The following is a 57,671-nucleotide window of genomic DNA, read 5'->3' as shown; positions in this document are numbered from 1 at the left end:
TACTTCGATTTGGGGTGATGCAACTGGAGGTACGGTGACAGTAAGTGATTCCTATACCTCAATAGGATTGTCAACTACTAGAAATTATACGGTTTTTGGTCGAATCCCTATTTCGCAATTTGTCAATACCGGTACTTATACAGACGCTGTTTTGGTAACAGTCACCTATTAAATCCCTCATACAAGTTTTCTGGATAATAAATCATTCCTCTATTAGGCTTAATAGAGGAAGTGAACTAACAATATTCCAAAAAAGCATAGAAATGGATATTTTTTACACTGATTTCAGTTGAAATGTAATTTTTTTAGTTTCTTCCTTTAATTATACAGTAAATAAATGGATTAATTTTCTGTACTACTGGCTGGACAGAAGGGGGTTAATCATGCGTTGGTTATTTAATTTATGTGTCGGTTCGTTATTGGTGATAAGTACAAGTCCAGGATTTTCGGCAATCGGTGGTGATGATACTTCAATGTTGGTTTCGGTCAATGTCGTAGGTGGGTGTATTATTCGTGCTACACCCTTAGTATTTGGTTTATATAATCCTAATTCATCGATTCCAACTAATTCAACAGCACGTCTCAAGGTGTTATGTACCTTAAATACACCTTATTACGTTACACTTGATCAAGGTGCAAATTATGGAGCGACGACAAGATTACGCAGGATGTCTGGACCAGAGCATTCATCCATTAAATATCTTTTAACTCAAAACCCAACACATACGGTAAATTGGGGTAATGTTGTTGGAGTTGATGCGCATTTTGGAGTGGGTAATGGTCTGAAGCAAAATCTTGTAGTGTATGGGCAGATACCAGCTAAACAAAATGTTGGAATAGGCTCGTATAGAGATGTAGTCAATATAGGAATTATTTTTTAACTACAAAATTAACCAAACAATTGCTTATCGATTAAGTCACATAAGCAATGGATAATTAATAAGTGTGTTTCCTGTATTCGCGCAGTCGATGTACCTTGAACGCGAATTTCAATATCAGTGGAGCTTAATAATCCGGCTAAAGCTCCTCCTTCTTTCCCGGTGAGGGCAATAATTTTTAGATCTCTACTTTGCGCGGCTTCGCAGGCTTTTAATATATTTTCTGAGTTACCGCTGGTTGAAATAATAAATAAAATATCTCCTGCTTGTCCTAAAGCTCTGATTTGTTTAGCAAAAATTTCGCTATAGCTATAGTCATTTGCAATAGAGGTGATCGTTGAAGTATCGGTGGTCAAGGCAATTGCGGGTAAACTGGGACGTTCTGTTTCAAAACGATTGATCATCTCAGAAGCAAAATGTTGTGAATCAGCTGCCGAACCGCCATTGCCACAAACCAAAATTTTATTATTATTCAGGAAACATTCAACAAATAATTGACTGGCTGTCAAAATAATTTCAGGTAGAGTTTCTGCGGCATCGGTTTTTGTGCGTATGCTTTCAGAAAAATGGGTCTTAATTCGTGTTAATAGATTCATAGCTTACCTAGAGAATGCGTTTTTTATCCATTCTACTTGAGCAGAGTCCAGTTTGGAAATACTCCCTATTTTTTGTGGTATAGGTTTAACACCCACAACATCAAAACGACAAGCCATTTGTTCAGATAGTTGTTGGGATAATAAGTAGTATTCTGCAGTTTTAATGATTTTATTCTGTTTAATCAAATTGACTGATTCCAAACTACTGCCAAAGTTGAGATGTTGTCGATAGCGCACTTCTATGAAGATCAGTGTGGATTGATCTTGCATAATCAAATCAATTTCTCCTAAGCGACACGCATAATTACGGGCGATTAGTTTTAGTTTTTGCTTTCGTAAATAATCACAAACTAAGTTTTCGATTTGATTACCTAATTTTTTTGTATTGATTGATATAAACATTAATCGACAGGGACTATATTTCCATTACGAAATTGGGCACAAGGTAATTGGCGAACGATACGATGTTGACTATTTAATGAAAGTATTCCTGTAGTACCTTGTAATGTTTGTCGTGGAGATTGCTTTAGCACTCCTAGCTGTTGAATTATATGGAATGCATCAATGCCTAACGCATAATATTTGCTGTTTCGATTAAAACGTTCAGGAGAAGCTGATTTTAGTTGTTGGTATAGATTAGGTTCTATGCTGTTGTTAGCAAGCGACCAGGGAGCAGCACAGAAAATAACTTGATTCAGATCTTTGTCAAACCGCTGTGCATGATTACCGCTATAAATTGATGCAGTAGCATAAACGGGTATATCACCCGCAAAAAAGAATTTTAGTAAAGGTTTGACTTGACGGCCTATTTGGGGACTACTCGCCAAGAAAATTACATCAAAATCGCTACGTCTATCGTGTGGACGTTTAAAATGTAGAAAATTCCTTATTTGTCTGGTTATATCAGCAGGATTTTCCGACAACGCAAGTTGACCAACAACGTTTCCTCCTAAAGCTTGCCATTGTTGTGCGAATGCTTCACCAATCTGGGATCCCCAATTGCCATTGGCAGTCATAATGAGTGCAGAACGTTTACCACTTTGCCAAGCATGCTGTGTTGCCTGTTGAGCTTCATCGATAGGGGATAAACCAAATTGGTATAACTCAGGGGGTGTACTAATATCAGCATTTAAATAGTTCAGCGCTAAAATCGGTATGCTGGTTTGAAAACTGGCAATGCTTTGTACCTCGGGTTTGAGTAATGGACCGACAATTATTTGCGCATTTTTTGCTATGGCTGCGGTATAGGCCACTTGTATAGAAGATTCAACACTGGTGTCTATTAGTATAATACGCGGCGATGATCCATTTTCTTCAGCGGCGGCTAAAAAACCTTGCTTCACTGACTGGCCAATATTAGCTAAAGGACCTTGTAGCGGTAGAAGCAAAGCAATAGGTTGAATTACATTATTGCTAGGGACTGCTGCAATAGATAGAGCAGAATTTTGACTGTTCGATAGTAGTACTGGACTAGGCACACAGCTAGAATTGCTAGCACAAGCTACAAGACCTAAACTTATCAATAATAAGCCTATGGTTAAAAATAATCGGTTCATTAATGAAAAAGACACACTCTTCTCAGTCAAATTTTAAACGACACTGTTAATAATAGTTTATTCTAATACTTTTACGCAATGCTTCAGAAAATTTTGCTAACCGGTACTCTTTTATGAATAAACCACCTCCGCCCGATAAAGAGGATCTTGAGTTTTTCAAAGAAGCAATGTCAGGTGTAAAACCTACAAAATCATTCCCTGCAAAAGTTAAATCAAAAAAAAATATTTTCGAGCCTGAAAAAACAAAATCAATTAATTTAAAAGATGATAAGCAACAAATCTACCTATCACTTTTTGATCCGACTGAGTTAACAATAGGATCAGAAGATCGACTATTTTTTAGTCGACCAGGATTGCAAAATAAGCGCATTAAACAATTTATACGTGGGGATTTACGTCAATCTGATTATCTTGATTTGCATCAAATGACGGTAGAGAAGGCGCGAAGCACGGTGCTCAATTTTTTGTTACAAAGTCGAGAACACAGTTATAGTTGTGTGAGAATAATTCATGGAAAAGGAAAACTTTTGCAAGGAGGAGCCAAATTAAAGAATTATGTCAATTGTTGGTTGATGCAAATTCCTTGGGTGTTAGCATTTTCTTCCGCTCAACCACGAGATGGTGGCGCAGGAGCATTGTATGTCCTATTACGCCGAATTCGTCACGTAAAATGAATATATACACTCACAGCAATTGGATTTTAGACAAGGCGCCGCGAAAATGAAGCAACCCAGTGTATTCAAGATACATGAGGATTGCGAGGTGAGCAGCAACGCAGGCAAAAATTCAAGTGCGAAAAGTATTTTTATTTTGCGGTTAGTTTGGCATAACTTGCCACCAACCATTTTGTACCTGCTTGATTAAATTTTATTTGTAAACGCGTATGTTCACCACGTCCTTCGGCATCAATCAATGTTCCTTCACCAAACGCTGGATGCGTGACAGTTTGCCCAATGCGTAATCCGGTATCACCTATCACCGAATCACGAGTGGAATTTTTTGACGGTTTTAATGTTTGCGTAGGTCTGATAACTGAGGTCCGCAAACGAACTTCTTCTAGTAACTCTTTGGGAATTTCGGAAATAAATCGAGAGGGTCGATGATGACTTTCGGTGCCATGTAAACGTCTAACTTCAGCATAGCTGAGAAATAATTTGCGCATTGCACGCGTCATACCTACATAACAGAGTCGACGCTCTTCTTCTAGTCGACCTGGTTCTTCATGGGACATATGATGCGGGAACAATCCCTCTTCCATTCCACATAAAAATACCCAGGGAAATTCCAAACCTTTAGCAGAATGTAAAGTCATTAACTGTACACATTCTTGCTGGTCATTGGCTTGATGTTCACCTGCTTCCAATGCAACATGCGCAAGAAAGGCAGATAAAATAGAAACACTACTGTCTTCAGGAACAAATTGTCTAGTAGCATTGATTAATTCTTCAAGATTTTCAATGCGTGCTTGACCACGTTCGCCTTTTTCTTTTTTATAATGACTAAATAAACCACTACTATTTAGAACTTGTTCGGTTTGTTCTGCCAGGGTTAGGTTTTTAGTATCTTCATCTGTTTTGTCGATCAATTGAATAAAAAGAGTTAATGCATTGGCTGCACGTGCAGATAAGGTTTGCGTAGTTAATAAATGTTGAGCGGCTTGCCATAGAGAAATAGCTTGAGAACGTGCTTCCATTCGTAGGGTTTGTAAGGTTTGATCGCCAATACCTCGCGTTGGAGTATTGACGACGCGCTCGAAAGCCGGATCATCATTTCGATTTGCAATTAAACGTAAATACGCTAAGGCGTCTTTGATTTCAGCACGTTCGAAAAAGCGCAATCCACCATAGATGCGATAAGGAATTTGAGCTGAAATTAAAGCTTCTTCAAGTACACGTGATTGTGCGTTAGATCGATACAAAATAGCAATTTCATTCGCTAATACTTCTTTCTTTAATCCTTGTTTTATTTGGTTAACGATAAAACGCGCTTCATCTAAATCGTTAAAAGCACCATAGAGTGATATAAGATCACCTTGACCACCATTGCTCCAAAGCTTTTTACCTAAACGACCATCGTTGTGCGTTATTAAGGTATTGGAAGCGGCTAAAATTACCCCAGTTGAACGATAATTTTGTTCGAGGCGAATCATCTGATTTTCTGGAAAATCACGCGTAAAATCTTGAATATTTTTTACACGAGCGCCACGCCATCCATAAATAGATTGGTCATCATCGCCAACTATCATTAAATAGTTTTTTCCGCTACATAATAATTTTAACCAAGCGTATTGAATGGTGTTAGTGTCTTGAAATTCATCGACTAAAATATATCGAAAACGTTCTTGATAATGGTGTAAAATATCTGGGTTTTTAATAAAAAGTTCATAACTGCGTAAAATTAATTCTGCAAAATCGATGACACCATTTCGAATACAAATCTCTTCATAAGTTTGGTAGATACGAACTAAGGTTTTGGTATAGGGATCATTGGCGTTAGCGACTTGATGAGATCGTATCCCTTCATCTTTTTGTTGATTAATAAACCATTGCACTTTTTTCGGAGCCCATTGCGCTTCATCAAGATTCAAGCTGACCAAAATTCGTTTGATTACACGATATTGATCATCACTATCTAATATTTGAAACGCTTGGGGTAAGCCTGCTGCTTCCCAATGTTGGCGTAATAAGCGATGAGCAAGTCCATGAAATGTACCCACCCACATCATTCGCATAGGAATATCGAGTAAATTTTCTAAACGTTGGCGCATTTCTCCAGCAGCTTTGTTAGTAAAAGTTACGGCAAGAATATTATGCGGGGATATATTTTCCACATTGATTAGCCAGGCAATACGATGGACTAACACGCGTGTTTTTCCGCTACCTGCTCCGGCTAGTACCAACAAATGTGTTAGTGGGGCAGCAACGACCTGTTGTTGTGCCTCATTTAATGATTCTAATAAGGGATGATTAGGATTAGACATAGACGAGGATTGTAACGAAATTTCTAACTTCCTGCATGATTTATTTTTTCAGATGAAAAAGAGGGAGATTGGATTCTTTGGAGCCTAGGTAATACCAAACCTCAATCATTTTTATTTATATTTATTTTCGGATATTGCTAAATTTGTAATTTTATTTTATTTTTATCTCGAAGGATTAATAAGCTTAATTTATTAAATGGCGTAATATTTAATAATTCCCTAATTTTTTTAATGTCTAATTTATTAACATTAATATGATTAATTTGAAGTAAAATATCCCCATTTAATAAATGGTAGCGAGCAATATTATCTGGATTGTTATAACGAAATTCCAGATGATTATTATAATAAGCTAATGAAAAATAACGTAAGAATTTTTTATCATTTTGAGTAAATTTTGCAGCGTTGTAACAAAATTGCATTTTATTAGGGATAAAAATATAATTATCAAAACGTGAAAAAAAATCAAATCCTAATTTGTTTATATTATTTTTAGTTACATGGATTTTGAAGTTTCCTACGCGCATCTGATCAAAAAATAAACAATCAATTAAGTAAGTTTCATTGGTGTTTAATCCACTTGCTGAAGCGCCAACAATATTTTTTTGGTCCAAAGTCAGTTTGCACTTTTTTGAGTTTTCCCAAAAACTCAAAAGCTCATTAGAAATTATAGTATCATCCGCACCAGTATCTACGTTTAAAGATGCAGAATTCCATTGGCCAGATTGGTTTTTATTATTTATTATTAATAAAGGAGATTGAGCGTAAGCATCTTCGTAGGGAACACAATTTTGATAATTAATTTTGAATGGCGCCTGCTTCCATATAGTTATGGTTTTAGCTTTATTATTAATAGCCCAGTTTAATTGACGAAAAACCTCTACACCTAAAATACCATCTATTTTTTGACCAAAAGCTTGACTAAATAATGTTAAATCTAGCCCAATCCACGGATCATGGCCCAAAATAGTATAAGTTCCTATTTCTATTGGTAAAGGACGCCACAATTTAAAATTATTTAATTTATCATTCGTAGTAATTAAACCATCAGTAAGAAATTGATTAAAATAAAGAGGAATATCTTCTTTTGGTGTAGCTAATGTTAAAAGGGATGCGAGCTTATTATCTATTGCTGAATAACTAGCTCCAGTATCTAATAAAAAAGAATAACGTTTATTTTTAATGATAACAGGTAAGACAATTCCATTGGCAGATAATGGGGTTACAAGTATCCGATTAGTATTGTGTTCTAGTTTTTTTGAGGGCTGACAAGCTGAAAGTAGGATTACAATTGCGCCTATTAAACAGCGGTAAATATAGGAAATTTGCATTTAATTTTATTATTAATTTATAATGATATTAGATTAATTTTAACACATAATCTTCACTTACTAATGTGTTATGTATTATCTTTTTTTGCTGTAAAAATAACATAAATTTTTGGTAAGCATTTTTGTTGAAATTAATTGGATAAGGTGCAATATAAGGTAATGTAGCTTGCCAGATCTGATGATTTAACTGATTGTTTAGGGCAGGATGGTTTCTTGCAAATATTAGCCAGCTTTTTTCTGGATTACTCAGTAAGTAGTGTGTTGCTTCACTAAGTGCTGTCAAAAATTTAATAATACGTGGATCAGATAATTTATTTTTATTGGCGACGATAATTAATTCATCATAAGTTGGAATCCTAGCTAGCTCGACTGGAAAGATTTTTACTGCTTGATGAGCAAACTGCATTTCCAAAGGTTCTACGTTGCGCATTACATTAATAACCGCATCGACACGATTGCTTAAAAGTGCTTGTGTCAAATCGTATTGTACATTAATTGTTTGTACGTCACTCATCCGCAAGTGTGCCTTTTCTAATAAGGCATTTAACATTAGCGTTCCTTCAACATGCGATGTATAAGCGATGCGTTTTCCTTTTAGATCGGCAAGCTGATGAATAGGCCCATCTTTTTTTACAATTAAACAATTTAAAGGTTGGTTTATTAATGTGGCAATGCGTATTAAAGGTAAACCTTTTGCAGCTTGTACCACTAATTGCGGTTCATAACTAACGGCCAAATCAGCGTGGCCTGCTGCTACCAGTTTAGTGCCATCATCTGGGTTGCTAGGCGCAATAATATTAACTTGTAATCCTTCGCGGGCGAAGAATCCTTGTTCTTCTGCGACAAAAATGGCTGCATGATCGGGATTAACCAGCCAATCTAGAATCAATGTTAAAGGCTTAGCCGCAACGTTATTGTTAAATAACAAAATGCTTATTAGAAGAATAATTTTTTTTTGTATTTGCATAAATAAATATTTTATTTTTTAAAATTAGGGACCTATTGTTTAAGCCGACTTTAACAAAGTCCAGGGTAAAGCCAGATTAAGTAAAGTATCAACAAGGAAATACAGAAAAATTCCTAGAAAAAATATAATCACTAATACAGCAAACATTAAATCAATTTGCATCTGGGCGTTAGCATTTAACAATAAAAAACCTAAACCTTGATTCGATCCAACCCACTCTCCAATAATGGCTCCTAAAGGAGCCATTGCCGTTGCAAGTCGAATGCCGGAGGCAAGGTTCGGTAACGCCGCTGGAATACGGATTTGATAGAGAACTTGCCAACGATTACTATTCATAATCTCAGCGATGTTTAAATAATTTTCTGGCGTTTGTTTTAAACCATCAAGAAAATTATTGGTGATAGGAAAAAATAACATGAAAGTGGTGGTAATAATCTTAGCTGTTATTCCATAACCAAACCAAAGCACCAATAAGGGAGCAATTGCAAATACTGGTAAAGCTTGGCTGGCCAATAATAAAGGAAGTAAGAAGGCATGCAGTGTACGAAATAAGCACATACTGAGCGCAATAGCTACGCCTAATACAATTCCAAAAAATAAGCCAAAGAGAATTTCAGCTAGCGTCGGTAACGTTTGTGATGTAATCAACCCTGCATGGTTAATTAGGCTGTGTAAAACTTCAAATGGGGTGGGTAATATGTAATTAGGTAGTTGTAAAATACGAATCAAACATTCCCAGATCATAATAAACCAAACTGGGATGCACATTTTATGAAAAAATAAGGGATAAATTTTTAAAAATAACTGTTTGCAAACATTAAGTTTTAAGGGCCATAGAGATATCACGAATTTTTGAAGCTGCGTAATTCTATTGCTGAATTGATTACGCAAAACAATAAATGGCACCATTATTTAAGTTCCTGCAGCATACTTAAAAGTTTGGTTTGCCATTGTAATAATTCAGGATTATTTAATGAGCGAGGTGGTAAGTCAGCAAGATCGCAGTTTATAAAATTTATTTTTGCAGGTTCACCTGACATAATTGCAATGTGATGTCCCAAACGCAATGCTTCTAAGGGGTCATGTGTCACTAATAATACAGTGTGATCTTTTAATGCGTTTGCAGTTAGTTCTTGTAGGTGATAACGAGTTATGGTATCTAAAGCAGAAAAAGGCTCATCCATCAATACGATAGGCCGCTTTTCTAACAGTATGCGTGCTAACATGGCACGTTGTTGCATTCCACCCGACAATTGTGCAGGGTATTTATTTATGGCCTCATTTAAGCCTAGCTGATGTAATAATTCCCGAGCTTGAATATACGGCTTATTGTCTCGTCTTAGGCGGTAGCCTAAGACAACATTATCTAAAATAGTGAGCCAAGGTAACAAAGCATGGGTTTGCGGCATATAAGCTAAGCGACCGGCCAAGCCTTTCTGATCGCAGGTGGCGACAGGGGCTGAGATAGAGTTTAATCCGGCGATAAGCTGTAAAAAACGACTTTTGCCAATGCCGCTTATACCTAATAGACAAGTTGTTTGTCCAGCTGCCAAATAGAAATTTAATTGGTCGAATAGAATTTTATCTTGATAGTGCAAACTTGCGTTACTTACCAATACAGCGGGCGATTTTAACATACACTTTTCCTACGCGGACATGATCCCATCCCGATCAGGTTAGAAGGGTATTTCTCAGCCCAATTATTAGGCACCCCTAAGCGAAAACGCATGGTAACAAGCTCATTAGCAAAATAAAAGGATAAAGACTTAGAAATTTAGATTTAGTGACTTAATTTGACAGTGTTATTTTTGAACTAAGAGTCCTCCTTGAGTTATTTTAAAAATTGAAGTTTAATGGAATTGATCACTGATTTAAAACCAATAAAATTATTAAGTGTTTGTCACAAAATTGATCGACCTCATTTCTACTGCGAGGAATAATATGCGTAAAATTTTTAAATTAGTGCTATTAACCAGCATTTTGTTAAGTGTGTCTAGCGTTGTATGGGGAGCCAGCATAGTAAGAGATCTTAATTTTTCTAATTATAAAGGTAGATGGGTGGTTATTAGTTATTGGGCAACATGGTGTGAATATTGTATGGGCGAAATACCCGAATTAAATGCATTTTATCGAGCGCATGCTGACCAGGTAGCGATGTTCGGATTTAATTATGATGATCCAGGTAATTTACAGCAACATATACAACGAAGTGGCGTTATATTTCCTACATTAGTGGATGATCCGAAAGCTAATTTTGGTATACGAGGGATATCCGGTTTGCCAACCACATTTATTATTGGACCTGACGGTCGATTGAAACATGTATTAGAAGGACCACAAACAAAACGTAGTTTAGAAAGAGCTGTTGGCTTATAAACTAAAAAACCGGTTCATTGTTTGTTGTGTTATCTTGCTTTTCTGCTGGCATTTGAGTATCAGTATTATTGTTATCTATAGGTACTTCCCCAGGACTATCAATCACATTGAATGGGGTTGTATCTTCTTGCGTCGATATTCTTGATAAATCATCTTTACGAAAATATTCTAGGATAGAGCCTGGTGTTCCATCAGGTAATAAATTACCTGTGGTGGGGTCGATATTTGCCGTTACTATATCAGTAGGTTGTGGCATGGTTTTTTCAGCCTGGCCTTTTAATGCGACACGCATGAAATCAATCCACATAGGTAAAGCGGCTTTTGAGCCATATTCTTGAACAGAACTCGGTTGATCGAATCCTATCCAAACAGTTGATACCAAATTACTATTAAATCCTGTAAACCAAGTATCGACATAATCACTTGTTGTACCAGTTTTTCCGGCCAGATCATTCCGATTCAACACCCTTGCCTGTGAACCTGTGCCATAACGAATGACATCTTTTAAAGCAGATGTCATGAGGAAAGCGATGTCAGCAGGAATGACTTGTGGTGCATAAGGACTATCTTTTTCATCTGTTAATGGGGGTTCAATTTCTCCGCGTAAACAAGCTTCACAAGCTATTTTAGGTTCTGCTTTATAGATGATTTGACCTTGTTCATTGGTAATATGATCAATTAAATACGGGGTTATTCGAAAGCCGCCATTAGCAAACACAGCATATGCTCGAGCTAATTCAAGAGGAGTGACTTCACCTGTACCGAGTGCTAAAGTGAGATTGCGCGGTAATTTTTTTGAGTTAAAACCAAATCTTTTTACATACGTTAATACATAGGGAACATCGATAGCTTGTAATAAGCGCACGGATATAAGATTGATGGATTTAACTAGAGCAATACGTAAACGCCTTGGGCCGCTGAAAATATGATTATCATTTTGTGGGCGCCAAGGTTCATCACGACCAGGTATATCAAAAACCAATGGAGCGTCATTAAACACATTGGCTAGGGTATATCCCTTAGCTAGAGCAGCTGCATAAATGAAAGGTTTGAACCCGGATCCGGGTTGTCGTTCTGCTTGAACGACACGATTAAATTTGCTTACATTATAATCAAAACCACCGACTAATGCGCTAATGGCACCTGTTTGTGGATTTAATGCGACTAAAGCACCTTGTACTTTAGGAATTTGCGATAATTCCCAAGTATTATTTGCAGTTAACTCTACACGAATAACATCGCCGACATGAACTTTATTTTTCAAGATGTCAGGTGGAGGATTTAAATTAGTTGCGTCAAGGTGGGGCATGGTCCAGGCTACACCTTGCCAAGGAATGAAAATCATTTGATTATCGACTAAAAGAGCAGTAATAGCTTGATCAGTCACAGAAATAACAATAGCTGCGTCTAAACCATTGATAGAAGCAACGCGATGTAATGCATTCAAAGTATGAGTTACTTTATTTGCATCTAATGGCGCAATATTTTTTTCTGGCTTCCTATATTCGTGTCGTTTATCGTAAGCTAATAAAGTAACCCGTAAGGCTTTATCAGCAGCAATTTGTTGGGCCGAATTGATTGTGGTATAAACATTGTAACCTTTCAAATAAATATCTTCACCAAAACTTTTATACATCATGTCACGTACCATTTCAGCGACATAAGGTGCTTTAATCATTCCTCCGGTATTAGTTTGCGCATGTGTTAACATCGGTGTTGCTATTGCGGATCCATAAACCGCTTTAGAGATATAACCCAATTCATACATACGCATTAAGACATGATCACGACGTTGTTTAGCCGCAATTGGGTTAACTAACGGGTTAATGGCAGAAGGGGCTTTTGGTAAGCCAGCAATAGTTGCCATTTCCGGTAACGTGAGTTGATTAAGTGTTTTATTAAAATAAACTTGCGCAGCAGCGGCAATACCATAAGCACGATTTCCAAGAAAGATTTTATTAAGGTAAAGTTCTAAAATTTGTTCTTTAGTAAATTCTCGTTCGATTTTTAGTGAGAGTAAAATTTCAGTAAATTTTCTTAAAAAAGTTTTTTCCCGAGATAAATAAAAATTACGCGCAACTTGCATTGTAATAGTACTTCCTCCTTGTACTTTACTTCCTGTGAGCAATACTTCACCCGCAGCACGTAATAAACCATAAAAATCAACACCATGATGTTCTAAAAAGCGCTGATCTTCGGTGGCTAAAAAAGCTTTAACCATCAAATTAGGAACTTCATTCAATCTAACAAGATTTCGGTGTAACTCTCCAAATTCAGCGATAGGTTGTCCATCACTGGTGTAAATCCGCATCGGAATGGGAAGTTGTACGGATTTTAATTCCTCAACATCGGGTAATTGTTTATCAAGATAAATATAAAGGAGACTTCCAGCTACTAAAAGCGTGATAAAAAGGCTTAATAGCATGAAAAAAAAATTACGGGAAAAATGATTCGATCGTTTCATAATGAAAACAGTTGATTAGCTGGGTTCTATCATAACTTAAGTGACTTCCCTCTTAAACAAGGGTTTTAATAAAAATAGTGTGTAATGAGGTCTTTGTACACTTTATTTTGATTAAAAGAAAGTAGTAGGGATTTTTTAACATCATGACATTTCAAAAATAATAGCTGCCTGATTATGTATTAAATAATTGACAATTTATCATTTGAATGCATAATGAAAGAAGAATAAGTTTTAAAAATTTCATTAAAAAATAAAAGCGTATGTATTTTTTCAAGGATAGATTTAAAAATACCCATAACACCGATACTGCGATAGGTTTGGATATAGGTAGTCGCACGATTAAATGGGTTTGTTTAGACCGTAATAATGAGCTTAAAGAATATGCTATTCAAACAATTCCTACCCCAATCGGAGTTGAACAGACTAAAGATATTCCACAGATTGCCGCTGTCTTGAAGGAAACATTGCTAGACAAAGATCATATAAGAAATTGTATAGTAAATATTCCCGATATTCTGGTATGTAGTAAATTGGTGAAAATAGACAGCGCTGATTGTCAACATATTGAAGAAATAATTGAATTATTGGTTGAACAATCCATTCCCTATCCTTTATGTAAAATTTATTTTGATTATCAAATTTTTGATCCATTGCCCGAAAATCAAGAACATAAAGTTTTACTAGTAGCTTGTCGTAAAGATCATTTAGATTTTCGGTTAGATATCATTCAACAAGCAAATTTAATTCCCATTGCTGTAGAAGTAGGTTCATTTGCTTTAGAAAGAGCCTGTTGTTATTTTTATCCTGACAAGATAAATGAAAATGTCATTCTCTTAGATCTAGGAGCGAGTCAGTTAACTTTATTGTTTTTTAATGGTTCTCAAACAATGGTTTATTGTGAAAATCTTGCCAATGTCTTTGAATATGAATGTATTTTATTACAAATTAAACAATGTATAAAAAGATATGCTTTAGCGTATCCATATCTTATTTTAAAAGAGCTTTTTCTTATTGGCATAAATATAGCGTTATTAAATTATTTGTTAAATACGCTAGATGGTTTTTTAGAGTTACAGGTACGATTATTAAAATATCCAAATTCTATTAAATGTAGTCCTATAGTAGATAGCGATAAATTAGCGAAAAATTTTTTAAGTTTATTTTTAAGTTATGGGTTAGCTTTAAGAACCAATTTAAATTTTTAAAATAAAATAAGAAATTCGAACGACTGTTAATTAACTTAGGTTGGTTTTAAAATAGGGAAAATCTTGTGAAGCAAATCAATTTATTACCCTGGCGAGAACATAAAAATAAATTAAAAATAAGGCGATTTATTATTGTTTGGTTTTATGTTTCATGCTCGTGCCTAATCTTGATATTTGTTACAAAAATTCTCATTATTCAACAAATAAAACATTATCAATTAGCCTATCAGCGTATTTATTTTCAGATGAAAAATATATCACCTATAGTACAAGAAATAAAAAAAATAAAATATAAAGAAAAACAGCTGACAAAAATTATACAAAATATTAAGACTAATCGTCAGCAAGTAAAAAAAATTTTAGATTTTATCAGTCATCTTAAATATTTAATAACACCCGATATTTTTATCCATCTGGTCGCATTTCATCCACCTTATTTAAGTTTAATAATGCATGCTAATTCAAAAAAAGAATATGTAAAATTTAAAAAATTATTACAATTAAAATTCGATTCAAAATTGCAATCGCTGATTCTTAATCAATTTCAGAATTTGCAATTGGATTTTGTCGTTCAAATGATCTTGAATGAAAATTAAGTATTTTGGTTTGCAAGTGTACATATAAGGAGAAAGTATATTTTAAACAGAATTGATTTATGGTCTATAAACTTAAAATCTATTGTAATCTTATCGACCGTTTTTTTTATGTGCATATTTGGATATTTTTTTTCATTACGATCAACCCTTGAAAAGAAAGAAAAAATCTATTTAAAATTTCAATATTTAAAAAAACAATTAAACAGTCAACTACTAATAGCTTCAAAATATTCAAATTATCATGAAAAAATTAAAAAATTAAATCAATTCGATTTATGTTTACAGCAAAAAAAATTTTGGACAGGTGATTCGAGCAAGAAAATAAATTTTTCAAATATATTGCCAATTGAAATCAATTTATCTGGTACCAATAAGAATATTTTTAAGTTTATAAATGAAACTATCGCGTTGAATAGAATTGTATTGATTAACAGTTTTAGATGGAGTTTTTTTAACTCGCTTACAAAAAATATCAACCGAAATATTTTAATTTCATTAAATTTTTATGCTTGTAATAATAAAAAATTAATACTAGATTTGTCGAAAATAAACAAATTAGTTACTAAATCCTTAGTTGAAAATGGTAATTTAACGAAATTTTCTTTAGATAAAATAGTAATGTTAGGATCCTTATCAACTACTAAGGGGCAAAATTGGGGATTTGTTAGGTTGCCAAACAAACAAATTTGTAGAATTAAATTAGGTGATTATTTAGGTTTAGAACAAGGTTTAGTTATAGGTATTTATGCTACAAAAATTATTATTAAAAATAACAATAATTTAGAAAAAATTATAAATTTGTTAAATAAACCTAAAAGGCTTTTCCATGTTAAAAAGTTCACTTAATATAAAATTATTAATCTTTTTTTTAACATTAATTTTAAATTATAAATTATTAGCTAAAGAGAACATCTCTTTTACTTTTCATAATATAAAAATTCGTTCAGCCTTACAGTATTTGTCTGAAATGCATAACAATAATTTAATTATTGATGATAAAATTCAAGGAGAATTTAGCATCTATTTGCACGATATTAATTGGGAGCAAGCTTTAGATACTATTTTGCAAACCCAAGGTCTTGCTAAACGTTCCATTATTAATGGTTGGTTTATTACCACATCCGATCAATTATTAAAACAAGATAGAATTAATTTACAAATCCAACAGAAAAAAAAAGAATTATCTCCGTTAATTTTTAAAGTTATACAAATACGTTATAGAAAAGCATCAGATATCAGTAAATTATTAAAAGATAAAATCAATACACTTTTATCTACACAGGGTAGTGTTAGTGTAGATAATGCAACGAATAGCTTATGGATTAGAGACTCAGTTGAACAACAAAATAAAATTGCAGCATTTGTTAGGGAGTTAGATAAACCTATCGCCCAAATTTTGATTGAGGCTCGAATTGTTAGTATTGACCAAAATATGGAAAAAGAAATAGGAGCAAAATTTGGTTCAACACAAACACAAGCGGCTAATAGACTTATTCAACATCAACTGAGAAATAAGATAAATAATTCTAATACGGATTTATTACAATATTTAACAATGGATTTACCTATCACAGGGATTACTCCTGCGACTAGTGCTGTGTCGCTAGGTCTGCGTTTAATGCGTTTAGGTCAGAATTCTTTTTTAGATTTAGAATTATCTGCATTAGAAAATGAAGGTGCGGCTCAAGTAATTTCTACCCCACATTTGATTACTGCTGATCAACAGACTGCATTTATAGAAGCAGGTGCTGAAATTCCTTATCAAGAAAAAGCCTCGAGTGGAGGGACCAACGTTATATTTAAAAAAGCAGTGTTATCATTAAAAGTAACACCTCGAATCATGCCAGATGAGCGCATAATATTGGACTTAAAGGTCAATCAAGACCAACCCAGTACCTTTATGGCAGTTGATGCTCCAACAATTAAAGCACGTGGAATTAAAACACAAGTTATTGTAAAAAATGGTGAAACGGTTGTATTAGGTGGAATCTATGAGTATTCTCAGAGTAAAATAGAACAACGGGTTCCTTTTTTAGGTACTTTACCCATTATAGGTCGATTATTTCGTTTAACTAGGTCGAATAGCAGGCGTAGTGAGCTTTTGATATTTTTAACACCGACTATTTTAAACTAAGTTGTTTAGGCTTTATCTATCAGTTTTTTAAATATACGCATATTAATTTGTAAAAAGTACATTTATTTTATTAACGAGCTAACATGCAATTTATTCAATGGCGACATCAATTTCGTAGATTAGACAGTGATCGACTTGTTCATAGCTTAAAAACAGCTATCGCACTATTATTTGGATTGTTAATTTCCTATCTATTTAAGCTACCACTCCAAGGGAGATGGGTCGTTATTACTATTCTAGTGGTAATGTGTGCCCAATCACGTGTCGGTGCGATTTTACAGAAATCATATATGCGTTTTTTAGGGACGGTAATAGGGGCCAGCGTTGCTAGCTTGACCTTATGGCTTGTTTATCCAAATGTTGCTTTGACTATCTTGATTCTATGTGTTGCCACGGCTGTTTTTAGTTATATTGCCGATAGTCCAAGTACTTGGAGTGAAGCGGGTCCTTTAGGCGCAGTGACACTAATTATTATTGTTATTTCTCCAGATCCTAATTTTTATACAGTGATGAGCCGTTTTTTAGAAATCAATTTAGGTATTATTATTGCATTATTAGTATCACGTTTTATCTGGCCTTTGCATTCGCGAACACAATTACGTTATATATTAATAGATACCTTACAGAATTTAAAAACTCTAGCTCAAAAACTAGAAGAGTTTACATTCACGAATGGTGATGATAATAATACAAAGCTGCAAGAAATTTTTGAAAATAAAATATTGAATAATATAGGAATTCAAAAAAAATTATTTAAAGAAGTAATGAGTGAATCATTTGGCCGATCTAATTTGGAAGAAACATTTAAAAATATTTTAGACGCTGAAAGAGAAATTTTACGTTGTATTACTTTAATGAGGAATGCATTAATGGATTTTTCAGATCAAAATATTTTGATCTTTAATCAGCACGCCAAAATCCAAAAAGTTTATCAAATAACACAGGATTTATTTCAAAGAAGTATTGATAGTCTTAAGAGCAAAGATGAAGTTCAAACTGTTGAGGATTTAGAAGAATTTTCCGGTTGGAAAAAAGAAATAAAGCTTCAGCTTAAATCTTTAGAAATCAACCAATCGGATCAATTTGCCATTGATTTATTTATTTTTAGTGCCGATCGTTTGTTAGTTCAGTTACAAACGTTAATAATTTTAATAAAGAAAGTTTAAAAATGATGAAGTATTCCAAACATTGCTTAATACGTGCGCTTTTAATGCAACCTACTGACCGCACCCCCGTATGGATTATGCGACAAGCAGGTCGTTATTTGCCTGAGTATTGTGCAACTCGTAGCAAAGCAGGTGATTTTTTAACTTTATGTAAAACACCTGAATTGGCTTGTGAAGTCACTTTACAGCCGCTACAACGATTTGATTTAGATGCTGCGATTATATTTTCAGATATCTTGACCATTCCTGACGCAATGGGCTTAGGACTTTATTTTGTTGAAGGAGAAGGACCCAAATTCCGAAAACCTATAAGAACGTTAACAGATATTAAAACTTTGCCGATCCCGGATCCCGGAGTTGAATTACGTTATGTAATGGATGCTATATCATGCACGCGTAAGGAATTAAAAAATAAAATTCCTTTGATTGGATTTGCAGGAAGTCCTTGGACACTTGCCTGTTATATGCTGGAAGGAGCAGGTAGTCGAGAATTTAGGCAAGTTAAAACACTTTTATATCAGGAACCTAAGACATTACATCATTTGTTAAACACCTTAACCAAAGCAATTATCTTGTATCTTAATGCACAAATTGCTGCTGGCGCACAGGCCATTATGATTTTTGATACTTGGGGGGGATTATTAAGTACTGCGGCGTATCAAGAATTCTCCCTAAATTATATGACACAAATTGTTGCTAATTTAAAGAATCAGACTGCACAAGAAAAAGTACCTATCGTTTTATTTACCAAAGGCGGAAATTTGTGGTTAGAAGAAATAGCCAACTCAGGTTGCGACGCAATAGGCTTGGATTGGACTATCGATATGGGATCAGCCCGCCAAAGACTTTCTAACAAAGTAGCGTTGCAAGGTAATATGGACCCAGCCGTTTTATTCTCCAATCCAGAGACAATTCGTCAGGAAGTAAAAAGTATACTGCAATCATATGGTACTGGTTCCGGCCATATATTTAATCTAGGCCATGGGATTTCCCAATATACAAAGCCGGAAAATGTAAAAATATTGGTTAATGCTGTACACGAATTAAGTCTTGCTTTCCATTAAAAAATTAAATTTATATCTATTTTTTACCTGGCGCTACCATTCGAAATGGACTTGATTCACTATGATTGAAGTTATTATTTGGTTTCTGGTTTTTCTGGTCAATGGTGCCAGCTACGTAAACTAGAATTTCCAACTCAGTAGGTCTTGGTGGGTATTGTGGTAAAGGCTTCTGATAATTCTTGCAAACTAGTTTATTAGGCTGTTGAGAAACTTGTTCAGATGTGTTCCGTGATTTTTTTTTAAACATTTTTTTGTAATTTATATTAAAAGATTTATTAGATTTTGATCCGGATAATAAACTGAAATTTTCATTTTGTAAAAAAAGAAATAAAAAACTTTTATTTTATCTAAATATATAATTTTTAAATTAGTAATTGATCTAAAAATTGGATTAATATAAGATCATCTGTAGGACTATCTATGACAAGGAGGAAATTCAATTTATAAAAATTTTAAAATTTTATTTTCTGAATAAGTAAATAAATTAAAGGCAATGGAATATATTTTGCTATTTATTATTAGTAAAAATATAAAATTATCCCAATCAATGAGGTTATTATGCCAGTATTATATAATATTAGTGAAGAATCACTTTGTAAGAAAAATAGAGAGTTAGTGAGTGAATTAATAAATGATGAAGGGTTTATAGATCTCCGTTCCCTAGATTTAGAACAGCGAAGACAAATTATTGAAGAGATTAATAAAAATGAAGAATCGAATGTAATAGCTAGTAAAGAAAATTATCGAAAATCAAAATACAAAGCAAAAAATACCAGTGAGTTTTTGGTCTTAGCTCTGGCATTGATAGTTGCAGGACTTGCTTTAGCACCTCTTTTTATTGCGTCTTCCATAATTTTACCTGTTCTTCCGGTTTTATTTTTTGGTGTCGCAATCATGGCGATCACTAATTTATTTATGAATAGAAAAATTAATCAACTTAGAATCAATGCGCAAGATGCTGATAAAGTCTTCGAACAAGTAAAAACCTTAAATCAATTAACTAAATCTAATGAAGTTGATGAGGATGACGATGAAATTAGTGATGATTTTAACGAACAAAACCGAGAGAAAAAAAGTGCAACTATAGCTAAGACTAAAATTGATGAGTCAACAGCGAGTAGTCCTCCCAACATCTCTGAACTTTCAGTAGTCCATCAAGGACTATTTTCAAAAACAAGTCCTTCTTCCATACCTATGGATGACGACCCGGTTAATGAATTGCATGATAGAGAAAGCATTTTAAACATCAGACATAGCTAAAAAAAAGACCATTTTTGTGAATACAAAGATGGTCTTTTTAAAGTAAAAATTCTAAATTTTCGATGGATTGCCTAATCGCTGATTTTTTTGTTGAGCTAAAGATAAAATACTATAACCTGCAATCCCGGATAAAACTGAACCGGTAAAAACTCCTAAGCGGACTAAAGTGGTTAATTCATCATCTCCGAAAGCTAGACTGGCAATGAATAAACTCATCGTAAAACCTATCCCACAAATCAGAGCAGTGCCATAAATATGCCACCAGTTCACTTGGTAGGGTAATTTTGCTAGCTTAGTTTTTACTGCCAGCCAGCTAGCTCCGAAAATCCCTAATTGTTTACCAAAAAATAATCCGACAATTATTCCTAAAGGTAAAGGATGAATAAAAGTCGATAATTTTATATTCGAAAAAGATAGACCAGCATTGGCAAAAGCAAAAAGTGGTAAAATACCGAAGGCTATCCATGGGTGTAATTGATGTATTAAATGATGCAGTAAAGAATTAAAATTTTTATTGCTACTATTTAGGGGAATAGTTAAGCCAAACAATACGCCAGCAATTGTTGCATGAATACCCGAGTTAAATATGAGTATCCATAAAGTTATGCCTAACAAACAGTATGGAAGAAATTCTTGAATTTTAAAATAGTTTAAGCTTAGTAATCCAATAAAAGTCAGTAAAGATAAAAATAAATATAGCCAGCCTATTTGCTGAGTATAAAAAATTGCGATGACGATAATTGCACCAAGGTCATCAATGATAGCTAATGCCATTAAGAAAATTTTTAAAGCAACGGGTATATGCTTGCCAAGCAGGGATAGTACTCCTAACGAAAAAGCAATATCTGTCGCCATAGGTATTGCCCAACCCGAAATAAGCTGAGGATATCCATGATTAATGGTTAAATAAACTAAAGCGGGAATTATCATTCCGCCTATAGCCGCGAGAGTGGGTAGCAATGCTTTAGTGAGTGTATTGAGTTCCCCCTGAACTAATTCTCGTTTAATTTCAAGGCTGACTAAAAAAAAGAAAATAGTCATCAAGCCATCATTGATAAAATGTAAAAAAGAAAAATGGATGCTTGGGCCTATATTCACGTTGAAATTTAGGAATGTTTGATAATAAGTTTGCCAACTCGAATTAGCGAGAATTAAAGCTAATAGCGTGGCAATTCCTAAAGAAATGCCACCTGAAGCCTCCAGCTGTATGAATTTGTGTAGAAACTTGATGCGCATTTAATTAATTTCCTCAGCATCAATAGGCCATTTACACTGGCCAGATAATTTATTAATGCTAGTTAAACGCTTTTGATGCGCTATTAATTCTTCGTTAGTGGCATAGATGATAGGTAATAATATAACTTCATCGGTAATTTTTTTATGCGCAGTCGTTTGAATAGCATGTGATATCTGTTCTTCATTGAACAGATGAGTTTGGCCACCAGTCATGGCGAGGTAAACTCGAGCTAACAATTCAGCATCCAATAAAGCACCATGCTTATCACGTTTCGAATTATCAATATCATAGCGTTTGCAAAGTGCATCTAAACTATTGCGTTGTCCCGGGTGCAATTGACGAGCTAATGGAAGCGTATCTAAAACTTGGCAATAATCTGTAATTTTTTTATACTTTTTTTTGGTTAATTTTAATTCGTTATCTAAAAAGCCCAGATCGAAAGGTGCATTATGGATAATAAGTTGGGAACCCTGAATGAATTCCAATAATTCTTCTGCAATAGTTTTAAATAAGGGTTTATCCAGAAGGAATTCGGTGCTTAAGCCATGAACTGCAAACGCACCAGCCTCACTATCTCGACCTGGATTTAGGAAACAATGAAATTGTTGTTTAGTGAGACGACGGTCGATCATTTCCAAGCAGCCAATTTCAATGATCCTGTGGCCGTCATTAACGTCTCTGCCAGTGGTTTCAGTATCTAAAATGATTTGTCGCATAATTACAGAATTAATTCAGTTGATGATATGTTACGTGCTGCTAGCAAAAATGGCTAGCCTTAATAAAACCTTAATAAATAGACGTCAAAGTATTAGCTAAAATTTAAAGATGATTTAGAATTTTAAAATCCGATGAGAGATAATTGTATGCCAGGCGTAAAAGACGTCGTTTTAGCTTCTTTGTTTCAAGATACCTCTAATGACTTTATACTGGAAGAGACAATTAATTTGAGAACCAACAGCGAAAATAAAATGGAAACTTTAACTCTCCCAGAATTTGTTGAAGAGTTTGAGAAAGACTTATCTCTTATTTGGAGGCGATCCTGCAGGATGATACTAAAATTTCACCAAATCTAGCTTTCTTTAAAAAAGAAGTTAAAAATAAAACAGAGATAGATTTAATTCTTAAAGAGCATTCATATAGTAAAAATAGTTTTATAAAATCTATTTAAGGTTAAATTACAAGCAGAACGAAAATTATGGAGTTGAATTTAAATTAATTAATAAACGAATTTAATTGGCTTTGCAGTTTAGTATAAGTATTTGTAAACTCGATTAAGCGTTGCCGTTCTTGAGCAATAATTTCTGGAGGTGCTTTTTTCACAAATGCTGAATTAGCTAGTTTGGACTCGGCTCGTTCGATTTCTTTTTTAATTTTTAGAATTTCTTTTTTTAAGCGCTGTATTTCTGCTTCGGTATCGATTAATCCTTCCATAGGGATAAGTAATTCTAAGCTACCCACTAAGCCCATAGCATAATTAGCGGTTTTTTCTTTTTCTGCTAGCCAATCTATTTCATTTATTTTTGCAAGATTCATAATGTCGTTAAGAAAAATATGAGTATTTTCGCGGTCTTTATGATCTCCTTTATAAAGCAATAAGGGAATTTTTTTACCAGGAATTATATTCATTTCGCTACGCAGCATACGAACCGTATGTACTATAGTTTTTAACCAAATTAAATCCTGTTCTGCGTTAGTATCTTTTTTATTTTTATTAAATACAGGATAACTCTTAATCATTAAACTATTCCCTGTTTCACCGGCTAATGGCCCGATGGTTTGCCAAATTTCTTCGGTTACAAAGGGCATTAGAGGATGTAGCAAGCGTAAACAGGTTTCTAAAACAACAATTAAGCAAGTCAAGGTTTCTTGTCCTGCTGGTGAGTTAGCATTGGCTAAAATAGGTTTAGCTAATTCAACATACCAATCACAATATTCATTCCAAATAAATTCATAAATCGTTTGCGCCATTAGATCAAATCGATAATCTTGAAAATGCCTATGCATATCAGCAATAGTGTTTTGCAATAAAGAATAAAAAGCACGGTTAATGGAGAGAGTTAGTGGGGGCAATGATTTAAAGCTTGTTTGATTAGACGTATATGTTAAAACAAAACGTGATGCATTCCAAAGCTTATTGCAAAAATTTCGGTAGCCTTCAGTTCGATTCAAATCAAAACGTATATCGCGTGTAGGTGAGGCTAATGCACAAAAAGTGAATCGTAAAGCATCAGTGCCTAATGCAGGAATTCCTTGTGGAAATTGTTGCCTAGTAGACTGTTCAATTTTTTTTGCCATTTGTGGCTGTAATAAACCTTGAGTACGTTTTACCACTAAATCATCTAGGCTTATACCTAATATTACATCGAGAGGATCTAAAACATTACCTTTCGATTTGGACATTTTTTGGCCTTCATGATCTCGTATCAAACCAGTTACATAGACTTCTTTAAAGGGAACCTTACCCGTAAAATGTAGTCCCAGCATTAACATACGAGCTACCCAAAAAAAGATAATATCAAATCCGGTTACTAAAACATTAGTCGGATAAAAAAAAGCTAATTCTTTAGTAGCTTCTGGCCAGCCTAACGTGACAAAAGGCCAAAGTGCTGATGAAAACCAAGTATCTAATACATCTTCATCTTGTTTAAGTGTCACTTTAGGATCTAAGGAGTATTGCTGGCGAATACTTTTTTCATCTTTGCCAACATAGAATTGGCCTAGTTCGTCATGCCAGGCAGGAATTCGATGTCCCCACCAAAGCTGTCGGCTAATACACCAATCTTCAATATTTTCTAGCCATTGTAAACAAACCTTGCGCCAAGTTTCTGGAATAAAATCAAGTTGTTCTTGAGTGATGGATAGGATAGCGGTTTTAGCTAGGGGTTGCATCGACATAAACCATTGATCAGTAAGATAGGGTTCTATCACAACGCCTGAGCGATCCCCACGCGGAATTTTTATTTGGTAAGCTTCTATCTTCTCTATTAACCCGAGTTGCTCTAAATCGTTGATGATTTTTTTTCGTGCAGCAAAGCGTTCTAAACCTTGAAAGTTTTCAGGAACATGCTCATTAAGATAGGCATTGGGTGTGAAAATATTAATGCTAGTTAAATGATGCCTTTGTGCGGTTGCATAATCATTAAAATCATGTGCGGGAGTGATCTTTACGCAACCACTACCAAAAGTAGGTTCAACTGAAATGTCTGCAATTATTGGAATAACGCGGTCAGTTAAGGGGAGTTTTATTTGTTTCCCAATGTAAGATTGATAGCGGGGATCATCCGGATGTACGGCTACGGCGACATCTCCAAATAAAGTTTCGGGTCTTGTAGTGGCGACTAATAAAAAATCATTGCTATTCAATAATGGATAGCGAATAGTCCATAAGTGGCCAGGCTCTTCTTGGTTGATCACTTCAAGATCAGAAACTGCTGTTAAAAGCTGAGGATCCCAGTTTACCAAACGTTTACCCCGATAAATTAAACCTTGTTTATATAAATCAATGAATACTTTCTCTACAGCTGCAGAAAAATGTACATCGCGAGTAAATCGTTCTCGTGTCCAATCTATGGAAGCACCCATATAACGTAATTGTTCTGTTATCATGCCGCCAGATTTCTTTTTCCATTCCCAAATGGCTTCTACAAATAATTCACGACCTAAGTCATGTCGAGATTTTCCTTGAGCCAACAATTGACGTTCTACTACCATTTGTGTGGCAATGCCTGCATGATCCGTGCCGCCTTGCCATAAAACATTTTTCCCACACATGCGTTGATATCGAATTAATGCATCCATCAACGTTACTTGAAAACCATGCCCCATATGCAAACTTCCCGTTACATTGGGAGGAGGAAGTACGATGCAATAGGGTTCACCTTGACCAGTAGGTTGAAAATAAGTATTCATTTCCCATTGTTTTCGCCAATGAGCTTCTATCTTTTTAGAGTCATAATTTTTATTAATCATGATGCGCTTATATTATGCATGGTTAATTGACAGTTCTGTGCTTTATAAAATTTATATTTCTGGCGCGATTGATTTTTATTTTTTGTTTCTTCTGATACCACTTCAATAATACGCGAGAATTCAGGAAAGTAGGTTGGAACTTCATGACTAAGATTAAATAAAATCTCAGCATCAAGTTTACTGGGTTTTTTGGTAGCAATATTAACAGATAACACCGGGTTGAGGGTTGAATTAGCTCCTAAGTAACTATGAGGAATAAAACTAATATCACGAAAGGTCCATAGTAAATCATCTAAACGTTGACCTTCCTCATCCGAATTAACCTGGATATAAATTTTTTTTTGCAGAAGATAAGCTTTATCGACTAATCGGCAGATAAAACGATAAATATCTTCTTGCATAAGTGTATTTAATATATAAAAGTCGACTGTTGGATTTGGCATATGATTTTATACTGTAATGCTAGGATGGATAATCTTCAGAATGACTATTCTCTGTTAGGGTTTGTTTAGAATGTACAGGCTTAATGTTTGTTTTTTCTATTGCAGCTAACATTCCTGGGTCCCGTGCTTTTTCAGCAAGTTCATTAAATGGATGGATTTTCGCATATTCGATTACCTGATGTGCATAAGGTAATCCACTCTGTAAATTTTTGCTTTTGTATAATGAAAGTACACAAGCCTGAATATCTGTGTTCGGATTATTAGCAACAATAGATTGACATTTTAAGCGCAATTTTTCTAAAATTTGTGTGGCAACAACCAGATTTTTACAAGGTCTAAATAAATCAGAAGCATGAGCGCCGATTTCTGGAAGCCATCGACTAGAAATTTGCATCAAGCCGATTTCTAGATTTTTTCCTTGTGCAATTTGAGTTTGCGTATACTGAACAGCAGCAGGAATCGTTTTAAAAGTCTTAGTATCGTCATCAACAGTAACGACTAATGGGTTATTTCGGGTTCCGGTTTGGATTATGGCATAGGGGATAGTGTTGTCAGCATATAAACTGCACGCTAAAATTAGTGTTACTAAATCCATGATGATCCCCCAATCAGTATACTAAATTATTTTCTTAAAAAGGAAATATACCTAGGCTTCCCTTCGCTTGGCAAGAGATTTAAGACATTGGAGAAATAATAAATAGCTTAAAAACGCAAATAAAAGCTAATTGTGGAGCTTACTATTAACCTGGAGGCCAATGCAGGGGTCTACCGCCTAGCAGATGTAGATGTAGATGGAAAACTTCTTGTCCGCCATCTTTATTGCAATTAAAAACTGTTCGATAACCAGACTGAGCAATATTTTCTTTTTTAGCTAAATGACGAGCTATTTGTAATATATTTCCTGCCAGCAGCGTATCATCTTCTGTCAGATCATTAAGTGTTGAGATATGCTTTCTGGGTACAATTAATTGATGAACAGGGGCACGTGGGTGTCTATCATTAAAGGCAATAATATTTTCATCTTGATAAGTTATTTCAGCGGGGAGTTCTTTTTTAATAATTTTACAGAAAATACAGTCCATAATAAGCCTTATTAACTGGGCTAGCCTAAGTCGTAAAGTTTGTTTATTATACTCTTCGCACTTTGATTCTTGACTGTGTTGCTTCTCACTTGGCAATCCTCATGTATATTAATACACTCCGGTTGCTTTACTACGCAGTCTACTTCCAAACCAAATTGCTGTAAGTATATTATGCGATAAAATTAGAATTTTAGGAAATATAAAATTATGAATGCGCTTGTAAAATTAGGTCCAGGGAAAAAAGTCCCCGATGAAATAAATGTAGTGATAGAAATTCCTAGCCATAGTGACCCGATTAAATATGAGGTAGATAAAGAAACAGGTGCATTACGTGTTGATCGTTTTTTAGGCACCGCCATGTACTATCCCTGTAATTACGGTTATGTTCCTTCCACATTATCAGAAGATGGTGATCCCGTTGATGTTTTGGTAGTAGCCCCTTTTCCATTGTTAATCGGTTGTGTGATCTGTTGCCGACCTATTGGAATGTTAAAGATGGAAGATGAATCAGGCATCGATGCGAAAATTTTAGCTGTGCCTATCGATAAATTATCTTCGCTGTATCATCAAGTAAAAACTTGGCAAGATTTACCTGAACAACTCACACAAAGTATTCAACATTTCTTTGAACATTATAAGGATTTAGAGGTTGGAAAGTGGGTTAAAGTGACAGGCTGGGTAGGACCAGAACAAGCAAGAATTGAAATTGAGGCGAGTATGAGCCGTTATAAACAATAAACTTAATACTCTTCGCACTTGAATTTTTGTCTATGTTACCCCTCAATTCGCAATCCTCATTGTGATTGTATATACCCCATTATTGAATGGATGCAGCACTTGTCAAAAATTCAATTGCTGTGAGTATATGGTCTTTTTGGTCTTTTCATTCATATTATCGGAATTTGCTATGTATCAAACAGGTAAAATTCTCATCTTTGCAAGCAGTATATCTCTTGAAAATACGTGCCCTAAGGTGAGACACTTAAATCTGTAGATAGATTAATGAAAGTGCAAGCTCATGGATTTGACGTTAAATGAAATAGGATATTGGTTAGCCCTATATACCGTCCCGCGCTGTGGTTTTAGCAGTGTTTCGACGCTCTTAAAAAAATTTACTACCCCCAAACAAATCTTATTAGCCTCGCATGAAGAATTGCTTGCTGCAGGGGTCAATTCAAAATTAGCCAGTAACTTACTAAAACCAGATTGGAAAACAGTAGAGCTTTGTTTACGTTGGGAAGAGCAGCCACAGTGTTATATTTTACATTGGGGTGACTTACATTATCCAGCATTATTGCGTGAAATTTCTTCTCCACCATTAATTTTATTTGTTAAGGGTGAGTTATCTTTTTTGCAACTGCAACAGCAAGCCTTGGCCATAGTGGGGGCTCGCAACCCTAGCTATACGGGCTTAGAGATTGCCCATCAACTAGCAAACGAATTAAATGCTCTTGGATTTGTTATTATCAGTGGATTGGCAAGGGGTATTGATGGCGCAGCACATCAAGGAGCTTTGTTAAATAAAGGAATAACAGGGGCTGTATTAGGGAGTGGTTTAGAACATATTTATCCAGCTTGTCATCAATCTTTAGCTTTGGATATTTTGGAAAAAGGAGGGGTGTTGATTTCTGAATTTTTTCCTTATTCCTCGCCCAAAGCAGAGTATTTTCCTAGGCGAAATAGGATAATTAGTGGTATGAGTTTAGGTGTTATCGTGGTAGAAGCAACATTGCGGAGTGGATCATTAATCACTGCCCGTTATGCATTGGACCAAGGTCGAGAGGTATTTGCTATTCCCGGTTCTATTCGCAATCCTTTAAGTCAAGGTTGTCATGCATTATTAAAAGAAGGGGCTACACTGGTTGAGAGTTGTGAGGATATTATACAAGGACTCTCATTTTTACCTACAATGAAGCAACATGAGATTGATAATCATCAAAATTGCGAATTAAATGGCAACATAAACAAAAATTCAACTGTGAAAAGTATATCTAGACTTGATTCACAGGATAGAAAGCTTGTAGAGTGCCTTGGATTTGAAATGACAAGTATAGATATTTTGATGCTAAGAACAGGCTTAACTATCGATAAACTGCTTGCTTGTTTATCGGCACTGCAACTACAAGGGTATATTGACGTAGTTCCTGGGGGCTACGTGAGGAAATAAAAGATGGCAAAAAATCTATTGATTGTAGAATCGCCAGCAAAGGCTAAAACAATCAAGAAATATTTAGGTAAAGACTTTGAAGTTTTGGCCTCCTATGGCCATGTTCGTGATCTAATACCTAAAGAAGGTGCTGTGAATCCAGAGCAGGGTTTTGCTATGCAATATGCTCTGATTGAAAAGAATGCCAAGCATATGGATATGATTATTAAAGCATTTAAAAATGCCGATGCTTTATATCTTGCGACTGATCCGGATCGTGAAGGAGAAGCCATTGCGTGGCATATTTATGAAATTCTAAAGCAAAAAAAACTGCTAAAAAATAAACCGATTTATCGTGTAGTCTTTCATGAGGTTACTAAATCAGCAGTTAATGCAGCTGTAGAAAATCCACGTCATATTGCTATGGATTTGGTTAATGCACAGCAAGCACGCCGAGCATTAGATTATTTAGTCGGTTTTACCTTATCACCTTTATTATGGAAAAAAGTTCGTCGCGGTTTGTCTGCAGGGCGTGTTCAAAGTCCCGCTTTACGATTAATTGTTGAACGTGAAGAAGAAATCGAAGCTTTTAAATCTCAAGAATATTGGACAATAACGGCTAATAATAAATCAGACGAAAAACTTTTTGAGGCGCGTTTAATACAGTATCAGCAAGAAAAACTTAATCAATTTAGTATTACTACCAAAGATCAAGCGACTGCAATCAAGGAAAATTTGCAACAATTGGCACAGGGTTATTTACAGGTTATAAATGTTGAGAAAAAACAACGTAAACGTAATCCTGCAGCACCATTTACCACATCTACATTGCAACAAGAAGCCGGGCGTAAATTAGGATTTACAGCACAGCGAACAATGCGTCTTGCACAACAACTTTACGAAGGAATTGATGTCGGTGAAGGTTTAGTTGGATTAATTACTTATATGCGAACGGATTCTGTTCATTTATCTAATGAAGCTATAGTATCGATACGTGAACTGATTTTACAACGCTATGGTGAAAAAGATTTACCCGAATCTCCTCGGCATTTTCGGACTAAAAGTCGTAATGCACAAGAGGCACATGAAGCTATTCGACCGACACATGTAGAATTTTCTCCTGAGCAACTAAAAAAACATTTAGTCCCTGATCAATTTAAATTATATGAACTTATTTGGAAACGTGCGGTTGCCTCGCAGATGATGCATGCCACTATCGACACAGTGGCAATTGATTTAAGTGCAAAAGCAGCGAAGGATCATTGTTTTCGAGCTAATGGATCGACTATTGTGCATGCGGGTTTTATGGCAGTTTATTTAGAAAGTTATGATGATAGCAAAGCCAAAGCATCAGATGATGATAGAACTAAATCTGAAGAAGAGAGCATGTTGCCAGCATTAAAAATAGGGGATCAAGTGAATCTTATCGACATTAGTGCCGATCAACATTTTACTGAACCCCCCCCACGTTACAGCGAGGCAAGCTTAGTTAAGGCCTTAGAAGAACGAGATATTGGTCGACCTTCAACCTACGTGCCTATTATTTCAACTTTACAGCAAAGGGAATATGTCACGCTGGATCAAAAAAGATTTAAACCGACTGATGTTGGTAGAATAGTGAATAAATTTCTTACACGTTATTTTATGCAATATGTTGATTATGCATTTACGGCGCGATTAGAAGATGAACTTGATCAAATTTCTAGGGGAGAAAAAGAGTGGGTTCCTTTGTTACAAGATTTTTGGACTCCGTTTAAAACACTCATAGAGACCACTGAAGAAACTGTCCAACGAAAAGATGTGACTCAAGAAGCTTTAGACGAAACTTGTCCTAAATGTGGTAAAACTTTATCGATACGTTTAGGTAAGCGCGGTAGATTTATTGGGTGCTCAGGATACCCCGAATGTGATTATACGAGAAACATGGAAGGAGAGGTTACAACAGTAAGTGAGCCTGAGGTTGTACAAGGTCGTTTATGTCCGGATTGCGGTCATTCTTTACATATAAAAATTGGTCGTTATGGGAAGTTTATTGGTTGCAGTAACTATCCTAAATGTAAACATATAGAGCCTTTAGAAAAACCAGCAGATACGGGAATAGAATGTCCTGAATGTCATAAAGGTACATTACTTAAACGTAAATCCCGATACGGTAAAATTTTCTTTTCTTGTTCTACTTACCCTACCTGTACTTATGCCGTATGGAATGAACCCATCGAGCAAGCATGTCCGCGTTGTGCTTGGCCTGTGATGACAATTAAAACTACCAAACGTCGTGGGACCGAAAAAGTTTGCCCTCGTAAAGAGTGTGGCTATGCCGAACCTATGCCAGAAGAAAAATAGCTTCTAAGATTTTTTTACGTAATATACTCACAGCAATGGAATTTTTGGCAAGTGTCGTGTCCATGCAGTGGTATATGCAATGTACATGAGGATTGCGAATTGAGCGGCAACGCAGACAAAAGTTCAAGTGCGAAGAGTATAATTAAAGCTTTGCTTTGACTTCACACAGTAATTCGCCCTTAGCCAGCTGGGTAATAATTTTTTGCCCCGATTTTACTTCCTTACTGTTACGTAGGATTTTTTTGCTTGTTGCATCACTAACAATTGCATATCCGCGTGCTAGGCTAGCTAAGGGGCTTATAGCTTGAAGTGTGCGGGATAAACCTAAGATTTTTTGCTGACGTAATTGTAATTGGTTTTTTATGCTTAAATTTAAGCGTTGTGTTAATTCATCACAATGTTGAAATCCATCTTGTAACCGTTGTTGGGGATGACGTAATCGCTTAGTTAGGTTTTCAAGGCTTTGCTGATAGCTTTTTAATACATAGTGAATAATATTAATAACGCGCTGATAGGTTTTATCTAATTGTTGTTGGTATTCACGCCTATCTGGACTTGCTAATTGTGCCGCCATAGTTGGAGTGGCAGCACGCTTATCTGCAACAAAATCTGCAATTGTAAGATCTGTTTCATGTCCAATGCCAGTAATGAGCGGTAAATCGCTTTTAAAAATTGCTCTAGCTACGTTTTCCTCATTAAAAGGCCATAAATCTTCTAGTGATCCTCCCCCTCGCGCCAAAATTAAAACGTCACATTCCTTACGTTGATTTGCGGTTTTTATTTGCTGAACAATTTGTGCCGAGGCATTTTTCCCTTGAACTAATGAAGGATATACAATGATGTTGATAGCAGGAAAACGTAATTTAAGAACAATACAGATATCGCGCAGCGCAGCACCGGTTTCTGAACTAATAACGCCTATCGTACTAGGGAACTTAGGTAAAGATTTTTTATGTTGCGGCTCAAATAATCCTTCTTCTGCAAGTTGTTTTTTTAATTTTTCAAATGCTTTACGTAAAGCTCCTTCACCGGCAGGTTCAAATTGGTCAATGATTAATTGAAATTCTCCACGTGCGGGATATAAAGAAATTTTGGCACGAGCTAAGATTTTTAAGCCATTTTTCGGTTGGTTATCTTCATAACGATGCCGGCCATTGAAAAGCGCACAGCGTACTTGAGCATTTTCGTCTTTTAAAGAAAAATACCAGTGCCCAGAGTTGGGGCTAGCGAAATTAGAAATTTCACCTTCAACCCAAATAGGTAAAAATGCATCTTCCAATAATTCTTGCACCATTTGATTGAGTTCAGAAATACTATAAATTGTCTCTTTAGACATAATTGGTTAATCCAAATTAGGTTTAGCTAATAATCTGTCTTCTTACATCAATAACATTAGGCACTTGTTTAATTCGATCTAAGACTTTGCTAAGTGAGAGCAGACTGGATATTTCGATAGTTAATTTAATATAAGCCTTTGGATCCGGTTTATCACTAGCTAATGTTAGTGCGACCAAATTTAATTTTTCATTAGCAATGAGTGTAGATACATCACGAAGTAAACCGGGTCGATTGTAGGCTTCTACGCAAACGTCGACTGGATACACTTGGCTAACCCCTTGTCCCCAATCAGCATCTACTAAGCGATTTTGTTTTTCAGGTTCAAGGTTGAGTAAATGCATACAATCATCACGATGTAACACAATGCCACGACTTTGTGTGATGAAGCCTCGGATAGGATCGCCTGGAACAGGTTTGCAACAGCCGGCGGTCTGCGTTAACAAATCGGTAACACCAGCTATGCTAATACCTTCAGGCAGGCTACTACGAGGTTTGCCTAACAAAATTTCCGGTTGTGCCAAGCTAGATACTAATTGTTTTTCTTGCGCTTGTATCGCATTTAAAAGTTGAGCAATTCGTAAATCTCCGCTGCCTAATGCAGCAATCATTTCTTTTTTGGTCTTAAAATGAAGTTTGTGAGCTAACTTCTCAGGATCGAGAGTTGGTAACCCTAAGCGTTGAATTTCTTTATTAAATAAATCTTCACCATGGAGTAAATGTTTTTCATAATCCTGAGTTTTAAACCAATGATGGGCTTTTGCTTTAGCGCGAGCCGTGTATAAATAGCCTAAATTTGGGTTTAGCCAGTCTAGACTCGGATTGCCTTGTTTTGCAGTAAGAATTTCGATTTGTTCACCAATTTTTAGTTGGTAGGTTAATGGGACAATAGCGCCATTGATTTTTGCTCCTCGGCAACGATGTCCCACTTCACTATGAATATGGTAAGCAAAGTCCAAAGGTGTAGAACCTTTAGGTAGATCAAGGATGTCTCCATTAGGTGTAAAGACATACACTCGATCGTCTAAAACAGTGGTGAGACCCGGTACGGTGGCTTTGCCACGTTTTACTAATTCCTTTTGCCATTCTAATACTTGACGGAGCCAGGCGATTTTAGTTTGATAGCTTTCTTTCTGTTGTTGAGCAGTTTCTTTATATTGCCAATGCGCAGCTAAACCATGCTCAGATTCTTGGTGCATTTGATGAGTGCGAATTTGGATTTCAAGTATTTTTTGGCCAGGACCTAAAACTGCTGTATGGATAGAACGATAACCGTTGGATTTTGGTGTTGCAATATAATCATCAAACTGTCCTGATACAGGCGACCATAAACTATGAATGATACTTAAAACATTGTAACAATCTTTAACGGTATTGACTAAAATACGGATCGCATTTAGATCATACAGTTCTTCAAATTTTAATTTTTTTTGTTGCATCTTTCTGTAAATACTATGGATATGTTTTACACGTCCATATATTTCAAAGTTATGTAACTGAGCATTACCTAAAATCTTTCGTAATTGAGTTAAAATAATTTGTACATAAGATTCTCGGTCAATTAATCGTTCTTGAAGAAGTTGTGCAATTTGTGCGTATATTTTAGGTTCTAGATAATGTAAAGATAGATCTTCCAGCTCCCATTGTAGCTGACCTACCCCAAGACGATTAGCTAAAGGAGCGTAAATATCAAGTGTTTCGCGTGCATAGATTTGGCTTGCTTTGCGATCTAACATATCCAGCGTTCGCATAGTAGCGGTACGTTCTGCGAGTTTAATAAGAACAACTCGCATATCTTCTACCATTGCAAGTAACATTTTTCGAATATTTTCTAATTGTGCTTGATGAAGATTAGCCGCAGTATTGGCCATACGAATGGCGTTCATTTGTTTAGCGCCTTCGATTATTTTAGCCACATTGGGTCCTAAATGTTCATAGACCGTTTCTAAACACAGCTCAGCATAATTTACGCAACTATAAATTAAGGAGGCCGCAATAGTTTCTTTATCTAAATGTAAATCTAACAGAATTTCGGCCATAGTGAGGCCTTGCTGTAAGCAAGAGACATGCGTAGGTGTTGTTTTTGATTCACCCACAATTTGACTTAAAATAGAAGCTTGTCGAATCAATTTGAAATCTTCTTGACTACGTTGCATTGCGGCATGATGTAACCAGGTTTCTAAATTAATACTGCCATCATTATTCAAGTAGAGCGAATTTTTTATTTTAACCATTTTCAATTATCCTTATTTTTAGTTTTCAGCTCTAAAAAAATTAGAAAAATCAACTAAATTAAGTAAACCTAGTTTTGAGCTGAATATTTATTTTATACATAACTTCTAGCTAAAAACTCACAAATTCGATTTTCTAATAAGCGATAACCTCCTTGATTATTTTTACCTTGAATTGGATCATTAATTAAAATAGAAAAAGCTAGAACTTGATTATTAGCGGTTCGAACATAACCTGCTAAGCTACTTATTCCATGCATGCTTCCCGTTTTAGCGTGTATCCTACCTAATGCAGGACCACCTAGACGATGTTTTAATGTACCATCGATTCCTGATTGTGGTAAGGATTCAAAAAACAAATCACTATCAGGTAATTGTGTATAAGCGAAATTTAATAATTTAACAAAGGCATTAGGTGTGACTATATTGTTACGAGATAGGCCGGAGCCATCGACCATCACTAGTTGCTTGAAATCAATATCTGTTTTGTTGGCAAGAATAGCTTGAACAGCGTTTCTACCGGTTTTCCAACTACCTTGCACTGAAAAATACTGTTCCCCTAGTTTTTTTAATAAACTATCTGCAATAAGATTATCTGACTTTTTTAACATATTTTTTATTAAAAAAGCAAGTTCAGGAGAGCTATTTTCAGCTAAGGACTTAGCGAGAGGAGGAGTTTTTCCATAGATTAAATTGGAATAGCGGATAGAGTATTTTCTTAATAATCCGGCCACAATATCATAGGTGGCTAAATTTGGATTTTGCAAGGCAACTGCAAATGATAAAGGGCCCATTTTAGGGGAAAGATAGCCTCTTAAAGTATAGTGATTTTTGCTAGCTGCATTCGGCTTTAAATCTAATGAATAACCTCTCTGTCTTAAACGTTTTGTGACTGCCTGATTATCAATAACGATACCTAAATTACTATTACTTTTTGTAATGGTGGGATGTAGTAAACGATTAGGTTTAACACTAACACTAAAACAATTGCGATTGATGATGGTAGCGGTTACAGGGGCTGCATAGCAAAAAATTCTATCGTCAATGACGCGTCCCGGAGGCCAGGTACTCCGATCGATGACAGTATCATCAATAACAATATTACCTTGGACCCTATTTATATGTCGTTCATTTAAAGTCTCTAACATGTCTTTGAGATCCTCGAGCGTTAAATAAGGGTCGCCACTAAATTTAATATACAAATTTCCAGTTAAGACCCCATTATGAATCCCTGCTCCAGAGTTGGTTAAAAAGCGCGTTTTAAATTGGAAATGAGGCCCTAAATAATCCAAAGCAGCAATACCAGTAAATAATTTTAAGGTACTGGCCGGAACAAAACCCCGATTGGCATTATACTGATATAACACTCTTCCGGTGGATAAAGACTGTATGGAAACACCGGTATTAAATCCTTTAAAATGACTTAATATGTTATTCAGGTTTTGTTGAATAGATGAAAGCGATGAATCTTGGCCATTTTCATCATAATAGGCAAAACTTTTCGTCGGGTTTATTAATAAGATCGTAGTGCAAAGTATCCCTATCAAAAACAAAAAATTTTTGAGAAATGTGCTGTTTAGTTTATTCATACAACCTATTTAGTAAATAAACAAATTGCTTCTGAATGATGAGTTTGCGGGAACATATCCATTATTCCGGCTTTTTCTAAACTATAACCTTGTTTTACTAATTCTCCAGCATCTCTAGCCAGACTAGCAGAATTACAGGATACATACACAATACGCTCAACATTCCAATTTGCAATTTGCGAAATGATTTCCAAAGCTCCAGAGCGGGGTGGATCCAATAGAATCTTGTTGAAAGTTTGTTGAGCCCAAGCTTCTTTTAATATAGAACTTGTTAAATCAGCCGTATAAAATTGTGTATTGTTAATATCATTATGTTTAGCATTGGCTTTTGCCCGTTCCACGAGTTCTGCATATCCCTCAATGCCTACGACGAAATGGCATCGTGTGGCTAGAGGTAAACTAAAATTACCTAATCCGCAGAATAAATCCAATATCCGATCGCTGAAATTAGGTGAGAGCAATTCCATAGCTCGTTGAATCATTGCTTGATTGATGTCTGCGTTAATCTGTATAAAATGTTTAGGCTCGAATAAGAGCTCTAGAGGTTTATAACCTTTATTTTCCAAACGATAGCTTAATAATTTAGGATCTGCTGGCCAAATGCAATGAGTGCTATTTTCATTGCCGGGCTGTAGATAAAGTTGGATTTGATGTTGTTCAGCAAAGCTTTTGAGTTGCATTTGATCAGAGTTGTCTAAAGGGGTGAGATGTCGAAAAACTAAGCCCAGTATCTCATCACCGAGTGCCACTTCAATTTGTGGGATAGCTTGAAATGCATTTAGTTTATGAATAAGTTGCTGTAAAGGAATTAAAAGTTCACCAACTCTTGGATCTAAGGTTTTACAAGTTTCTAATTGTGCAAGATAACGTCCATTTTTTTCGCGGAAGCCAACTAACACCACTTGCTTTTTAGTAACATATTTAACCCCAAGGCGTGCACGCCGACGATAGCCCCAGCTCGCACCGGTAAGCGGAGGTAATAATGATTTAGGCACGATTTCAGTGAAATGGCTGAGTTGATCAACAAGTGTCTTTTCTTTATGTTGCAATTGAGCTTGGTTACTTAAATGCTGTAGGCTACAGCCACCACAGCTATCATAATGTAGACAGCCTGGTTGAATTCTATCCGTTGAGGCTTTTAAAACCTGAATAGATTTTGCTTCGTCATAGGAACGTCGTTTTTTGCTGTAGGAGATTAGAACGGTTTCTCCAGGTAAAGCATTTTCGATAAAGGTAATTTTGCCATTAATATGTGCAATGCCACGGCCTTCATGAGAAATGCCTGTAATGACTACAGGAGTCGTATTGGTAGAGAAAGTTTTTAAATTTTCCATGCTTCAATAAATTGTTTAAAATGGGGTTTATTTTCTTCAGTAATTTTTTCACGTACATAAGCGCATTCTTTTTGATAAGTTTCAAAAGAGAAAGTTCCTCGTATTAATTCAAAACGAAGATAGATTAAATAAGTATTCAATACATCTGTTTCGCAATAATCTCGGATGGCTGCTAATTTTCCATCTAAAAAATAATCCCAAACTTGGCTGCCATCCATACCTAGTTTTCCGGGCAAACCTAACATGACAGCAATATCTGTCAGGGGGGCATTTGCACGGCCTTGATAGGCAGCTAATACATCCATCAAATCCGTATGTCGATAATGATAACGACTCAAATAGTTATTCCAACGAAAACTGGCATCGTCATTACCTATATTCCAATAGCTAGGACTACTGATTCCGTATAATAACGCTCGATAATGTAAAACAGGTAGATCGAAGCCACTACCATTCCAGGATACTAAGATGGGTAAATATTTCTCAATACATTTGAAAAATGCTTCTATAAGAGCAGGTTCATCTGAATCGATATTACCCAATGACCCAATTTTAAATTGATTTTTAGTGCGCAATGCAACAGAAATAGCCACGATACGTTGCAAATGATGAGGAAGAAAACTTGAATTACCGGTTTTTTCTTGGCGTTTAGCTAACATTATATTAGCGACTTCCCGATCGTTTTTTTCACTATCTATATTATAAAGAACTCGGCCATTCTTTATGTCAGGAATTGTTTCAATATCAAAAACAAAAGTATTCATAGGATCAGTATAATGTTTTGATGGGATAAAGCCCTTTTAATGTATACTCTTTGCAAAAGATCTAGTGATACGCAAAAAATCATGTTTTTTGATATGTTCTTAGTGTTGGACAGTAAAACGGGTATATTTCCTAAAAAAAGATTCTACATGTTTTATCTCTTTTTATAGTAGACTCTTTGGAAACTTTTTTTGATTGATCTGGTTTGTTATAGTTACTTACAGAAACAATCCTGGTTTTGATTTTTCACTATAGATTGGAAAAATCAGATAGTGATAAAAACATATTTTTAGACTTCTGGCTAGTCCGAATTCGGCTTTTTGTGGATGAAGTTAGACACTTACTGAGATAAGAATAGAAGATGAACATTATTTTACTAGGGCCACCCGGGGCGGGAAAGGGCACCCAAGCAGAGTTTTTAACGACTTTTTATCATATCCCCAAAATTTCTACTGGAGATATACTACGTGATCCGGCTATCCAAGGTACCCCTGTGGGACTTCAAATCAAGGCTTTGATGGATGCAGGTCAATTAATTTCTGATAAGGTTATTATTGAATTAGTCGAATCACGTATTCAGCAAGCAGATTGTGCGAATGGTTTTTTATTTGATGGATTTCCACGTACTTTACCTCAAGCGGAGGCGATACGATCTAACGGAATTTTTATTGATTTCGTTATAGAAATTGAGATTGAGGATGATGAAATTGTAAAACGTCTCAGTGGGCGGCGTATTCATCCCGGTTCCGGCCGTATTTACCATATATTACATAATTCTCCCAAAGTCCCGAATAAAGATGATGTAACAGGAGAACCACTCATTCAACGTAATGATGACACAGAAGCAACTATACGCGAGCGTTTGCGCATTTATCATCAACAAACCAAACCAGTACTTTTTTATTACAATGAATGGCAACGTAGCGGTGATCCGGATGCGCCTTGCTATATTTCAATCAATGGGCATGCTGATGTTGATGAAGTTCGCAGACATATTTTTGCCGAATTAAAGAAGAACAGTCAAAAATAAAAGACCTATGAACTCGGTAAAGAGGTTAAATTTTTCAAAACTTGATTTAAATCTTCTGGCAATTTGGCAGCTAGCGTTATAGTTTTTCCTGTCGAACCTAAAGTAAACTCAAGCTGACTAGCGTGTAAAAAAAGTCGTTTACAGCCTAGTTGACGCATTTTTTTATTGATTTCTTTTTCTCCATACTTTTCGTCCCCAATAATAGGGTGTTTGGCAAATTGAGCATGAACGCGAATCTGGTGGGTGCGGCCAGTGATGGGCATTACTGCGATTAATGTGGATTCAACATAATAATGTTGTACAGAAAATTCAGTTAGGGAACTTTTGCCTTCTGCTTGAACAAGTACGATGCGTTCTCCGGATTGTAATTGATTTTTATACAACGGAGCGTCGACTTTTCGTAACGATTTAGGCCAATGTCCTGCTACTAGAGCAATATAAGTCTTTTTCATCTGACCCGAACGTAATAATTCATGTAATTCCTTTAAAATACTACTTTTTTTAGCCAGTAGTAAACAACCTGAAGTGTCACGATCCAAGCGATGAACTAATTCCAAGAATTTCAATTGTGGTCGCAACAGGCGTAAAGCTTCTATGACCCCTAAATGTATCCCGCTTCCACCATGGACGGCCATACCACTAGGTTTGTTAAGGACTAAAAAATGTTTATCTTCAAAAATAATTGCTTTTTCAAGTAGCCCAGCTAAATTTGCATTTAAAATATTTTTTGGAGTACGGGGGGCAAGTCGTAGGGGGGGGATCCGAATAATATCTCCTTCCTGTAAACGATAATCGGGCTTTACTCTTTTTTTGTTGATGCGTAATTCGCCTTTTCGTATGATTCGATAAAGACGACTTTTAGGTAGACCTTTTAATCGCGACATTAAAAAATTGTCGAGTCTCTGGCCTGAATGGTCATTTGTTACAGTTAATTGTTGAATAGTTTGCACAATATCGTTAATCTAGCATAAATCTAGCACGTCTTTCTAATAATTTGATAAAATCTTATTAAGTTGCCGAAATTGACATCAGTATTTTATCTTTGTTATATATCACCCCGCTTTTTAGATAATTGCTAGTATAGTTTGTGATGAAATTAAATTTATAAATTTAGAGGCTATTATGACTCAATCTGCGGAAGTAACTGCTAAAGATTTGTCTTCTTCCACGGCAACTTTAACTGTTAATGACTTAGCGCCTGTTAATTTGCCGATTTGCAAAGCAACTTTAGGACCTGATGTTATAGATGTGACTCAATTGGCAAAAGTTAATCGATTTACTTATGATCCAGGATTTCTATCTACTGCTTCCTGTTCTTCTAAAATAACTTTTATTGATGGTGATAAAGGTATTTTACTTTATCGCGGTTATTCGATTGATCAACTTGCAGAAAAATCAGATTTTATAGAAGTTGCTTATTTATTGCTTCATGGTGAGTTACCTAATCAAACTCAAAAAAAGAATTTTAATGAAGAAATTAATCAACATACCATGGTACATGAGCAGCTACGTCATTTTTTTCATGGATTTCGTAGAGATGCTCATCCCATGGCAATTATGTTGGGTGTAGTTGGAGCATTATCCGCTTTTTATCATGATTTGTTGGATATTCATAATAAAGAACATCGCAAATTAGCCGCATTAAGATTAATTGCTAAAATGCCAACTCTTGCTGCTATGTCTTACAAGTATGCGACAGGATTGCCTTTTATGTATCCTCTGAATCATTTAAATTATGCCGAAAATTTTATGCATATGATGTTTGGGGTTCCAACTGAAGAGAATCCACCTAACCCAGTGTTGGCAAAGGCTTTAGACAAAATTTTTATTTTACATGCTGATCATGAGCAAAATGCTTCTACATCGACCGTTAGAATGGCTGGCTCTACAGGTGCTAATCCCTATGCCTGCATTTCTGCAGGGATAGCCGCTTTATGGGGACCCGCTCATGGTGGTGCCAACGAAGCATGCTTAAATATGTTGCTTGAAATAGGAGATATTTCTCGTATTAACCATTACATCGAAAAGGCAAAAGATCCCAATGATCCCTTTCGATTAATGGGTTTTGGACATCGTGTGTATAAAAATTACGACCCGCGCGCATCAGTGATGAAAAAAACATGTCATGATGTATTGGAAGAAACTGGGCAAAAAGAAGTGCCTTTATTTAAACTTGCATTAGCTTTAGAGAAAATTGCTTTAGAAGATCCTTATTTCGTTGAAAGAAAATTATATCCTAATGTAGATTTTTATTCGGGTATTACTTTAAGTGCTTTAGGAATTCCTACCAATATGTTTACAGTAATTTTTGCATTAGCTCGCACGGTAGGTTGGATTTCACAATGGGAAGAAATGATGGCTGACCCAAAACTTCGCATTGCAAGACCTAGACAATTGTATATTGGAAGTACGCAAAGAAATTATATAGCTATTGAAAAAAGATAATGAAACCCCCATAAATAATTATCTATTTATATAAATTAGAAATTTGGCAATTAAAAAAATGTTAATAAAAAAGCTGAATTTTTTAATGATGATAAAATATTATATAATAGAATGTCTATTTAGGTTTATACTTCTTAATTAAAGAAAATATTATTTAATATCACCTTAATTTTAAGAAGGTATACTCATAGTAATGGGATTTTTGTCAAGTGCCGCGTCCATACAGCAATCTTTATATAATAATCATGAGGGTTGCGAGTTGAGCGGTCAGACAAAAAATACAAGTGCGAAAAGTATATTGATTGATATTATTTTAACTCTAAGGAATACATATGACGAATGTTAAAACACAAACAAAAACTAAACGAGGTAGACCACCCTTAAGTGCTGCTAAAAAAATGCAACGAAGTAAAGCTGCTATAAACGCTCGTATGACACAAAAAGCCTTACGTGCCAAGATTGCTATGCTGAAAGCCAATTTCAAAGAAAAGCTAAAAATTGCAGAGCAAGAAGCTTATCAAAAAGCACTTGAAAAAGTTGTAAAAATTGAACATAAAAAAATGGAAGCTAATTTCAAGGCTTTAGCAGTTGCAAAGGCTAAAGGAAATCGAAAAAGAATGAAAAGAATATTAACGACAAAGGGTCGAGGAAGGACCTCTCAGCTCAATATAGCTAAAACAGGTACCATACGTAAGCGAGGCAGACCACGAAAAATGAAATAATTTCTATCGCGAAACCAAAGAGAAAAGTTAATCTAATATTTGATTATAACAATACAGCTTAAAAATTTAAGCTAAGCTTTTTTTAAAATCTTCATAGAAAGATTTTTGGTTTGAGCTATCATAAAAGAAGATTTTTTAAGAATATTTAACAAGGAAGGGTCTCGCGAATTGAAATAGCTTATTTTTCTAGGATAGGATTATTCTACATTTTTACCAAATTTCTTCTTTTTATTTAGAGCTAGAACTTTGTTCTATATAGAATAATGATAAAAATAGAATAATCCTTTAATCTGCGAATTTGAGCATAAAAGGACTATTTAGTGAAAATTTCTCGCCTAACACTTTTTACCCATGAAACGCTAGAGTGAGGTTTACTTAATAAGGGTTTTTAATCTAAAGCCCTATTTTCCCTTAGGCTTACATATAATATAAATGTAAGCCTTTTATCTGATAAAACTGGGTAAATACGTTCAAAAATTGTACGAATTATGCTATAGTGGTTTTCTTCTGCTAAAGAAGCAGAGGGGGGGTTATATAGTGATATTAAAGAAAATAACAAGTTTATTACTGCTAGCCAGTGGTCTCTTCGTGATGACCGTTAATGCTAGTCCAGTAAGCCAGGATGCTAACGTGCAAGCTGAGTTGCAGCAACTCAGTGGGCGGGCTCCAGGTCTTAATCCTAAAGTATTACAATTAGGTTTAGAGGCTTATAATAAAGCCAGACAGGAAGGTTTAGACAATCAGCATATTCTAACGATTATTGATTATACTAAGCCATCAACAGCGCGAAGATTGTGGGTATTAGACCTTAACAACAACTCTATGCTTTTTAATGAGTACGTTGCCCATGGACAGAACAGTGGTGGCAACTATGCAACTTCCTTCTCAGATAGACCAGGAAGTTTAGAATCAAGTTTAGGTGTGTTTTTAACCGAATCAACTTATCAGGGTAAACACGGCTATTCATTAAAGTTAAAAGGTCTAGAAAAAGGATTTAACGATAGGGCGGAAGCTCGTGATATCGTAGTCCATAGAGCGGATTATGCGACAGCGCAATTTGCGCAGCAACATGGTCGTCTGGGACGAAGTTGGGGTTGTTTTGCAGTCAGTCCAGCAGTTGCCGATTCATTAATCCATTCGATTAAGAACGGAACGCTAGTATTTGCTTACTACCCTGATCCATCATGGTTATCAAAATCGCAGTTTCTTTCATAATAGAGAACACTAACGATTAACCGCAAGCAGCCCTTAAAGGCTGCTTTTTTTTGTCCGTGTTTTACTGATTTATCTTTAAACACACAAAGTTTTCTTCAAAATTTCTTTATAAATTAAAGCTAATTGTTCAAGATCATCAATAGAGACGCATTCATTAATTTGATGAATAGTACGATTGCATGGACCAAACTCAACAATCTCTGCTCCTAAGGGCGCAATAAAACGAGCATCAGAGGTGCCCCCTGTTGTAGAAATTATAGGTGTAATCCCTGTAAGTTTTTCTATAACATCAAGACAGGCTAAACGTAACTGCCCTGAAGAACTTAGAAAAGGAAGTCCTCCACGTTGCCAAGTGATTTGATATTTTAGATGATGTTTTTTTAAAATATTTTCTACTGTATCTTCTAATTTTTTTGCGGTGGTTGCTGGGGAATAACGAAAATTAAACTTAACCTCTATGTTATCTGGAATAACATTTCCAGCGCCAGTACCGCTATGAATATTAGAAACTTGTAAGCTAGTGGGTTGAAAGTTAGGATAGGCTACTCCTTCATCCCAGTTGATACCCAATAATTCGGCTAGACTTGGGTTAAAGCGATGGATAGGGTTTTCAGCTAATTGAGGGTAAGCAATATGGCCTTGTTTACCTTTAACCATCAAATGGGCTGATAAAGATCCACGGCGACCTACTTTTAAAGTATCTCCTAATTTTTCTTCGCAGGTAGGTTCTCCAACTAAACAGTAATCTATTTTTTCGTATCTGTTTTTAAGTACTTCAACTACTTTTGCAGTGCCATTGATGCTAGGGCCTTCTTCATCACTAGTAATTAACCATGCTATAGAACCACTATGATTAGGATGTTCATCAATAAATTTTTCACAAGCCACTAGCATTGCAGCGAGACTTCCTTTCATATCAGCGCTGCCACGACCAAAAAGTTGTCCATTGCGAATGGTAGGCACAAAAGGAGGGCTATCCCACATATTTAATGGGCCAGTGGGAACGACATCAGTGTGCCCAACAAAAACAAATAAAGGTGATTCTTTTCCACGTTTGGCCCAAAAATTATTGACATCCGCAAATGGTAAGTGTTCAATCGCAAAACCCAGGCGCTTTAAGTGCTGACATAAAACATTTTGACAACCTTCATCTTCTGGAGTCACTGAAGGTCGAGCAACAAGTTGTTGAATTAATTCAATAAGCGATAACATAAGATATAATTTTACATTAAAGGGTTACTATAGGAAATAAGAGATGGAATTTAAAGAATGAACTATAGAATTTTAAGAATTAAAAATAACTGAAGTATACTCATAGCAATTGAATTTTTGGCAAGGTGCTGTGAGAATGAAGCTATCGGAATGTATTCAAAATACATGAGGATTGCGAATTGAGGGACATAGACAAAAATTCAAGTGCGAAGAGCATAAACACAATAAGTTTTTTCACTAATTATAAATTCCCATATGAAATATAATTCAATATCCATTTTTTATAAAATTGGCTTCACGTCGCCAGAGTGCCAACCCTACCAACGTCGTGTATACTTGACACCAAGTTTTGGTGATGGAAAGAATGCTTTATGACGAGCACTTTAGTATTTATTTATTTCGTTATTGTCTTAGCATTTATCTTCGACTTTATTAATGGTTTTCACGATGCGGCAAACTCTATCGCTATTATGGTTGCAACAAAGGTTCTAAAACCTTTAACAGCGGTATTATGGGCGGCATTTTTTAATTTTATTGCTTTCTTATTTTTTCATCTAAGTGTTGCGACCACTATAGGCTCAGGTCTTATCGAACCTAATATCATTACCCCCTATGTGCTTTTTGCGGCTCTAATCGGCGCAATTATTTGGAATCTTTTAACCTGGTATTTTGGTTTACCATCAAGTTCTTCTCATGGATTAATAGGAGGGCTGGTCGGCGCAGCTTTAGTGGCAGGAGGCTGGCATGTTTTAAATTGGCATGGATTGCTACCTGTATTGATAGCAATAGTCTTGTCACCCTTGTTGGGGTTATCAATTAGTTGGTTGTTGATAAAATTAGCACATTTTTTTTTAAAAGATATAAATCCCGATAAGACTCAATGTTGGGCTAAACGCGCTCAATTTGTTGCAGGAGCCTTATTAAGTTTAGGCCATGGTGGTAATGATGCCCAAAAAACAATGGGTATTATCGCTGTATTATTATTTTCTACAGGTCTTTTGAATGGGCATTTTTATGTTCCATTTTGGGTAATTATTTCTTGTAATTTCGTAATGGGATTGGGAACACTTATCGGAGGTTGGCGTATTGTGCATACCTTAGGAAATAAAATAACCCAATTAACTCCTTTAAGTGGCGGATGCGCAGCGACAGGTGCTGCATTCACGTTATTTGCAGCTACCGATTTGGGTATTCCTGTTTCTACTACGCATACAGTGACAGGAGCGATTCTTGGAGTAGGCTCAACAAATGGTTGGCTCAATACCCATTGGCCCACTATTCGACGAATTATGTGGGCATGGATATTAACTATCCCAGCAGCAGGATTAGTTGCCAGCTTTGTTATGGTTTTAGCTGTACCGTTAAAAATTGTTTTACATTAAATGCAAATTATAAATAAAAAATATTTTTATTTTTATTTTAGATAGTCTTATATTATTTAGGTTCAAATTTAGGTACTTTGAAAACTTCACTTTTATCATCTGCCAGATTAGTATTTGAGCATCCTAATTTTTGAAAAAAATTAAAAAATCCCTTTTTTTCATTAGAGTTTGTTTTTTCAGAAGAATTAGAGGAAGTTTCTGTAGGTAATTTTGGAATAGTATTTTCAGAACTAGATTTATCAGAGGCTCTTTTATTCAGATCAGTTGATTTTTGCATACGACACTCCTTGTTAAACTAATTTAGTTTGCTTTTAATTTATATTTAATTTTAGATATATTTATTAAGTATACAAGATAATGGTTTAAATAAAAAATAATATTAAATATTATTTTTTATTACTATAAAGGTGTTTTTAAATAAATTTAAAAAAAATATACAATAAGACAAGTTATCGCTAAATAAAAAAATATGGCCCGCTGGACGTTAGGGTTTTTAATCGGTGTGGTATGGATCACACATTTCTCGCACTTACCTACGGTAAAACTAGCCTATTTACTAATATTATTTAGTATAATTTTAATTACTTTCGCCTTTTTTAAACGACTATTTTTTGCAAATTGGATTTCATTTTTTGTTGCTTGTTGTTTAGGTTTTTCTTGGTCGTTAATAATTGCGCATCAACAACTTGCCTTACAATTGCCAAAAATATTAGAAGGTAAGACCCTCATTGCAAAGGGACGGATAATAACTATTCCAGAAAATCATTTGAATGTCGTACGCTTTGACTTTCTTATCCAAAAGCTAGAGACCTCAGTATTTTTACGGTATCCCATACCTGTACGAATTAAAGGGTATTTTTACAAAAATTTAAATGTATTAACTAATTTTAAAAAAGGAGATATTTGGCAATTCGCTTTGCGCCTACGTCGTCCTCGTGCTTTTTGGAATCCTGGTAGCTTTGATTATCAAGCCGAGTTGTTCCAACAAAACATTTGTGCTACAGGTTATCTATTAGAAAAATTACCTTTACACCTAATTCAGCGAACAAATGTATATTATTTTATCGATACTCTACGTCAAAAGATTACTACAAATGTAAAAAAAGCGTTACAAGCTTACCCTTTAATAGGACTTATAAGTGCACTAACGACAGGAATGCGTTGTGAAATTACTGATGAACAATGGCGAGTAATGCGTGGTACTGGGACTAATCATTTATTTGCTATTGCAGGTTTACATCTCGCTTTCATTGCAGGAATTATTTATTGGATAGTTCGTTTTACTTTTTGTCGTATACCCGTTGTCACTTTGTATATTCCAGCGCCGAAAATTGCTGGCGCATTTACATTATTATTAACCATTTTCTATAGTGCTCTAGCGGGGTTCGCTATTCCGACCCAGCGTGCTTTACTGATGTTATCTATATTTTCATTGGCTATAATCAAACGGCGCTATCTTAGTAGTTGGCATTCATTTCATTTAACATTATTAATTATTTTAATAATAGAACCTTTTTCAGTACTTTCAGCAAGTTTTTGGTTATCCTTCACAGCAGTTATATTAATTTTTTATGCTGTCTCAAATCGCATGAAGCCATTAAAAAATTGGCGATTTTGGTGCCGAATACAATTAACTTTGTGTTTAGGGCTGATTCCTTTATCTTTATTATTTTTTCAGCAAATTTCTTGGATTAGTTTTATTGCTAACTTAATAGCCATTCCATCTATTGGCTTTTTAATTTTACCGCTTAGTTTATTAGGTAGCTTACTTAGTTTAGTAAGCTCTGTTCTGGGAAACAATATCTTAATTTTCGTAGAAAAATTACTGGAGATGCTTTGGAGTTTACTCCATTTTTTTTCAGAAATGCCTTTTACTCAATATTATGCATATTTATCAAACCGCTGGATTTTAGCTTCAAGTATAATTGGCATATTATTAATTTTGGCGCCTAGGGGAACACCAACTCGTTGCTTAGGTTTCATTTGGCTCTTACCTTTATTTTTTGGAGAAAGTCAGGGGCCACAATATGGTGATATTTGGCTTCATCTTCTCGATGTGGGTCAAGGTTTAGCTAGTGTAGTTCGTACTCAACATCATGTCCTGATTTATGATACAGGTCCTCGCTTAAGCCCATCCTTTGATGCAGGAAAATTGGTTTTACTTCCTTTTTTACAAACAATCGGTGTTCATAAAGTGAATCTGATGGTTATTAGTCACGGTGATAATGATCATAGTGGTGGAGCGACGATTATTTTAAAACAAATACAAGTAGATAAAATACTGAGTAGTATTCCTAAAAAATTTTTACCAAGAATCGTAAATTTGTGCGAAGAAAAAATGCGCTGGCAATGGGATGGAGTTAATTTCGAGATTTTATACCCACCCTTTAATCTTGACTATCTAGGTAATAATAGTTCATGCGTGCTAAAAATTAGTAACCAATTACAAAGTATTTTATTAGTTGGTGATATAGAAAAAGCTGCAGAAAACTATCTTGTTCATACAAAGCAAAAATCTTTACAAAGCACAGTATTAATCGTTCCCCATCATGGTAGTAAAACTTCTTCAAGCATAGAATTTTTAAACTATGTACAACCAGCCTATGCTTTGTTCCCAACGGGCTTTCATAATCGATTTAAATTCCCGCATAAAATTGTATTAAATCGTTATCAACGTTTAGGTTCTAAAATCTATAATACAGCGACCGAAGGAACTATTACATTAAAATTAAATGCTCGTTCTTATAATATACAAGCAGAGACTTACTATGAAAGAAATCATCATTTTTGGCAAGATTAATACATTGAAAGATAAAAGATTTTAAATATTTATTGTTATGAATTGACGTGACTCTGACAAAAATTCATGCAATAAATTAAAAAGGGCCGTAAAACGGCCCAAGGGGGTATATCTGTGTTAGTAACGTCCTTGTAGCATCCTTGCTAACACTACATCCTTGTAGTGTAGACATCCTTATCTATTCCACATAACATAAGGATTTGCTAATTAATTTCCATGTCAGTAACCTATTCTTTAGATTATTTCTGGAAATTAAGTCCTTGATTAGATCATTAACAACACACACTACTTAGATTAACAAAGTTATAATTTATTACAATGGGCGTTTGACGGCTTCAGTCTTAACTTACACACTTTTGAGTAAAGACTTACAGGAGCTGAGAAAGGAATTTGAGCAAGCTTGAAAAAAATTAATAAATAAACAAATTTTCATTTGATTATTAAAGTGAAAAATATTTTTTTCGAATTCTATCAGCTTAAAATGTACTGGAATAAAATTCATGATTTAATAACCATTTTTTAATAGATATTTCTTTTCCTTTATAGCCACCTAAATTTCCTTGAGCTATAACACGATGACATGGGATTAATATTGGAAGAGGGTTTGCTCGACAAGCATTACCTACAGCTCGCGCACCTGTTTTTAATTTATTGGCGAGAGCACCGTAACTAACAGTAGTTTGTATAGGCAAATTACTTAATGCTTGCCAAACCTTAGTTTGAAAAGGAGTCCCTTGTAGTTGGTAGGGGATATTAAACTCAAAGCTTGGGCATTGAAAGTATTGATTAAGCTGACTTACGATGTTTTTTATAATTTCTTCATTAGGGGTAATTAATACTCTATCATCGGTTAAAAAATCAAGCCGGATTAGTAATTGACCCAAAGTGGATATTCCTAGCTTCCCAATAGGAGTTTGAACGATAGCCTTATAAAACATAAAAGCGATATTATCTTTTTAGGGAGTCTAAAACTTTGAATTACCAACAATATTAAAAATATTGTTGGTAAAGATTGACATCTATTCTATAGGATCGTTATTACTAGCATCTTCTTTTGATGAAATAGAAGCTTGCAGGGTATTTACTAATTTTTCTTTAATACGCGCCGCTTTACCACGTAGGTTGCGTAAATGATATAGTTTTGCTTTTCGAACATCACCACGTCTTTTAATTTCTATGCTAGCCGTTAAAGGGCTATAAAGAGGAAAAACTCGCTCCACTCCTTCGCCATGTGAGATCTTTCTTACAGTAAAGGCAGAGTTAAATCCACGATTTCGTCGCGCAATAACAACACCCTCAAAGGATTGTAATCGTTCGCGTGTACCTTCTTTGACTTTAATTTTGACTGTGACTGTATCTCCCGCACGAAAGTCGGGAATGTCCTTTTTTGATTGCATTTGTTCTTTTTCAATAGTTTGTATGAGATTACTCATCGCTAACTCCAAATTTTATTCGCTATTTTCACGGATGAATTCGGCCAATAATACCTGCTCTTGTTCGCTAAGTATATGCTTTTTTAATAAATCTGGTCGACGTTGCCAGGTTTGTCCCAAAGATTGTTTTAAACGCCAACGAGCAATGGCTGAGTGGTCTCCCTGTAGCAGAACATCCGGAACATCTTGACCATCTAGCTTTGCAGGGCGTGTATAATGTGGGTAATCTAGTAGAGACGAGCTAAATGAATCTTGTGACGCAGATTCCAGATGACCTAATGCTCCTGGTAACAGACGGACTATGCTATCAATAAGACACATAGCCGCTAGTTCGCCACCACTCAAAATAAAATCTCCTAGAGACCATTCCTCGTCGACTTCACGGTTAATAAGACGCTGATCGATGCCTTCATAACGACCTGCGATTAGGATAAGCCCTGTACGTTGGCTTAATACTTGAGCAGCTATTTGATCAAATTTTTTTCCTTGGGGCGATAAATAACTAACTAAAGGGGCTGGATATAAAGTCTCTTGACGTAGTTTAGCCATCTTTATCGCAGCTAATAATGGCTCAAACTTCATAACCATTCCAGGCCCGCCTCCATAGGGACGATCATCTACAGTATTATGCTTATCTTGCGCGAAATCCCGAGGATTTAAATAGGATATTTTTAATAGCCCTTTTTTTTGTGCACGTCCAGGTATACTCAAATTTAAAGGAGTAAACATTTCAGGAAATAGGCTAATAATCTGGATATCCATCAAAATTCAGCGTCCCAATCGACAATCATAGTTTTATTTTCTAAATCGATAGACTTAATGGTTTGATCTAATAAAAATGGAACTAAATGTCTTTTTTTATCAGTTATCACTAATACATCGTTAGCACCCGTAGCAAAGATAGCTTGGATTATGCCGAGATAAGCGTTTTCACAAGTATAGACTTTTAAGCCTTCTAAATCTGTCCAATAGTACTCTTGCTCTGCTAAGGGAAAGAATTTTTCTCGATCTACATAGATTTTATAATTTGTATAAAGACATGCTGATTCAGGCGTTATACAGTTTGCGAGTAGCGCTAATATCTGTTGACCCTGAAGGCAATTATCTATTATTTCAATTAGGATAGGAGGAGAAGAAGGTTTACTGGGTGCTTCTAAATACCAGGGTTGATAATCGAGGATATTACTGAAAGGTTCTGTATAGGAATTTATTTTAACCCAGCCTTTGATACCATAAGGTTTTCCGATAGTTCCTACCAAGACCTTTCTTTTTGTCATCTTTACCTCTTTGATTGATAACAGCAGTACTTTATCTAGCATCTAATACAGAGAGGTGGTCTTAATAAATTTCAGCAAAGGCGGATGTATTAAGCAGCTTCCGCCTGGTCATCAGTTTTCTTAGGATTATTAGTTTCCCTTTTTATTTTTTTTCAGCAGACTTTGGACTTGTTCTGACAGCTGAGCTCCTTGAGATACCCAATAGTTAACTCGGTCTTCTGCAATTTGTAAGCTTACTTCTTTTCCTGCGGCAACAGGGTTATAAAAACCTAAGCGCTCAATATAGCGTCCATCACGCGGCTTTCGGCTATCTGTTACAACAATGTGATAGAAGGGGCGTTCTGTACGACCTCCTCGTGCTAAGCGAATGGTAACCATGGAATAAATTTTCCTCTCTATTTTTACTGTCTATTTAAACGCTCAATTGAATGAGATAGCTTAGATTGAAACCAGCCCGGATTCTACGCAAATTTTATTAATTTGGGAAGGGCTTCATTCGAGTTTCTAGAGGTTTTATCGAGGGTGGTGATTTTGTAGTCCTTGTAGAAGTTTATTCATGGAGCCAGGCTTAGAGAAACGCTTCATCATTTTTTGCATTTGATTGAACTGTTTCAAGAGTCGGTTCACATCCTGGATTTGCGTCCCCGAACCTCCGGCAATACGGCGTTTTCGGGATCCTTGGATAGTATCTGGAAAAAGCCGTTCTTTTTTTGTCATAGAACGGATGATTGCTTGCATCTGGGAAGTTAGTTTTTTATTAAGTGTATTTTTAGCACTAGCGAGTAAAGCAGTACTGTTTCCATCGGGAAGCTTGCCTAAGAGCTGCTCCATTCCTCCCATGTTATCCATTTGTATAAGTTGATTTAAAAAATCTTCCAGATCAAATTTTTTGCCTTTTTGCAATTTTTGATTGAGTTTTTGCATGGCTTTTTGATCGGTATGACGCTGTACTTCTTCGACTAACGAAAGGACATCGCCCATACCAAGTATGCGCGAAGCAATCCTATCTGGGTAAAAAGGCTCAAGTGCGGTGACTTTTTCGCCGGAACCGATAAATTTAATTGGTTTACCTAAAGTAAATTTTACTGATAAAGCGGCTCCTCCACGCGCATCACCATCCATTTTGCTCAATATAATTCCAGTAAGAGGGATAGTTTCATTAAACCCCTGTGCTGTTTTTACTGCGTCTTGACCCATCATACTATCAAGTACGAATAAGCTTTCGATGGGATTACTAACAGCATGGATAGTACGTACTTCATCCATCATCGCTGTATCAATATGCAAGCGACCGGCTGTATCGATAATAACGACATCTACACCTTTATTTCGAGCAGCTTGGATAGCAGTTTGAACGATATAAGCAGGTGTTTGCGAGGTGTTACTTGTGTGAAATAACACACCTATACTTTCGGCCAAGTTTTCAAGTTGTAAAATAGCTGCAGGACGATGAATGTCCGTACTAGTCACTAGAACAGATTTATTTTTTTGTTCTTTTAACCAATAGGCTAATTTTGCAACCGTTGTTGTTTTTCCTGAACCTTGCAAGCCCGCTACCATAATTATGGCTGGCGCTTGTGTAGAAAGATTTAATTCGGATAAATCTTTCCCCATGATACTAATTAAGGTATCACTCACAATTTTTATAAAGGCCTGACCTGGCGCTAAGCTTTCTGTGACCTTTTGCCCAATGGCGCCTTGGCGCACTTGTTCGATAATTGTTTTGACAACAGGATAGGCGACATCCGCTTCAATTAAAGCTTTTTTTACTTCACGAAGACTTTCCTTAATATTATGTTCGCTTAAGCGACCTTGGCCACGAATATTTTTAAAAGATTGTTTTAAACGAGCTGTTAAATTGTCAAACATGATTTTATAGTAATCCTAAATTTATCGTAATTTTTAATGAGACTAAGTCTACGAAGTAGAAAAGCCGGATTTATAAGAAAGGACATGATGAATGACCCAAAAATTTCTGTTATTGTATCAGCTTAGCTGAGGAGTAAGCGAGTCTCATGGTGTCCTATGCAGATTTTATTCATATTTTTCTCTCAACGCTTGCACTGATTGTTTTAATCAGCGCCGCACTCCAAGCATTGCTATTAGCCAGCCAAGAGTGGATGCTCAAGAATAAACAAGCTATAGGATTTATTCAATATTTCCCCCCTTTGGAAGTGATGGAAACGTATCTATTTATGCTTATTTCTATCGCTATCGTTTTACTTACATTAATTTTGGCAAGCAGTTTGATTTTATTTCATCCAGTTTTTGGGCAACGTTTGTGGCAAAAAATACTTTTATCACTACTCGCTTGGGGGGTGCTTTTGATGCTATTAATCGGCAGAAACTATTTTGGTTGGCGGGGGAAAATTGCGATTAGCTGGACGCTAATTGGCGCAAGTTTAATTGGAATAGTTTATTTAGGAACGATTTTATTCATGCCTAATCTTTAAAAGGATGAGACCTTAGCGCATGCATTATTCATTCGCATTTCTTGTAGGTTTATTATTTTTATTATTATTGGCTGCTGTCTTTTTTTCCTTGGCAGAAGCTGCCATGTTATCTATAAATAGATATCGATTACGTCATTTAGTGAGACAGCATAACCTTCTCGCTAAACGTGTACAGGATTTATTAAAAAGACCAGATCGTTTGCTCGGAGTTATTCTTTTATGCGGAACTTTTGCTAATATTCTTGCTTCCGCTGTAGTTACGTTGCTTGCATTACAATATTTTTCAGCATCGGGTGTTTTTTTGGCAACCCTAGCACTTACTTTTGTAGTATTAATTTTTTGTGAAGTAGCGCCAAAAACCTTAGCAACTTTATATCCTCAACCGATTGCGTTGTTTGCTGTTTGGCCTCTAGTTATTTTGTTGCATATTTTATACCCCTTTGTTTGGCTAACAAATTTAATAGCAAATTCTACCTTACGTTTATTTGGGATAAAAATTCCAAAATTGACTATTGAACAATTGTCCCGCGAAGAATTAGTAAGTTTATTACGTGAAGGGACTGGACATATGCCTACTGGTTATAAAAATATGCTACTCAAGGTATTAGAGCTCAATAAAGTAACCGTAGAAGATATTATGATTCCAAGGCAGGAGATTATTGGTATTGATATTAATCAGCCCTGGGATGTAATTTTAAAACAATTAATTAAGAGTGAATATACACGGTTACCGATTTATCGAGATTCTCTTGATGAGATAATAGGAATTTTACATTTTCGGAAAGTTTTAAATAGTTTAAGTAAGCAACAATTAAGTAAAGAAGTATTAATCGACGCAGCGGAAGAGGTTCATTTTATACCTGAAGCAACAGCATTAAATAGTCAATTGTTAAATTTTCGTCGTGAAAAACATCGCATTGGTTTAGTCGTCAATGAATATGGCGAGATTCAGGGACTTATTACTTTAGAAGACATATTAGAAGAAATTGTCGGTGAATTTACTACTGATACAGCGTTAATGCGTCGTGCCGTTATATTGCAAGCTGATGGTAGTTATTTGATAGACGGAGGAATTGCATTACGAGATTTAAATCGTCAATTAAATTTAAATCTACCTTTACGGGGTCCTAAAACCTTAAGTGGATTAATTATTGAGACGCTTGAAGTTATTCCAAAAGTGGGCACTGTGTTTCAGTTTGAAAATAAAACGATGGAAGTTATCTTGATTAAAGATAATATGATTAAAACCGTTAAGATTTTTCCAAGTCGTTCTGTTTTAACTAAAAAAATTTAGAATATTTCTTATTAAATTTATTTTTTTGAAAAAAAATAAATAGTTGATATAATTAGTTAGTATTTTTTAAATTAATTTATTAGAAGGCTATGCAATGATTCGGATTCGAAGTATTAATTGTATAAGGACATTTACTCATTCCCCTTTAGTAAGGAATTTACTAGATTTGCCTAGAAAAAATTTTTATCGGAATAAGAATAAACAACAGCAGATTTGCAAGGATGAAAATAATGAGACTTTGTCTGATAGACAAGAGTCTTCTTGTTCAGTAAAAAGTTCTATTTTTTTTAATTCACAAAAAAGAAATGATATTGATATGCCCATCGAAAATACTTTATCGAAATCGCCGGCGCCTACAAAATAGAGTTTTTTGAGTAGAATTAAAATAGATAACGTATTCCTAGACCTACGGCATTGGAGCTTAAGTTGCCGGCGCCAAATAATCCCCAAGCGCCACAACGGTGATGTGCTCTGACCACGAATTGTAAATTGGGGTGGCTAGGAGCCGCAAAGGTCGCTTCTACAACTAAAAAATTTAGTAATCTTTTAGCATGATTATTGGACGAATCATGCTCTTCTCGTAGAGGAATGCTGGTTGCATAGGAAAGTCCATCGCCGATAGCGAAAGTTGTAGTGACATAATGATCCCAAGGGAAAGTTTTCCAGCGAAAATTTAAGTAGGGATCAAATTCATAGATGAGACCGTTTGGGTCACGTCGCTGCGTTATATTTCCAGCGACTTCAACAGTACTGACCAAAGGCCGAAAAAAACGCCGTAAAGGGTTAGCTGGGTCTAATTGATAAGACAAATCGATAGAGTTCATCGTTCCATATTTGAAATGAACACCTTGGGCGGTTAGTACTAGGCCAATATTACTATTAGTCATCCAACTATGGTAAAACAATATGCCCCAACTTTTATCAGGCACAGTGTATAAATCTTTTGAGGGAGGTTCCGCAAATAATGGATTACTTAACAGACATAATAGTAAAGCTGAAAAAAATCGATGCATAAATTTATTATTATTATTTTTATATTGCTCAATAGTATAAGGCGAGCTTGGATCTAATTCAATGAAAAGCCCATACGCTTCGCCCTTGAATTTTTGTCTGTGTGACCGCTCGACGTGTAATTCTCATGCATGTTAAGTCTATGTAGACTGCATAATTACGGTACTTTTCAAAACAGTTGCTGCGATTCTATTTTAAAAATTTTAGGCAAAGTAAATGCTTAAGATTGAAATCTTTTTTAAGGTAGGTTTATCCAAATAAGACTTAGCATTCGCCCTGTTATTCGGTCTCTCCGATATGAGAAAAAACGAAGCTTGTCGGAAAAAGTACAGTAATTCCCCCCATAGATGGAG

The 57,671-nt window shown here is 35.4% G+C and carries 54 protein-coding genes and 1 riboswitch (2 of these 55 only partly in view); of the genes, 23 read left to right on the top strand and 31 right to left on the bottom strand.

Features of this window, described 5'->3' with window-relative positions:
- Together AACL18_RS06520 and AACL18_RS06515 are read left to right on the top strand one after the other, a co-directional pair.
- Positions 1-172: the final stretch of a Csu type fimbrial protein gene (locus AACL18_RS06520; protein ID WP_339050108.1), read on the top strand. It extends 323 nt beyond the left edge of the window; the window shows 172 of its 495 coding nt (coding positions 324-495); the start codon falls outside the window, past its left edge; its stop codon occupies positions 170-172.
- Between the two features lie 211 nt (positions 173-383).
- Positions 384-881: a spore coat U domain-containing protein gene (locus AACL18_RS06515; RefSeq protein WP_339050105.1), complete on the top strand. Its 498-nt coding sequence runs from the start codon at positions 384-386 to the stop codon at positions 879-881.
- Between the two features lie 8 nt (positions 882-889).
- Here AACL18_RS06515 and AACL18_RS06510 read toward each other — a convergent pair whose 3' ends face one another.
- The 3 genes from AACL18_RS06510 to AACL18_RS06500 are packed head-to-tail and all read right to left on the bottom strand — an operon-like array spanning position 890 to position 3,045.
- Positions 890-1,474, bottom strand: coding sequence for a phosphoheptose isomerase (locus AACL18_RS06510; protein WP_339050103.1), 585 nt, complete (start codon positions 1,472-1,474; stop codon positions 890-892).
- Between the two features lie 3 nt (positions 1,475-1,477).
- The gene (locus AACL18_RS06505; RefSeq protein WP_339050101.1) at positions 1,478-1,876 is read right to left on the bottom strand and encodes a YraN family protein; all 399 of its coding nucleotides are present in this window, start codon (positions 1,874-1,876) and stop codon (positions 1,478-1,480) included.
- Positions 1,876-3,045 (bottom strand): penicillin-binding protein activator, encoded by a 1,170-nt coding sequence (locus tag AACL18_RS06500; protein ID WP_339050099.1) that lies wholly within the window; start codon positions 3,043-3,045, stop codon positions 1,876-1,878. Before AACL18_RS06500 ends, AACL18_RS06505 begins: the two co-directional genes overlap by 1 nt.
- A gap of 98 nt (positions 3,046-3,143) precedes the next feature.
- Between AACL18_RS06500 and AACL18_RS06495 the strand changes: the two genes are divergently transcribed.
- Positions 3,144-3,704 (top strand): Smr/MutS family protein, encoded by a 561-nt coding sequence (locus AACL18_RS06495; protein WP_339050098.1) that lies wholly within the window; start codon positions 3,144-3,146, stop codon positions 3,702-3,704.
- Between the two features lie 131 nt (positions 3,705-3,835).
- Here the strand turns inward: AACL18_RS06495 and uvrD are convergent, their stop codons facing one another.
- The 5 genes from uvrD to AACL18_RS06470 form a co-directional block, all read right to left on the bottom strand.
- Positions 3,836-6,010: a DNA helicase II gene (uvrD, locus tag AACL18_RS06490; RefSeq protein WP_339050096.1), complete on the bottom strand. Its 2,175-nt coding sequence runs from the start codon at positions 6,008-6,010 to the stop codon at positions 3,836-3,838.
- A 137-nt stretch (positions 6,011-6,147) separates the two neighbouring features.
- Positions 6,148-7,341 carry an aspartyl protease family protein gene (locus AACL18_RS06485; protein ID WP_339050094.1) on the bottom strand — a complete coding sequence of 398 codons (1,194 nt, stop codon included), beginning with the start codon at positions 7,339-7,341 and terminating at the stop codon, positions 6,148-6,150.
- A 28-nt stretch (positions 7,342-7,369) separates the two neighbouring features.
- Positions 7,370-8,308 carry an ABC transporter substrate-binding protein gene (locus AACL18_RS06480; RefSeq protein WP_339050092.1) on the bottom strand — a complete coding sequence of 313 codons (939 nt, stop codon included), beginning with the start codon at positions 8,306-8,308 and terminating at the stop codon, positions 7,370-7,372.
- A gap of 39 nt (positions 8,309-8,347) precedes the next feature.
- Complete coding sequence (locus tag AACL18_RS06475; RefSeq protein ID WP_339050090.1) at positions 8,348-9,052, bottom strand: ABC transporter permease; 705 nt, start codon at positions 9,050-9,052, stop codon at positions 8,348-8,350.
- Positions 9,053-9,216: 164 nt separating this feature from the next.
- A complete protein-coding gene (locus AACL18_RS06470; protein WP_339050089.1) occupies positions 9,217-9,945 on the bottom strand; it encodes an ABC transporter ATP-binding protein in 729 nt (242 codons plus the stop codon).
- A riboswitch (TPP riboswitch) is annotated at positions 9,935-10,033 on the bottom strand. (Overlaps the previous gene by 11 nt.)
- A gap of 216 nt (positions 10,034-10,249) precedes the next feature.
- Here AACL18_RS06470 and AACL18_RS06465 point away from each other — a divergent pair.
- Entirely contained in the window at positions 10,250-10,684 is a 435-nt protein-coding gene (locus tag AACL18_RS06465; protein ID WP_339050087.1) for a TlpA disulfide reductase family protein, read from the top strand.
- 1 nt (position 10,685) lies between these two features.
- Here AACL18_RS06465 and AACL18_RS06460 read toward each other — a convergent pair whose 3' ends face one another.
- Positions 10,686-13,148 carry a penicillin-binding protein 1A gene (locus AACL18_RS06460; RefSeq protein ID WP_339050085.1) on the bottom strand — a complete coding sequence of 821 codons (2,463 nt, stop codon included), beginning with the start codon at positions 13,146-13,148 and terminating at the stop codon, positions 10,686-10,688.
- Between the two features lie 260 nt (positions 13,149-13,408).
- On the opposite strand from AACL18_RS06460, the gene pilM reads away from it, so the two are divergent.
- The 7 genes from pilM (at position 13,409) to AACL18_RS06425 (ending at position 20,573) form a co-directional block, all read left to right on the top strand.
- On the top strand, positions 13,409-14,353 hold the full coding sequence (gene pilM, locus AACL18_RS06455; RefSeq protein ID WP_339050081.1) for a type IV pilus biogenesis protein PilM: 945 nt from the start codon (positions 13,409-13,411) through the stop codon (positions 14,351-14,353).
- Between the two features lie 65 nt (positions 14,354-14,418).
- A complete protein-coding gene (locus AACL18_RS06450) occupies positions 14,419-14,949 on the top strand; it encodes a hypothetical protein (RefSeq protein WP_339050079.1) in 531 nt (176 codons plus the stop codon).
- A gap of 108 nt (positions 14,950-15,057) precedes the next feature.
- Positions 15,058-15,795: a pilus assembly protein PilP gene (locus AACL18_RS06445; protein ID WP_339050077.1), complete on the top strand. Its 738-nt coding sequence runs from the start codon at positions 15,058-15,060 to the stop codon at positions 15,793-15,795.
- Positions 15,776-17,083, top strand: a complete 1,308-nt coding sequence (locus AACL18_RS06440; protein WP_339050075.1) for a type IV pilus secretin PilQ — start codon at positions 15,776-15,778, stop codon at positions 17,081-17,083. The genes AACL18_RS06445 and AACL18_RS06440 overlap by 20 nt, the downstream gene beginning before the upstream one ends.
- 83 nt (positions 17,084-17,166) lie before the next feature.
- Positions 17,167-18,249 (top strand): FUSC family protein, encoded by a 1,083-nt coding sequence (locus AACL18_RS06435; protein ID WP_339050074.1) that lies wholly within the window; start codon positions 17,167-17,169, stop codon positions 18,247-18,249.
- A 2-nt stretch (positions 18,250-18,251) separates the two neighbouring features.
- On the top strand, positions 18,252-19,313 hold the full coding sequence (gene hemE / locus AACL18_RS06430; RefSeq protein ID WP_422395880.1) for a uroporphyrinogen decarboxylase: 1,062 nt from the start codon (positions 18,252-18,254) through the stop codon (positions 19,311-19,313).
- 558 nt (positions 19,314-19,871) lie between these two features.
- A complete protein-coding gene (locus tag AACL18_RS06425) occupies positions 19,872-20,573 on the top strand; it encodes a hypothetical protein (RefSeq protein ID WP_339050071.1) in 702 nt (233 codons plus the stop codon).
- Between the two features lie 51 nt (positions 20,574-20,624).
- Here AACL18_RS06425 and nhaA read toward each other — a convergent pair whose 3' ends face one another.
- From nhaA to AACL18_RS06395, 6 genes are all read right to left on the bottom strand, one after another.
- The gene (nhaA, locus tag AACL18_RS06420) at positions 20,625-21,809 is read right to left on the bottom strand and encodes a Na+/H+ antiporter NhaA (RefSeq protein ID WP_339050069.1); all 1,185 of its coding nucleotides are present in this window, start codon (positions 21,807-21,809) and stop codon (positions 20,625-20,627) included.
- Positions 21,810-22,526 carry a DNA polymerase III subunit epsilon gene (gene dnaQ / locus AACL18_RS06415; RefSeq protein WP_339050067.1) on the bottom strand — a complete coding sequence of 239 codons (717 nt, stop codon included), beginning with the start codon at positions 22,524-22,526 and terminating at the stop codon, positions 21,810-21,812.
- Between the two features lie 496 nt (positions 22,527-23,022).
- On the bottom strand, positions 23,023-25,776 hold the full coding sequence (locus tag AACL18_RS06410; RefSeq protein WP_422395905.1) for a valine--tRNA ligase: 2,754 nt from the start codon (positions 25,774-25,776) through the stop codon (positions 23,023-23,025).
- The gene (locus AACL18_RS06405) at positions 25,776-26,222 is read right to left on the bottom strand and encodes a DNA polymerase III subunit chi (protein ID WP_339050063.1); all 447 of its coding nucleotides are present in this window, start codon (positions 26,220-26,222) and stop codon (positions 25,776-25,778) included. The genes AACL18_RS06410 and AACL18_RS06405 overlap by 1 nt, the downstream gene beginning before the upstream one ends.
- Before the next feature lie 19 nt (positions 26,223-26,241).
- Positions 26,242-26,817, bottom strand: coding sequence for a transglycosylase SLT domain-containing protein (locus AACL18_RS06400; protein ID WP_339050061.1), 576 nt, complete (start codon positions 26,815-26,817; stop codon positions 26,242-26,244).
- A 145-nt stretch (positions 26,818-26,962) separates the two neighbouring features.
- Positions 26,963-27,304 (bottom strand): histidine triad nucleotide-binding protein, encoded by a 342-nt coding sequence (locus tag AACL18_RS06395; RefSeq protein WP_339050058.1) that lies wholly within the window; start codon positions 27,302-27,304, stop codon positions 26,963-26,965.
- 207 nt (positions 27,305-27,511) lie between these two features.
- On the opposite strand from AACL18_RS06395, the gene ppa reads away from it, so the two are divergent.
- From ppa to topA, 3 genes are all read left to right on the top strand, one after another.
- Positions 27,512-28,042, top strand: a complete 531-nt coding sequence (gene ppa / locus AACL18_RS06390) for an inorganic diphosphatase (RefSeq protein WP_339050056.1) — start codon at positions 27,512-27,514, stop codon at positions 28,040-28,042.
- 280 nt (positions 28,043-28,322) lie between these two features.
- Complete coding sequence (gene dprA / locus AACL18_RS06385; protein ID WP_339050055.1) at positions 28,323-29,471, top strand: DNA-processing protein DprA; 1,149 nt, start codon at positions 28,323-28,325, stop codon at positions 29,469-29,471.
- A 3-nt stretch (positions 29,472-29,474) separates the two neighbouring features.
- On the top strand, positions 29,475-31,793 hold the full coding sequence (gene topA, locus AACL18_RS06380) for a type I DNA topoisomerase (protein ID WP_339050053.1): 2,319 nt from the start codon (positions 29,475-29,477) through the stop codon (positions 31,791-31,793).
- A 142-nt stretch (positions 31,794-31,935) separates the two neighbouring features.
- On the opposite strand, the gene xseA is transcribed toward topA, so the two are convergent.
- From xseA to AACL18_RS06355, 5 genes are all read right to left on the bottom strand, one after another.
- Positions 31,936-33,129 (bottom strand): exodeoxyribonuclease VII large subunit, encoded by a 1,194-nt coding sequence (xseA, locus tag AACL18_RS06375; RefSeq protein WP_339050052.1) that lies wholly within the window; start codon positions 33,127-33,129, stop codon positions 31,936-31,938.
- Between the two features lie 22 nt (positions 33,130-33,151).
- Entirely contained in the window at positions 33,152-35,362 is a 2,211-nt protein-coding gene (gene relA, locus AACL18_RS06370; RefSeq protein WP_339050050.1) for a GTP diphosphokinase, read from the bottom strand.
- A gap of 92 nt (positions 35,363-35,454) precedes the next feature.
- Positions 35,455-36,948: a D-alanyl-D-alanine carboxypeptidase/D-alanyl-D-alanine endopeptidase gene (dacB, locus tag AACL18_RS06365; protein WP_339050049.1), complete on the bottom strand. Its 1,494-nt coding sequence runs from the start codon at positions 36,946-36,948 to the stop codon at positions 35,455-35,457.
- 5 nt (positions 36,949-36,953) lie between these two features.
- A complete protein-coding gene (gene rlmD, locus AACL18_RS06360; RefSeq protein ID WP_339050048.1) occupies positions 36,954-38,282 on the bottom strand; it encodes a 23S rRNA (uracil(1939)-C(5))-methyltransferase RlmD in 1,329 nt (442 codons plus the stop codon).
- Entirely contained in the window at positions 38,270-39,046 is a 777-nt protein-coding gene (locus AACL18_RS06355) for a 3'-5' exonuclease (protein WP_339050046.1), read from the bottom strand. The genes rlmD and AACL18_RS06355 overlap by 13 nt, the downstream gene beginning before the upstream one ends.
- A gap of 359 nt (positions 39,047-39,405) precedes the next feature.
- Between AACL18_RS06355 and adk the strand changes: the two genes are divergently transcribed.
- Positions 39,406-40,074, top strand: coding sequence for an adenylate kinase (gene adk / locus AACL18_RS06350; protein WP_339050045.1), 669 nt, complete (start codon positions 39,406-39,408; stop codon positions 40,072-40,074).
- A gap of 5 nt (positions 40,075-40,079) precedes the next feature.
- Here adk and rluC read toward each other — a convergent pair whose 3' ends face one another.
- On the bottom strand, positions 40,080-41,024 hold the full coding sequence (gene rluC, locus AACL18_RS06345; protein ID WP_339050044.1) for a 23S rRNA pseudouridine(955/2504/2580) synthase RluC: 945 nt from the start codon (positions 41,022-41,024) through the stop codon (positions 40,080-40,082).
- Positions 41,025-41,229: 205 nt separating this feature from the next.
- Here rluC and gltA point away from each other — a divergent pair, with 205 nt between their 5' ends.
- From gltA to AACL18_RS06330, 3 genes are all read left to right on the top strand, one after another.
- Positions 41,230-42,519 (top strand): citrate synthase, encoded by a 1,290-nt coding sequence (gltA, locus tag AACL18_RS06340; protein WP_339051635.1) that lies wholly within the window; start codon positions 41,230-41,232, stop codon positions 42,517-42,519.
- A gap of 332 nt (positions 42,520-42,851) precedes the next feature.
- On the top strand, positions 42,852-43,241 hold the full coding sequence (locus tag AACL18_RS06335) for a hypothetical protein (RefSeq protein WP_339050043.1): 390 nt from the start codon (positions 42,852-42,854) through the stop codon (positions 43,239-43,241).
- A 537-nt stretch (positions 43,242-43,778) separates the two neighbouring features.
- Positions 43,779-44,456 carry a murein L,D-transpeptidase catalytic domain family protein gene (locus AACL18_RS06330; RefSeq protein ID WP_339050041.1) on the top strand — a complete coding sequence of 226 codons (678 nt, stop codon included), beginning with the start codon at positions 43,779-43,781 and terminating at the stop codon, positions 44,454-44,456.
- 75 nt (positions 44,457-44,531) lie between these two features.
- Here AACL18_RS06330 and dapE read toward each other — a convergent pair whose 3' ends face one another.
- The gene (dapE, locus tag AACL18_RS06325) at positions 44,532-45,668 is read right to left on the bottom strand and encodes a succinyl-diaminopimelate desuccinylase (RefSeq protein ID WP_339050040.1); all 1,137 of its coding nucleotides are present in this window, start codon (positions 45,666-45,668) and stop codon (positions 44,532-44,534) included.
- Positions 45,669-46,039: 371 nt separating this feature from the next.
- Here dapE and AACL18_RS06320 point away from each other — a divergent pair, with 371 nt between their 5' ends.
- A complete protein-coding gene (locus AACL18_RS06320) occupies positions 46,040-47,050 on the top strand; it encodes an inorganic phosphate transporter (RefSeq protein WP_339050039.1) in 1,011 nt (336 codons plus the stop codon).
- Positions 47,051-47,102: 52 nt separating this feature from the next.
- Here AACL18_RS06320 and AACL18_RS06315 read toward each other — a convergent pair whose 3' ends face one another.
- The gene (locus AACL18_RS06315) at positions 47,103-47,327 is read right to left on the bottom strand and encodes a hypothetical protein (protein WP_339050038.1); all 225 of its coding nucleotides are present in this window, start codon (positions 47,325-47,327) and stop codon (positions 47,103-47,105) included.
- A gap of 192 nt (positions 47,328-47,519) precedes the next feature.
- Here AACL18_RS06315 and AACL18_RS06310 point away from each other — a divergent pair, with 192 nt between their 5' ends.
- On the top strand, positions 47,520-49,850 hold the full coding sequence (locus AACL18_RS06310; RefSeq protein WP_339050037.1) for a DNA internalization-related competence protein ComEC/Rec2: 2,331 nt from the start codon (positions 47,520-47,522) through the stop codon (positions 49,848-49,850).
- A 476-nt stretch (positions 49,851-50,326) separates the two neighbouring features.
- Here the strand turns inward: AACL18_RS06310 and AACL18_RS06305 are convergent, their stop codons facing one another.
- From AACL18_RS06305 to ffh, 6 genes are all read right to left on the bottom strand, one after another.
- Positions 50,327-50,788 carry a methylated-DNA--[protein]-cysteine S-methyltransferase gene (locus AACL18_RS06305; protein WP_339050036.1) on the bottom strand — a complete coding sequence of 154 codons (462 nt, stop codon included), beginning with the start codon at positions 50,786-50,788 and terminating at the stop codon, positions 50,327-50,329.
- Positions 50,789-50,869: 81 nt separating this feature from the next.
- On the bottom strand, positions 50,870-51,283 hold the full coding sequence (gene rplS, locus AACL18_RS06300) for a 50S ribosomal protein L19 (RefSeq protein WP_339050034.1): 414 nt from the start codon (positions 51,281-51,283) through the stop codon (positions 50,870-50,872).
- 15 nt (positions 51,284-51,298) lie between these two features.
- Entirely contained in the window at positions 51,299-52,051 is a 753-nt protein-coding gene (trmD, locus tag AACL18_RS06295) for a tRNA (guanosine(37)-N1)-methyltransferase TrmD (RefSeq protein WP_422395904.1), read from the bottom strand.
- A complete protein-coding gene (rimM, locus tag AACL18_RS06290; protein WP_339050031.1) occupies positions 52,045-52,560 on the bottom strand; it encodes a ribosome maturation factor RimM in 516 nt (171 codons plus the stop codon). The genes trmD and rimM overlap by 7 nt, the downstream gene beginning before the upstream one ends.
- Positions 52,561-52,689: 129 nt before the next feature.
- A complete protein-coding gene (gene rpsP / locus AACL18_RS06285; RefSeq protein WP_339050030.1) occupies positions 52,690-52,938 on the bottom strand; it encodes a 30S ribosomal protein S16 in 249 nt (82 codons plus the stop codon).
- Positions 52,939-53,073: 135 nt separating this feature from the next.
- Entirely contained in the window at positions 53,074-54,429 is a 1,356-nt protein-coding gene (gene ffh, locus AACL18_RS06280) for a signal recognition particle protein (RefSeq protein ID WP_339050029.1), read from the bottom strand.
- A gap of 146 nt (positions 54,430-54,575) precedes the next feature.
- Between ffh and ccsA the strand changes: the two genes are divergently transcribed.
- The 3 genes from ccsA (at position 54,576) to AACL18_RS06265 (ending at position 56,671) form a co-directional block, all read left to right on the top strand.
- Positions 54,576-55,013, top strand: a complete 438-nt coding sequence (ccsA, locus tag AACL18_RS06275; protein ID WP_339050028.1) for a cytochrome c biogenesis protein CcsA — start codon at positions 54,576-54,578, stop codon at positions 55,011-55,013.
- Positions 55,014-55,032: 19 nt separating this feature from the next.
- A complete protein-coding gene (locus AACL18_RS06270) occupies positions 55,033-56,307 on the top strand; it encodes an HlyC/CorC family transporter (protein WP_339050027.1) in 1,275 nt (424 codons plus the stop codon).
- Positions 56,308-56,473: 166 nt separating this feature from the next.
- A complete protein-coding gene (locus AACL18_RS06265; protein WP_339050026.1) occupies positions 56,474-56,671 on the top strand; it encodes a hypothetical protein in 198 nt (65 codons plus the stop codon).
- 16 nt (positions 56,672-56,687) lie between these two features.
- Here AACL18_RS06265 and AACL18_RS06260 read toward each other — a convergent pair whose 3' ends face one another.
- The gene (locus tag AACL18_RS06260; protein WP_339050025.1) at positions 56,688-57,320 is read right to left on the bottom strand and encodes a hypothetical protein; all 633 of its coding nucleotides are present in this window, start codon (positions 57,318-57,320) and stop codon (positions 56,688-56,690) included.
- Between the two features lie 236 nt (positions 57,321-57,556).
- Positions 57,557-57,671 carry the final stretch of a peptidoglycan editing factor PgeF gene (gene pgeF, locus AACL18_RS06255; protein WP_339050024.1) on the bottom strand. Its footprint extends 623 nt past the window's final position, so 115 of the gene's 738 nt are visible here — the last part of the coding sequence; its start codon lies off the right edge, out of view; the stop codon is at positions 57,557-57,559.

It is taken from the genome of Rickettsiella endosymbiont of Xylota segnis (assembly GCF_964019545.1).
Classification (GTDB): domain Bacteria; phylum Pseudomonadota; class Gammaproteobacteria; order Diplorickettsiales; family Diplorickettsiaceae; genus Aquirickettsiella.
The sequence above is the reverse complement of the archived record's forward strand: the minus strand, read 5'-3'. Positions and strand labels throughout refer to the sequence as shown.

What these genes read in the sequence shown, in the direction of transcription:
- AACL18_RS06515 (WP_339050105.1), top strand. Translation starts at nt 384, where the DNA reads ATGCGTTGGTTATTTAATTTATGTGTCGGTTCGTTATTGGTGATAAGT.
- AACL18_RS06510 (WP_339050103.1), bottom strand. Translation starts at nt 1,474, where the DNA reads ATGAATCTATTAACACGAATTAAGACCCATTTTTCTGAAAGCATACGC.
- AACL18_RS06505 (WP_339050101.1), bottom strand. Translation starts at nt 1,876, where the DNA reads ATGTTTATATCAATCAATACAAAAAAATTAGGTAATCAAATCGAAAAC.
- AACL18_RS06495 (WP_339050098.1), top strand. Translation starts at nt 3,144, where the DNA reads ATGAATAAACCACCTCCGCCCGATAAAGAGGATCTTGAGTTTTTCAAA.
- uvrD (WP_339050096.1), bottom strand. Translation starts at nt 6,010, where the DNA reads ATGTCTAATCCTAATCATCCCTTATTAGAATCATTAAATGAGGCACAA.
- AACL18_RS06485 (WP_339050094.1), bottom strand. Translation starts at nt 7,341, where the DNA reads ATGCAAATTTCCTATATTTACCGCTGTTTAATAGGCGCAATTGTAATC.
- AACL18_RS06480 (WP_339050092.1), bottom strand. Translation starts at nt 8,308, where the DNA reads ATGCAAATACAAAAAAAAATTATTCTTCTAATAAGCATTTTGTTATTT.
- AACL18_RS06475 (WP_339050090.1), bottom strand. Translation starts at nt 9,052, where the DNA reads ATGATCTGGGAATGTTTGATTCGTATTTTACAACTACCTAATTACATA.
- AACL18_RS06470 (WP_339050089.1), bottom strand. Translation starts at nt 9,945, where the DNA reads ATGTTAAAATCGCCCGCTGTATTGGTAAGTAACGCAAGTTTGCACTAT.
- AACL18_RS06465 (WP_339050087.1), top strand. Translation starts at nt 10,250, where the DNA reads ATGCGTAAAATTTTTAAATTAGTGCTATTAACCAGCATTTTGTTAAGT.
- AACL18_RS06460 (WP_339050085.1), bottom strand. Translation starts at nt 13,148, where the DNA reads ATGAAACGATCGAATCATTTTTCCCGTAATTTTTTTTTCATGCTATTA.
- pilM (WP_339050081.1), top strand. Translation starts at nt 13,409, where the DNA reads ATGTATTTTTTCAAGGATAGATTTAAAAATACCCATAACACCGATACT.
- AACL18_RS06445 (WP_339050077.1), top strand. Translation starts at nt 15,058, where the DNA reads ATGTGCATATTTGGATATTTTTTTTCATTACGATCAACCCTTGAAAAG.
- AACL18_RS06440 (WP_339050075.1), top strand. Translation starts at nt 15,776, where the DNA reads ATGTTAAAAAGTTCACTTAATATAAAATTATTAATCTTTTTTTTAACA.
- AACL18_RS06435 (WP_339050074.1), top strand. Translation starts at nt 17,167, where the DNA reads ATGCAATTTATTCAATGGCGACATCAATTTCGTAGATTAGACAGTGAT.
- hemE (WP_422395880.1), top strand. Translation starts at nt 18,252, where the DNA reads ATGATGAAGTATTCCAAACATTGCTTAATACGTGCGCTTTTAATGCAA.
- AACL18_RS06425 (WP_339050071.1), top strand. Translation starts at nt 19,872, where the DNA reads ATGCCAGTATTATATAATATTAGTGAAGAATCACTTTGTAAGAAAAAT.
- nhaA (WP_339050069.1), bottom strand. Translation starts at nt 21,809, where the DNA reads ATGCGCATCAAGTTTCTACACAAATTCATACAGCTGGAGGCTTCAGGT.
- dnaQ (WP_339050067.1), bottom strand. Translation starts at nt 22,526, where the DNA reads ATGCGACAAATCATTTTAGATACTGAAACCACTGGCAGAGACGTTAAT.
- AACL18_RS06405 (WP_339050063.1), bottom strand. Translation starts at nt 26,222, where the DNA reads ATGCCAAATCCAACAGTCGACTTTTATATATTAAATACACTTATGCAA.
- AACL18_RS06400 (WP_339050061.1), bottom strand. Translation starts at nt 26,817, where the DNA reads ATGGATTTAGTAACACTAATTTTAGCGTGCAGTTTATATGCTGACAAC.
- AACL18_RS06395 (WP_339050058.1), bottom strand. Translation starts at nt 27,304, where the DNA reads ATGGACTGTATTTTCTGTAAAATTATTAAAAAAGAACTCCCCGCTGAA.
- ppa (WP_339050056.1), top strand. Translation starts at nt 27,512, where the DNA reads ATGAATGCGCTTGTAAAATTAGGTCCAGGGAAAAAAGTCCCCGATGAA.
- dprA (WP_339050055.1), top strand. Translation starts at nt 28,323, where the DNA reads ATGGATTTGACGTTAAATGAAATAGGATATTGGTTAGCCCTATATACC.
- topA (WP_339050053.1), top strand. Translation starts at nt 29,475, where the DNA reads ATGGCAAAAAATCTATTGATTGTAGAATCGCCAGCAAAGGCTAAAACA.
- xseA (WP_339050052.1), bottom strand. Translation starts at nt 33,129, where the DNA reads ATGTCTAAAGAGACAATTTATAGTATTTCTGAACTCAATCAAATGGTG.
- relA (WP_339050050.1), bottom strand. Translation starts at nt 35,362, where the DNA reads ATGGTTAAAATAAAAAATTCGCTCTACTTGAATAATGATGGCAGTATT.
- dacB (WP_339050049.1), bottom strand. Translation starts at nt 36,948, where the DNA reads ATGAATAAACTAAACAGCACATTTCTCAAAAATTTTTTGTTTTTGATA.
- rlmD (WP_339050048.1), bottom strand. Translation starts at nt 38,282, where the DNA reads ATGGAAAATTTAAAAACTTTCTCTACCAATACGACTCCTGTAGTCATT.
- AACL18_RS06355 (WP_339050046.1), bottom strand. Translation starts at nt 39,046, where the DNA reads ATGAATACTTTTGTTTTTGATATTGAAACAATTCCTGACATAAAGAAT.
- adk (WP_339050045.1), top strand. Translation starts at nt 39,406, where the DNA reads ATGAACATTATTTTACTAGGGCCACCCGGGGCGGGAAAGGGCACCCAA.
- AACL18_RS06335 (WP_339050043.1), top strand. Translation starts at nt 42,852, where the DNA reads ATGACGAATGTTAAAACACAAACAAAAACTAAACGAGGTAGACCACCC.
- dapE (WP_339050040.1), bottom strand. Translation starts at nt 45,668, where the DNA reads ATGTTATCGCTTATTGAATTAATTCAACAACTTGTTGCTCGACCTTCA.
- AACL18_RS06320 (WP_339050039.1), top strand. Translation starts at nt 46,040, where the DNA reads ATGACGAGCACTTTAGTATTTATTTATTTCGTTATTGTCTTAGCATTT.
- AACL18_RS06315 (WP_339050038.1), bottom strand. Translation starts at nt 47,327, where the DNA reads ATGCAAAAATCAACTGATCTGAATAAAAGAGCCTCTGATAAATCTAGT.
- AACL18_RS06310 (WP_339050037.1), top strand. Translation starts at nt 47,520, where the DNA reads ATGGCCCGCTGGACGTTAGGGTTTTTAATCGGTGTGGTATGGATCACA.
- AACL18_RS06305 (WP_339050036.1), bottom strand. Translation starts at nt 50,788, where the DNA reads ATGTTTTATAAGGCTATCGTTCAAACTCCTATTGGGAAGCTAGGAATA.
- rplS (WP_339050034.1), bottom strand. Translation starts at nt 51,283, where the DNA reads ATGAGTAATCTCATACAAACTATTGAAAAAGAACAAATGCAATCAAAA.
- rimM (WP_339050031.1), bottom strand. Translation starts at nt 52,560, where the DNA reads ATGACAAAAAGAAAGGTCTTGGTAGGAACTATCGGAAAACCTTATGGT.
- rpsP (WP_339050030.1), bottom strand. Translation starts at nt 52,938, where the DNA reads ATGGTTACCATTCGCTTAGCACGAGGAGGTCGTACAGAACGCCCCTTC.
- ffh (WP_339050029.1), bottom strand. Translation starts at nt 54,429, where the DNA reads ATGTTTGACAATTTAACAGCTCGTTTAAAACAATCTTTTAAAAATATT.
- ccsA (WP_339050028.1), top strand. Translation starts at nt 54,576, where the DNA reads ATGGTGTCCTATGCAGATTTTATTCATATTTTTCTCTCAACGCTTGCA.
- AACL18_RS06270 (WP_339050027.1), top strand. Translation starts at nt 55,033, where the DNA reads ATGCATTATTCATTCGCATTTCTTGTAGGTTTATTATTTTTATTATTA.
- AACL18_RS06260 (WP_339050025.1), bottom strand. Translation starts at nt 57,320, where the DNA reads ATGCATCGATTTTTTTCAGCTTTACTATTATGTCTGTTAAGTAATCCA.